Source organism: Candidatus Methylomirabilota bacterium, from assembly GCA_036005065.1.
Lineage (GTDB): Bacteria > Methylomirabilota > Methylomirabilia > Rokubacteriales > DASRDR01 > DASYQW01.
Genome location: DASYQW010000033.1, coordinates 57,672 through 108,646, shown reverse-complemented (window position 1 = coordinate 108,646; position 50,975 = coordinate 57,672). Strand labels below are relative to the sequence as shown.

The 50,975-nt window shown below is 70.8% G+C and carries 47 protein-coding genes (1 of these 47 only partly in view); 4 read left to right on the top strand and 43 right to left on the bottom strand.

What is annotated here, in order from left to right:
- From VGW35_02570 to VGW35_02370, 41 genes are all read right to left on the bottom strand, one after another.
- On the bottom strand, positions 1-1,801 hold a 1,801-nt coding region (locus VGW35_02570; protein HEV8306527.1), incomplete at its 3' end, for a YncE family protein.
- Positions 1,798-2,244, bottom strand: coding sequence for a S24/S26 family peptidase (locus tag VGW35_02565; protein ID HEV8306526.1), 447 nt, complete (start codon positions 2,242-2,244; stop codon positions 1,798-1,800). The genes VGW35_02565 and VGW35_02570, both read right to left, overlap by 4 nt.
- Positions 2,245-2,518: 274 nt before the next feature.
- Positions 2,519-3,400 carry a hypothetical protein gene (locus VGW35_02560; protein HEV8306525.1) on the bottom strand — a complete coding sequence of 294 codons (882 nt, stop codon included), beginning with the start codon at positions 3,398-3,400 and terminating at the stop codon, positions 2,519-2,521.
- Positions 3,401-3,402: 2 nt separating this feature from the next.
- Positions 3,403-3,582, bottom strand: coding sequence for a hypothetical protein (locus VGW35_02555; GenBank protein HEV8306524.1), 180 nt, complete (start codon positions 3,580-3,582; stop codon positions 3,403-3,405).
- Positions 3,575-4,705 (bottom strand): radical SAM protein, encoded by a 1,131-nt coding sequence (locus VGW35_02550; protein HEV8306523.1) that lies wholly within the window; start codon positions 4,703-4,705, stop codon positions 3,575-3,577. Before VGW35_02550 ends, VGW35_02555 begins: the two co-directional genes overlap by 8 nt.
- On the bottom strand, positions 4,702-5,013 hold the full coding sequence (locus VGW35_02545; protein HEV8306522.1) for a PqqD family protein: 312 nt from the start codon (positions 5,011-5,013) through the stop codon (positions 4,702-4,704). The genes VGW35_02550 and VGW35_02545 overlap by 4 nt, the downstream gene beginning before the upstream one ends.
- Positions 5,014-5,062: 49 nt before the next feature.
- Complete coding sequence (locus VGW35_02540) at positions 5,063-6,226, bottom strand: MraY family glycosyltransferase (protein ID HEV8306521.1); 1,164 nt, start codon at positions 6,224-6,226, stop codon at positions 5,063-5,065.
- Complete coding sequence (locus VGW35_02535) at positions 6,223-7,287, bottom strand: DegT/DnrJ/EryC1/StrS family aminotransferase (protein HEV8306520.1); 1,065 nt, start codon at positions 7,285-7,287, stop codon at positions 6,223-6,225. The genes VGW35_02540 and VGW35_02535 overlap by 4 nt, the downstream gene beginning before the upstream one ends.
- Positions 7,280-7,897 carry a PIG-L deacetylase family protein gene (locus VGW35_02530; GenBank protein ID HEV8306519.1) on the bottom strand — a complete coding sequence of 206 codons (618 nt, stop codon included), beginning with the start codon at positions 7,895-7,897 and terminating at the stop codon, positions 7,280-7,282. The genes VGW35_02535 and VGW35_02530 overlap by 8 nt, the downstream gene beginning before the upstream one ends.
- Complete coding sequence (locus VGW35_02525; GenBank protein ID HEV8306518.1) at positions 7,894-8,655, bottom strand: polysaccharide deacetylase family protein; 762 nt, start codon at positions 8,653-8,655, stop codon at positions 7,894-7,896. Before VGW35_02525 ends, VGW35_02530 begins: the two co-directional genes overlap by 4 nt.
- Complete coding sequence (locus VGW35_02520; GenBank protein HEV8306517.1) at positions 8,655-9,365, bottom strand: WbqC family protein; 711 nt, start codon at positions 9,363-9,365, stop codon at positions 8,655-8,657. The genes VGW35_02525 and VGW35_02520 overlap by 1 nt, the downstream gene beginning before the upstream one ends.
- Positions 9,362-10,834: a hypothetical protein gene (locus tag VGW35_02515; GenBank protein ID HEV8306516.1), complete on the bottom strand. Its 1,473-nt coding sequence runs from the start codon at positions 10,832-10,834 to the stop codon at positions 9,362-9,364. Before VGW35_02515 ends, VGW35_02520 begins: the two co-directional genes overlap by 4 nt.
- On the bottom strand, positions 10,831-12,000 hold the full coding sequence (locus tag VGW35_02510) for a glycosyltransferase family 4 protein (GenBank protein HEV8306515.1): 1,170 nt from the start codon (positions 11,998-12,000) through the stop codon (positions 10,831-10,833). The genes VGW35_02515 and VGW35_02510 overlap by 4 nt, the downstream gene beginning before the upstream one ends.
- 9 nt (positions 12,001-12,009) lie before the next feature.
- Positions 12,010-12,246: a hypothetical protein gene (locus VGW35_02505; GenBank protein HEV8306514.1), complete on the bottom strand. Its 237-nt coding sequence runs from the start codon at positions 12,244-12,246 to the stop codon at positions 12,010-12,012.
- The gene (locus VGW35_02500) at positions 12,243-13,493 is read right to left on the bottom strand and encodes a glycosyltransferase family 4 protein (GenBank protein ID HEV8306513.1); all 1,251 of its coding nucleotides are present in this window, start codon (positions 13,491-13,493) and stop codon (positions 12,243-12,245) included. Before VGW35_02500 ends, VGW35_02505 begins: the two co-directional genes overlap by 4 nt.
- 190 nt (positions 13,494-13,683) lie before the next feature.
- Positions 13,684-15,588, bottom strand: a complete 1,905-nt coding sequence (asnB, locus tag VGW35_02495; GenBank protein ID HEV8306512.1) for an asparagine synthase (glutamine-hydrolyzing) — start codon at positions 15,586-15,588, stop codon at positions 13,684-13,686.
- 2 nt (positions 15,589-15,590) lie between these two features.
- Positions 15,591-16,277 (bottom strand): glycosyltransferase family 2 protein, encoded by a 687-nt coding sequence (locus VGW35_02490; protein ID HEV8306511.1) that lies wholly within the window; start codon positions 16,275-16,277, stop codon positions 15,591-15,593.
- Positions 16,278-16,313: 36 nt separating this feature from the next.
- On the bottom strand, positions 16,314-17,000 hold the full coding sequence (locus tag VGW35_02485) for a class I SAM-dependent methyltransferase (GenBank protein HEV8306510.1): 687 nt from the start codon (positions 16,998-17,000) through the stop codon (positions 16,314-16,316).
- A complete protein-coding gene (locus tag VGW35_02480; protein HEV8306509.1) occupies positions 16,997-18,808 on the bottom strand; it encodes a glycosyltransferase family 39 protein in 1,812 nt (603 codons plus the stop codon). The genes VGW35_02485 and VGW35_02480 overlap by 4 nt, the downstream gene beginning before the upstream one ends.
- Positions 18,805-19,932 carry a glycosyltransferase family 1 protein gene (locus VGW35_02475; GenBank protein ID HEV8306508.1) on the bottom strand — a complete coding sequence of 376 codons (1,128 nt, stop codon included), beginning with the start codon at positions 19,930-19,932 and terminating at the stop codon, positions 18,805-18,807. The genes VGW35_02480 and VGW35_02475 overlap by 4 nt, the downstream gene beginning before the upstream one ends.
- 23 nt (positions 19,933-19,955) lie before the next feature.
- On the bottom strand, positions 19,956-21,227 hold the full coding sequence (locus VGW35_02470) for a glycosyltransferase 87 family protein (GenBank protein HEV8306507.1): 1,272 nt from the start codon (positions 21,225-21,227) through the stop codon (positions 19,956-19,958).
- On the bottom strand, positions 21,224-21,784 hold the full coding sequence (locus VGW35_02465) for a methyltransferase domain-containing protein (protein ID HEV8306506.1): 561 nt from the start codon (positions 21,782-21,784) through the stop codon (positions 21,224-21,226). The genes VGW35_02470 and VGW35_02465 overlap by 4 nt, the downstream gene beginning before the upstream one ends.
- A 1-nt stretch (position 21,785) precedes the next feature.
- On the bottom strand, positions 21,786-22,739 hold the full coding sequence (locus VGW35_02460) for a glycosyltransferase family 2 protein (protein ID HEV8306505.1): 954 nt from the start codon (positions 22,737-22,739) through the stop codon (positions 21,786-21,788).
- Positions 22,736-23,878: a glycosyltransferase gene (locus VGW35_02455; protein HEV8306504.1), complete on the bottom strand. Its 1,143-nt coding sequence runs from the start codon at positions 23,876-23,878 to the stop codon at positions 22,736-22,738. Before VGW35_02455 ends, VGW35_02460 begins: the two co-directional genes overlap by 4 nt.
- Positions 23,868-25,070, bottom strand: a complete 1,203-nt coding sequence (locus tag VGW35_02450) for a glycosyltransferase family 4 protein (GenBank protein ID HEV8306503.1) — start codon at positions 25,068-25,070, stop codon at positions 23,868-23,870. The genes VGW35_02455 and VGW35_02450 overlap by 11 nt, the downstream gene beginning before the upstream one ends.
- Entirely contained in the window at positions 25,067-26,230 is a 1,164-nt protein-coding gene (locus tag VGW35_02445) for a glycosyltransferase (GenBank protein ID HEV8306502.1), read from the bottom strand. The genes VGW35_02450 and VGW35_02445 overlap by 4 nt, the downstream gene beginning before the upstream one ends.
- 34 nt (positions 26,231-26,264) lie before the next feature.
- Positions 26,265-27,122, bottom strand: coding sequence for a glycosyltransferase family 2 protein (locus VGW35_02440; protein HEV8306501.1), 858 nt, complete (start codon positions 27,120-27,122; stop codon positions 26,265-26,267).
- On the bottom strand, positions 27,115-29,058 hold the full coding sequence (gene asnB, locus VGW35_02435; GenBank protein ID HEV8306500.1) for an asparagine synthase (glutamine-hydrolyzing): 1,944 nt from the start codon (positions 29,056-29,058) through the stop codon (positions 27,115-27,117). The genes VGW35_02440 and asnB (VGW35_02435) overlap by 8 nt, the downstream gene beginning before the upstream one ends.
- Positions 29,034-30,587, bottom strand: a complete 1,554-nt coding sequence (locus VGW35_02430) for a hypothetical protein (protein ID HEV8306499.1) — start codon at positions 30,585-30,587, stop codon at positions 29,034-29,036. The genes asnB (VGW35_02435) and VGW35_02430 overlap by 25 nt, the downstream gene beginning before the upstream one ends.
- The gene (locus VGW35_02425) at positions 30,584-31,714 is read right to left on the bottom strand and encodes a glycosyltransferase (protein ID HEV8306498.1); all 1,131 of its coding nucleotides are present in this window, start codon (positions 31,712-31,714) and stop codon (positions 30,584-30,586) included. The genes VGW35_02430 and VGW35_02425 overlap by 4 nt, the downstream gene beginning before the upstream one ends.
- Entirely contained in the window at positions 31,711-32,712 is a 1,002-nt protein-coding gene (locus VGW35_02420) for a glycosyltransferase family 2 protein (protein ID HEV8306497.1), read from the bottom strand. The genes VGW35_02425 and VGW35_02420 overlap by 4 nt, the downstream gene beginning before the upstream one ends.
- Entirely contained in the window at positions 32,709-33,398 is a 690-nt protein-coding gene (locus VGW35_02415) for a class I SAM-dependent methyltransferase (protein ID HEV8306496.1), read from the bottom strand. Before VGW35_02415 ends, VGW35_02420 begins: the two co-directional genes overlap by 4 nt.
- A gap of 34 nt (positions 33,399-33,432) precedes the next feature.
- Positions 33,433-34,146: a class I SAM-dependent methyltransferase gene (locus tag VGW35_02410; GenBank protein HEV8306495.1), complete on the bottom strand. Its 714-nt coding sequence runs from the start codon at positions 34,144-34,146 to the stop codon at positions 33,433-33,435.
- 14 nt (positions 34,147-34,160) lie between these two features.
- Positions 34,161-34,775 (bottom strand): class I SAM-dependent methyltransferase, encoded by a 615-nt coding sequence (locus VGW35_02405; protein ID HEV8306494.1) that lies wholly within the window; start codon positions 34,773-34,775, stop codon positions 34,161-34,163.
- Positions 34,776-34,871: 96 nt separating this feature from the next.
- The gene (locus tag VGW35_02400; GenBank protein ID HEV8306493.1) at positions 34,872-36,290 is read right to left on the bottom strand and encodes a flippase; all 1,419 of its coding nucleotides are present in this window, start codon (positions 36,288-36,290) and stop codon (positions 34,872-34,874) included.
- Between the two features lie 26 nt (positions 36,291-36,316).
- The gene (locus tag VGW35_02395; GenBank protein HEV8306492.1) at positions 36,317-37,747 is read right to left on the bottom strand and encodes an O-antigen ligase family protein; all 1,431 of its coding nucleotides are present in this window, start codon (positions 37,745-37,747) and stop codon (positions 36,317-36,319) included.
- A 31-nt stretch (positions 37,748-37,778) separates the two neighbouring features.
- A complete protein-coding gene (locus tag VGW35_02390) occupies positions 37,779-40,121 on the bottom strand; it encodes an AAA family ATPase (GenBank protein HEV8306491.1) in 2,343 nt (780 codons plus the stop codon).
- A gap of 7 nt (positions 40,122-40,128) precedes the next feature.
- On the bottom strand, positions 40,129-41,304 hold the full coding sequence (locus tag VGW35_02385) for an SLBB domain-containing protein (protein ID HEV8306490.1): 1,176 nt from the start codon (positions 41,302-41,304) through the stop codon (positions 40,129-40,131).
- A complete protein-coding gene (locus tag VGW35_02380) occupies positions 41,301-42,374 on the bottom strand; it encodes an HD domain-containing phosphohydrolase (protein HEV8306489.1) in 1,074 nt (357 codons plus the stop codon). The genes VGW35_02385 and VGW35_02380 overlap by 4 nt, the downstream gene beginning before the upstream one ends.
- A 24-nt stretch (positions 42,375-42,398) precedes the next feature.
- Positions 42,399-43,193 carry an AAA family ATPase gene (locus VGW35_02375; GenBank protein HEV8306488.1) on the bottom strand — a complete coding sequence of 265 codons (795 nt, stop codon included), beginning with the start codon at positions 43,191-43,193 and terminating at the stop codon, positions 42,399-42,401.
- Positions 43,194-43,253: 60 nt separating this feature from the next.
- The gene (locus VGW35_02370) at positions 43,254-43,628 is read right to left on the bottom strand and encodes a response regulator (protein HEV8306487.1); all 375 of its coding nucleotides are present in this window, start codon (positions 43,626-43,628) and stop codon (positions 43,254-43,256) included.
- A 488-nt stretch (positions 43,629-44,116) separates the two neighbouring features.
- On the opposite strand from VGW35_02370, the gene VGW35_02365 reads away from it, so the two are divergent.
- The 3 genes from VGW35_02365 to VGW35_02355 are packed head-to-tail and all read left to right on the top strand — an operon-like array spanning position 44,117 to position 47,787.
- Positions 44,117-45,574, top strand: a complete 1,458-nt coding sequence (locus VGW35_02365; protein HEV8306486.1) for an aldehyde dehydrogenase family protein — start codon at positions 44,117-44,119, stop codon at positions 45,572-45,574.
- A gap of 36 nt (positions 45,575-45,610) precedes the next feature.
- Positions 45,611-46,798, top strand: a complete 1,188-nt coding sequence (locus tag VGW35_02360; GenBank protein HEV8306485.1) for a Gfo/Idh/MocA family oxidoreductase — start codon at positions 45,611-45,613, stop codon at positions 46,796-46,798.
- A complete protein-coding gene (locus VGW35_02355; protein HEV8306484.1) occupies positions 46,795-47,787 on the top strand; it encodes an LLM class flavin-dependent oxidoreductase in 993 nt (330 codons plus the stop codon). Before VGW35_02360 ends, VGW35_02355 begins: the two co-directional genes overlap by 4 nt.
- A gap of 34 nt (positions 47,788-47,821) precedes the next feature.
- Here VGW35_02355 and VGW35_02350 read toward each other — a convergent pair whose 3' ends face one another.
- Both VGW35_02350 and VGW35_02345 read right to left on the bottom strand, forming a co-directional pair.
- The gene (locus VGW35_02350) at positions 47,822-48,244 is read right to left on the bottom strand and encodes a DoxX family membrane protein (GenBank protein HEV8306483.1); all 423 of its coding nucleotides are present in this window, start codon (positions 48,242-48,244) and stop codon (positions 47,822-47,824) included.
- A complete protein-coding gene (locus VGW35_02345) occupies positions 48,241-49,173 on the bottom strand; it encodes an LLM class flavin-dependent oxidoreductase (GenBank protein ID HEV8306482.1) in 933 nt (310 codons plus the stop codon). The genes VGW35_02350 and VGW35_02345 overlap by 4 nt, the downstream gene beginning before the upstream one ends.
- A gap of 188 nt (positions 49,174-49,361) precedes the next feature.
- Between VGW35_02345 and VGW35_02340 the strand changes: the two genes are divergently transcribed.
- On the top strand, positions 49,362-50,975 hold the 5' portion of the coding sequence (locus VGW35_02340) for an adenylate/guanylate cyclase domain-containing protein (protein ID HEV8306481.1). The gene runs 843 nt beyond the window's last position; the window shows 1,614 of its 2,457 coding nt (coding positions 1-1,614); its start codon is at positions 49,362-49,364; the stop codon falls past the right edge of the window.

The following is a 50,975-nucleotide window of genomic DNA, read 5'->3' as shown; positions in this document are numbered from 1 at the left end:
GGGGGTTGAAGACTCTCACCGCGTAGACCCCCGGCGTCGTCAGCAGGCTGGCCGGAATCGTGGCATTGATCTGCACCGGGGGGTTGGCGAGTAAGGGGACGGCGGGGATCGGCGTGCAGGTCGCGCCGCAGAAGAGCACCTGCGAGCTCAGCACGAAGCTCGAGCCGATCGCGACGACCTCGGTATCCCCGGCGCCGGCCTCCGCGTTGTTGGGCGTCAGCGTGCTCAGCACGGGCACGGGGTTCACGATGAGGAAGGCCAGGCTGTTGGAGGCGACGCCGTCGGGGTTCACGATCGAAACCGGGGCCACCGCGCCCTGGGCGACGAGGATCGCGGGTACCGTCGCGTGAGCCTTGGTCGAGCTGTCGACGACGGTGGTGGCGGCCGGGCACTCGGCGGGATGGGACGGCGAGAGCGGGCAGCCGTTGAACGTGATCACCGCATCCGGCCGGAAGTTGCTCCCGCTCACGGTCAGGACCCAGTCCTGGAAGTCCGCCGTGCGGGTGGAGGGCGTGAGGCCGGTCAGGATGGGCGGCAGGAAGCGGCTGACGACGAACGGCAGGCGGTTCGACGTCTCCGACGGCGTCTTCACCGACACGTCGATCGTCCCGGCGCTCGTGAGGCGGCTCGCCGGAACGGTCACCGTGATGCTGAGTGGACTGATCGCCGATGGGACCAGGGCCGGGGACGGTCCAAAATTCACCACCGAGCCGGCGACGAAGCCGGTGCCGCTCAGGATCAGCGTCAGGGGGCCCGATCCCATCAAGGCCCCTGTCGGGTCGAGGGCGTCGAGCTTGAGGACGTTACAGGGGACCCTCAGGACCGAGATGGTATCGTCCTTCGTGTTGGTGACGACGGCCCGGCACGAGGCCGGATCCACCGCGACGCCGCGCGGCCGCTTCCCGACGTCGGCCTTGGCGAAGACGCTCCGATCGAAGAGGTCCAGGGCGAACACGTCGTCCTTGTCGCTGGTGACGAGCGCGAAGTCGTTCCCCGAGCTGACCGCGATGCCGAAGGGCTTCTTCCCGACCGGCACGATCGCCTGACTGGTGGGCCGACTGGCGCCGTCGAGGGCCAGCACGCTGACGCTGTCGTCGCCCGTGTTGGCCACCGCCAGGGAGTTGGTCGTCGTGTCGTAGTCGATGCCGGTCGGCTTGAGGTGCTTGCGCTGGAAGTTCGCCCGATCCAGCACGATCACGGAATGGACGGCCGACCCGATGAGGTCGATGAGGGTCGCGGTGTCTTCCAGCTGATTCGTGACGGCGGCCATGCCCGTCGCCGGGTTCACGGCCACGCCGGACGGATGCCGGCCGACCGGCAGCGTGGCCACCACCGAGCCCGAGGCCAGATCCACGACCGACACGGTGTTGGTGTGCTGGTTGGCGACCACGGCACGGTTCTGGCCCGGGTGCACGGCGACCGCCACCGGGCGGCGGCCGACGGGAATGGTCCGCACGGTGGGCGGAATCGCCGTCAGGCTGAACACCGAGATCGAGTGGGAGGAGGCGTTCGCCACCACCGCTTCGTGCGTGTCGGGGTTCACCGCGACGGCCACCGGGTGCAGCCCCACCGGCACGTCGCGAACGATGCCCGAGCCGAGGTCGATGATGGAGGCCGACCGGCCGTTCTGGTTGGCGGTGACCGCCACCGAGAGACCGGGGTCGATCGCCACGCCGCTCGGATGACGCCCCACCTTCACCGTCTGCGTCACCTGGATCTGGGACAGGGCCGCCTGGGCGCCGGGAGACCCGGCGAGCAGAAGGCCGGCCGCGATCCCGAGCGCGATGACCATCCACTTCATGGCCCGACTACCCTCCCAGGGCGGCGCACCCGCCGCGTCCATGCCCTGACGAGGCCGACCCTTCTCTTCCACCACGAGTCGAGGCGTGTGACCCGCCCCTCCCGTTCCACGGCGACGACCCGCCCCAGCAGGTCGGCGGGGCGCGCCACCTCGAGCGGTTCTTCGGAGTTGTCCCCGCCGAGCACGAGCCGGGTCTCACCGCTCGGATCGCGCCGCCGCCCGAGGAGGCGATGGACCCGCAGGCCGTCCGGGGACGCGTACTGCACGATGTCCCCGATGCGAAGCGCTCGCGAGCTGACCGGCGCGACGAGAACCCGCTCGCCGTCCCGAATCGCGGGGACCATGCAGAATCCCCGGGGTCGCCACCAGACAGAGTTGCCCCGGCGCAGCGCTTCCTCGACGATGAGCCGCACGAGACTCCCGACCAAGGGCGGTCCTGGCACGGCGGAAACTCGTCAGCCGCTAGCCAGGGCTCTTGATAGCCCCCACTGGATGCAAGACCCGTACACGATAGAGGCAAAGACGCAAACGCCTGCGAATCAAAGCCTTTTGTTTCGATACTCCGGGCGGCGATCGGCCAGCTTCTGACCACGGGATTTCCCGGAGCCCAGTCGAAATCGCTCGACTCCACGCGCCCTTGGATCTCGTCGTCGTCACCGCGACCGTCGTGGCGAGGAAATCGCCAGTGGTGAGAAGTTCGCCGTCCGGCTCGTCGACTCAAGCCGCAAATCGGCTCACCAGATCGACGAGCGAGGCATCGGGGACGAAGGCGAGGCGATAGCAGGGCAGGCGTGCCCCGATCTCGGCGATCGTGTCGAGGAGGAGGGCCATCCCGTCGCGATCCCAGACCGGGAGGCGGCAGCGCGGAAGGATCGCCCGGCTGACGCCGGCGGCGGACAGCGGCGTCGCCCGGGTGGCCCGCGCCTGATCGAGGGTAAAGAGGGCCGCGACCGGGGCGGACCGGGCCGAGACGACACCGAGGTCCCCGGGCCAGGGCGTGCCGTGGAGCCTCACCCGGTCTCCGTCGAGACGGAGGATCACCCGCTCATCGCCGACGATGTCGAAGCCCGCCTCTCGCAGCAGGCGCGCGATCGTCGTCTTTCCGGCCCCGGAGCGCCCGGCGAACACGAATCCCCGGCCATTCCGGATGGCGCCGGCCGCGTGGACCACGATCCCGCCCCGATGGGCGAGGGCGCCGACCAGCAGGACCACCTCGAGGGGAAACTCCAGGGGGTCCCGCCCGAGCCCCGAGTGGACGGCGTCGACGCGGACGAAGAGATCTCCGGCACCCCAGCGCCGATCCAGGCGCGCGACCCGGGCCGGAGTTGCCCGCCGGCTGGGTCCCTTCACGGCGAGGAGGAAGCCGTCCGGGATTTCCCGGATCGCCCAGAGGTAGTTCCCCCGGTAGCGCAGGCGGCTCCACCCGAGAGGAGGCAGGGATCCGTAGCGCAGGCTCAGAGTGAGCCCGGGCGCGGTATCGGGGTCGCTCAGGAACTCCCGGTGGATGGCATCGGGGGTCCAGGGGGGGACTGGGGTGTCGGACGCGAGCCTGATGGGCAGTCCCCCGATCGCGAGGGTGGCGCGACGCGCGCCGTCCACGGCTACGAGGTCGTGTCGTTCTTGCAGCCCTTCGCCGCGCAGCCGCCGGAGGCCGCCCCCTTGACGACGGTCTGGGGGGCGAGGGTCTTGCACACGGCCAGCGCGACCTCCTCTTCGACCAGATCCACACGGGTGAGGTCGGGCTTGACGTAGGTCTTCCGCGACGGGGTAGCGTCAGGCATAGGTGGGCTCCTTCGGCGTGATCGTGAGCAGCGCGGGGGCCTCGAAGACCTCCGCCCGGCGGTGGTTGAGCTCGCACAGGTAGTCGTTGGGGTGCTCGAACTCGCCGTGCTCCAGGACCGACCAGCCCGGGCAGTTGTCGCAGGCACTGGCGATCGAGCACGTGTGGCACCGCGACGATTTCTCCCGCTTGCGGTACACAACAGACGGGAAGTATTCCTCCCAGCCCTGCCGGAACGAGCCCTGCCGCAGGTCGTAGGTGTGGCTCGGGACCATCATGCAGGTGGAGAGCTGGCCGTAGGGATCGATGTGGAAGCTGTTCATCCCCGCTCCACACGTGAAGACGTAGGAGCTCTTGACGGGTCCCGCGTTCTGATAGAAATTCCGCAGCCCGTCCCCGGTGTCCTGATCGAGGGTCCGGTCCAGCTCGACGATCTTCTCGGGCGGCACCCGGTGCCGGGCGGGGGCGAAGCCGGCGCGGCCTTCGACCTTCCGGTAGTTGAGGTTGGGGTCGTAGCTGAACTCGCGGAGGCCGAGCTCCCGCTGGACGAATCGGCGGATCGCCAGGTACTCGTCGTAGTTCTCGGTGGTGACGACGCTCTTCAGCCGGAGGTTGAGCTTCCGGTCCAGCAGGAGGCGGATGCCGCGCAGGCACCGCTCCAGGGCCGGCACTCCGGTCACCGCCGCGTAGGTCTTCGGCGTGATCCCGTAGAGCGAGATCTCGATGCGCCGGGGCGGCCACTCGGCGAGAAAGTCCGCGACCCGCTCGGTGATGGTCGTGCCGTTGGTGAAAACGGTGAGCATCAGCCCGGCACGCTTCATGTAGGTGTAGATCTCGAAGAAGTCGGGGCGGATGAACACCTCACCCCCGGTGAGGAGCAGCCACAGGCATCCTGCCTCCACGACCTCGTCGGTGATCCGGCGGATCTCCTCGACCGTCAGCTCGCGCGTCCGGGCGGCCCGGTCGGCGGCGGGGAGATTCACCCAGCAGTGCCCGCACTGCAAGTTGCACCGGAATGTCAGCTCCCAGCTCCCGGCCAGCGGGATGCGGGCCCGCGCGTTGCCGCGCTGGATCCGGTCCGTCAGCTCGCCGTAGCTGATGGTGGGCAGGGCGGGCGCCGTCATGGCGCGCTCATCCTCACGGCCCCGATCTCGGCGAGCCGCCGAAGGAGGTCTTCCAGATCCGCCTCGGCGGTCTCCGGGCTGACGTCGAACTCGCCGACGATCAGGTCGCGGATCTCGCGGCCGGTGCGGCGGCCATCGAGCCATTCCCAGACGCGGGCGGCCACCGCGTTCAGGGCGTAGACGGACTCCAGGTCTCCCATGTTCCGGCGGATGGGCAGGAGGAGCACCTCGTCGGCGATCCGGCGGAAGACGAAGTCGGGATCCTTCGAGTAGCGGCCGTCCAGGGCCCCGCGAACGCTGGTCCCCATGATGGTGAGTACTTCAGTTTAGGAAACGGCCGGCACGGCGTCAAGACGCTTATGGATCACGCGAAGTGCGCCGCCCCCGCCGCTCGAGGATGGTCACCATCAGCAGGATCACGATGGCCTGGAGGAGGAGCAGCCAGGTGGAAAACGGCGAGGCCATGAGGAGGACGGCGGCGCTCACGCCGAGCACCGCGTTCATGCCGAAGATGAACAGGACGGCGTACTCCGGCCGGCCCAGCACCGCTTCCAGACGGTGGTGCAGATGATCGCGGCCCACGTACTCGATCCACTCCGCGAAGCTCCGCACGCGGCCCGTGAGCACGCGGTCGGCGGTGATGTAGATCATGTCGTAGATGAACACGCCGAAGATGAGGAGCGGCGCGGCCAGGTCCACGACGTGGTTTTCCGCCCACTCGCCCAGCACCGCCAGCGAGGCCAGGATGAACCCGAGGAAGTTGCTGCCGGCATCGCCCAGGAAGATCGTGGCCCGCTGCCCCGGGCGGAAGTTGTAGGGCAGGAAGCCGAGCGTGCTCCCCAGGAGGGCGGCCGAGACCCAGCCCAGGAAGACCTGATGGCTCTGGTAGGCGATCACGCCCAGGAAGAAGGCGGTGATGGCGGCCAGGCCGGCCGCCAGCCCATCCATTCCATCGAAGAAGTTCATGGCGCTGGTGATGCCGACCACCCAGAGCACCGTCAGGAGGACGTTCAGCGCCTGGCCCCAGACGGTTCGGGTGGGGAAGAGCGTCAGCGAGATCCCGAAATACACCACGACCAGCGTGGCCAGCACGATGACGGCCAGCTTCAGCGCGGCCGGGAGCGGCCACACGTCGTCGAAGAGGCTGACGGCCATCACCGCGCTTCCGGCCAGGAGCAACGCCGCCACCGCCGGCGAGAGGATCGAGTTCGCCAGCAGGCTGACGATGAACGCGGTGTAGATGGCCAACCCGCCCAGCAGCGGGATCGGCTCCCCGTGGAGCTTCCGGCGGTCGGGGACGTCCAGGATCCCGCGCTGCCGGGCGAAGGCCCGGATCGGTCTCACCAGGAGGAAGGAGAGGAGGAGCGAGAAGAGGAGGATGAAGAGCCAGCGCCCCCCTCGCTCCGCGAACCACCGATGCAGGGGAAAGAGGAACAGGAGGAGTGTGGCGACGAGGGCGGAGAGGTAGAGGACCCAGCCCGGGCCGGCCCGCGCCCGCTTGGAACGAGCGAGGATGGTCACGCGAACACCTGGCGGGCCGCGTCCACGACGCGGCATGCTTCGTCGTCGGTGAGCGCCGGATAGAGCGGAAGCGACACCGCCCGGGCCCAGGCCTCCTCCGCCCCCGGGAAGCCCTCGGCACCCACGTAGCGATGCAAGGGGCGGAACACGGGCCGCCGGGCCTCCACGCCGAGGGCCATGAGGCCGGCGAGATAGCGGTCGGCCGGCTCCCGCCCCTTGACGACATACCGGTAGTAGACCGACCCGCGGTCCGGCCGGACGGGCGGGTGCTCGAGCGGAAGGTGGGCCAGCCGATCCCGGTAGAGCGCGGCCAGGGCCTGCCGGCGCCCGAGGAAGGCCGGAAACCGGGCGAGCTGCGCGAGGCCCAGCGCGGCCTGGAGGTCGGTCATCTTGTAGTTGAACCGCGGGCGATCCTCCGCCTTCTGATCGTACTCGCGGAGATCCCGGGCCGCGGCCAGGATCCGCGCGTCCCGGGCGACCAGCATGCCGCCCTCTCCTGTGGTCAGGAGCTTGGTCGCGTAGAAGGACAGGACGGCCGCCGCCCCGACACTGCCCACGGGCCGATCGCGATCCCGCGCGCCGAAGGCCTGGGCGACGTCCTCGATCACGGGCACCCCCAGCGCGCTCAGCGCGTCGAGGTCGGCGGGAAGCCCGAACGAGTGGACGACGACCAGCGCTCGCGTCCGCGGGGTGCAGGCCTTTCGGGCCGCCTCGGGGTCGACGTTGAAGGTCGCCGGGTCGCAGTCGACGAGGCGCGGCACGGCGCGGGCCGCGCGAACGGCGTGGAGCAGGGCCGCGCACGCATAGGTGGGCAGGAGAACCTCGTCCCCTTCGCCCACGTCCAGGGCGAGCAGGGCCAGGTGAAGCGCCGCCGTTCCCGAGCTGGTGGCGACCCCGCCGGAGACCCCCAGGGCGGAGGCGATCTCGCGCTCGAACGCGGCCACCCGCGGTCCCTGAGCGATGAAACCCGAGGCGACGACGTCGGCCAGCGCCTCCTGGTCGGCGCCGGCGAGCGTCGGCCGGGAATGGGGGATGGGACGGCCGGGGAACCGATCAGTCAACGTTGATGAAGAGCCGCAGGGGCACGAAGCCCTCCGCGTTCCGCACTCGGCCCTGGATGCCGCGGAAATGGGCCGCGGCCTGCGCCAGATCGAGGATGTCCAGGTGCTCGACGCCCGTCTTCGCCACCTGGGAGGCATGGGCGCGCAGGGCGGCGAGCTTCCGCTCCATCACGGAGTTGATGTCCACGAACACGGAGGGGGTGAAGTTGGCGGTCGTCGGCCCCTCGTAGAAGAGCACGTTTCGCGTGTAGCGCGAGGCGGTGACCGCCGAGGTGGAGAGGTGCCGGTGATCCTGATGCGTGTCGTCGCCGAACGGCATGAGGATCAGGTCCGGCTGGATGCGATGCAGGACCCCTTCCACCTTCTGGATGAGGTCCCGGTCGAGCGGGACCTCGGTGTCCTGGTAGCCGCCCCAGAAGAGCTGCTGGCTGCCAAGGAGCCTGGCCGCCTCCTCCTGCTCCCGCCGGCGCTCGGCGGCGTCGCCGCCGCGCCCGCCGTCGGTCAGCACCAGGAGGTGGATGTCGTGGCCCTTGAGGGCGTACTTGATCAGGGTGCCGCCGCACCCGAATTCGATGTCATCCGGATGCGCCCCGATGGCCAGGATGTTCACGGTCCTCCCTCCCTGGAGAGCCCGCGCTCCCGAACCTTCCAGTAGAGCAGGAGGCCGCCCGAGAGGAAGGGAGCGCCGGACAAGTAGGCTCCGAGCTGGACCCGTCCCGGCTGGCCCAGGACGGGGAGACGCTTGAGCCGGTACGGGTCGTCACCCGGCCTGACGCCGCCGAGGTCGACGGTGAACGCCACCTCGAAGCCGGCCCGCTCGACGATGCCGGCGACCCGTGCGTCCGCGTCGCCGTAGGGATAGGCGAAGGCGCTCACCGGCTCGCCGAGGAGGTCCTCGAGCCTCTGCTTCGAGGCGACGACCTCCCGCTCGACGGCCTCCGCCGGCAGCGCGGTCAGGCTCGGGTGGGTGTGGGTGTGGCAGCCCACCGCGTGGCCAGCCCCGACCAGCGCGACGAGGTCGGCTCGGCGGATGGCGGGCACCCCGGCGCTCTCGTCGTCCAGGTAGCACGTCACCGGGAAGAACGTGGCCGGGAGCGCGAGCGATCCGAGGACCGGAACCGCGTGCTCGAGCTGATCGCGGTAGCCGCCGTCGAAGGTCAGCAGGACGGCCGGCGTGGACACCGGTTTCCCCCGGCGAAGCCAGTCCGTGAACTGCCCGAGCGACAGGGCGGTGTAGCCCCGCGCCGCCACCTCGGCCATCTGGGCGGCGAAGTGCGCGCGGGTTCGCACGGAGTGGTAGCAGAGGACGAGCACGCCACGCCCGTCGAAGGACACCGGCAGCTCGCCCAGAGCCCGGGCCATCCCCATCAGGTGGCGCCCTCCTCCCGGCCCCGCCGGAGCACGTCCAGGCTCTCGGCGCCGCAGTTGAAGAGGAGGTCCACGACCGAGAGGTCCGGCTCGAATGCGGCGAACCGCTGAGGGTAGGGCGGGGTCCGGAACGCCTGAAAGACCACCTGCACCCCCGCCTGCTGGAAGCGACCGAGATCGAGGTAGCTCTGGCCGCCCGGGCCGGACAGATAGACATCGGCCCCCACCGCCCGGCAGATGGCGATGAGACGGTCGGAGGCGGCCGTCTCGCTCGGCGGGCTCGGCAGGGCCAGGCTGGACGCCAGCAGCAGCTTCGTGTGAATCCCCAGGGCCCCCGCCAGATGGACGACGGTGGCCAGCGAGAGGTCCTGAAGCCGCCGCCACTCCCGATCGTAGAGATCGTCGAAGAAGGCCCGGTGGGCCTCGAAGCACGGCGCGCCGGCATAGTTCGCGATCAACGCCTGGCGGTGCTTCCGCGCCCACGGCGCCGAGTTGTCGATCTCGACCTCCGAGATGCGCTGGGGGAATCGATGCCGGACGGGCACCGTGAGCCACTGCCAGCCGGATGCCGTCTTGATGCGGTTCCGGTTCTGCCACTCGTTCTTCTTGAACTGCACGTCGTCGAGGATGACGAAGCTGTCGGCCTGATCCATCTTGTCGAAGTAGCCGACCCAGGGGAGGTACTGGGGCTGGTGGATGGCCACCTTCACGGGGCCCTCCGGACGAATACCGGATTCGACAGGAGCCAGTGCGGCTGGGTCGCCTCCAGGCGGACGAACTCGCGGGCGCCCGGGGCCGGCGGCTCCCCCGGCACGACCGCCTCGAAGGGCGTCGTCCCCTGGACCTCGGCCACCACCCGCCCGTCCCGGATGAGCCGGGCGCTCACCGGCACCGCGCGACCGTCGCTGGCCGAGAGCCGCAGGCGTACCAGGATCCGCTCGGGGCCGGTCGCGGCGAGCTCCCCGCCCATGGGCGCCCACCCGGTCGATCCCTCCTGGCCGATCGAGAGGTCGTCGAGGCGGAGCTGGAAGTCCGATCGCGGTCTCACGGCGTAGAAGCGCCCGTCCCGGAGCGACCGCAAGACCGCCGGGCGGGAGCGCTCGGGGACCCACAGGATCGTGAGCGCCTCGTCGAGCGGTTTCGGCGGGCCGTGGTACCCGAGCTCCCCGATTCCCCACGCCGGCCGTGACCGCCGTCCCCGGGCGTACTCCCCCAGCAGCCGGTCCCACTGCCGGCCGGGCTCGGTGACGGTCGTGGTGTCCGGGTAGATCGCGCCGAACCCCGTGTATCCGTGGCTCTGAAGCAGGGCGTCGGGGTATGGATCGGTCCGGATGGTCACGGTGCCGAGGCGGCCGACGCTCTCCTGGCTCAGATCCCGCGCCTCCGGGAACGACCAGAAGGCCATGCCCCCTCGGGACTCGGCCGCGTCGATGACGGCCTGATACGGCGCCACTCCCAGGTTGCCTCGGTAGGGGTTGAGCGCGGGAGAGGCGACGGCGTCCGCTGCCAGGAGCCCGCCGACCGCGAGCGCCATCCAGCCGGGGGCGCGGTATCGCTTCTGGACCCTGACGGTGAAGTGCGTGAGCCGGACGGCGCGCTCGCGCCGCCTCCGGAGCAGGCCGACGCCGCCGATCATCGCGACCAGTCCGAGGGCGAGCTTGAGGAAGCCCTCGACGCCGGGAGCGGACGATCGGCTGCTGCCGATGACGGGGAGGCGCTCGTAGTCTTCGGGTCGGGACAGCCCGACGATCAGGAGATTCTTCTGGCCCTCCCACATGGTGAGGTCCCGCGTGAAGAGCGACCCGGTCCAGTAGTAGTACGGCACCACCTCGACGCCGGGGACGAGGATGACGTCCGGGAAGCGAGCCTGGGCCGCGTCGAGGGCGCGCAGGTACGCCTCGACGCCGGTCTGGGCGAGCGACGGGCGCTCCACGACACGGCGCACCACGCCGCGCAGCGGGAACAGGCCGTATTCGAAGCGGAGGAGGAGGTTCTCGGTCAGGATCAGCGCGCCGATCCGCTTTCGCTGGGCTTCCCGGATGAGCTCCTCCAGGGAGAGCTCGCCCGTCGAGAAGGAGGAGGTGTGGACGTGGAAGGCCGCGCTGACCTGGATCGGCGCGCCCTCGGCGACGCACCCGAGCAGCACCAGCGGCAGGACGAGCCGCCAGAAGACCGTCACCGCCCGCCGCCCGTCGCCGGGATCAGCTCCCGGTAGAGCGCCTCGATCTTCCCGAGCATGGCGTCCACAGTGAAGCAACGCGCCCGCTCGCGCCCGGCGCGCCCGAGCCGGTCCCGGACCGTCGCGTCCCGGAGCAGCGCCTCGATCCCGCCGGCCAGCGCATGCCCGCTGGCCGGCTCGACCAGGAGCCCGGCCTCGCCCCCATCCAGCACCTCCGGGATCCCGCCGGCCCGGGAGGCGACCACCGGGACGCCGGCCGCCATCGCCTCGACCAGCGCGCGGCCCATCCCCTCGTTGAGGGACGGGAAGACGAAGAGGTCGAAGCCGCCGAGCAGCCACGGGACGTCGTCGCGCCACCCGAGGAAGCGGACCCGGTCGCCGAACCCGCTCCGCCGGGCGCGGCCGGTGAGCTCCGGCAAGAGCTCCCCGTCGCCGACCAGCGCGAGATGGAGGTCGGGAAAGCGCGGCGCGAGGCCGGCGAAGGCGTCCAGGAGGTAGCGATGCCCCTTGACGGGCTCGAGGCGTCCGACGGTGCCGATGAGGCAGGCCGACCGCGGCAGATCCAGGGAGGCCTTGATCGCGGCGGCGTCCTCCGATGGCTTCTCGAACGGAGTCAGATCGATTCCGCTCGGGATGGTCACGAACTGGGCGGGGCGGCCGATTCCGAGCGCGAGGTGGTCCCGCGCCTCCTGGTCCGTGAGCCCGACGATCCGATGCGTGAAGCGGGCGGCCCACCGCTCCAGCCAGACGAACACGCGCGTCGTCGCCCGCCCGGCGTACCCGCCGAAGACGTGGCCATGCGGGGTGTGGACGAGGCGGGGCACGCCGGCCAGCCGGGCCGCCACCCGACCCAGGATCCCGGCCTTGGAGCTGTGCGTGTGCACGAGGTCGAAGCGCCCGCGCCGGATCAGCCGGTAGAGCGTGACCAGCGCCGCCCCGTCCCGCCAGAGGGACGGGGACCGCACCAGCTCCGGGATCTCCACCATCTCGATCTTGCCCCGGAGCTCTCCCGCCAGCGCCGGCCACTCGCGGGTCCGGCCGAAGACCAGGCTCTGGCGGAACACCGGCGGGAGGCCGGACACGGTCAGAAGCGTGTTCGTGGCCGACCCTCCGCGGTCGAGCCGCGTGATGACGTGAAGAATCCGTGCTGTCGCTCTCTCCGGCACGGCCGTTCCTCAGCGCTCCTTCGGGGGCTTGGACGTCTGCTCCACGTGCTCCTCCCGCTGAAAGTCCTTCGGCTCGTAGTGCTGGAAGCGATACTGGCTCAGCGTGGTGGCGAAGTCGGAGAACACGGTCACCGACAGGAAGGCCAGCCCCACGAACAGGAGGAGGATCCAGAGCGCGGCCCGGCGGCTGACGGCGGGCAAGCCCAGGCTCCTCCGGACCCGACGCGACCAGCGCCGCCAGCTCATCCCGTCTCATCCCGTCGAGGCCGCTCGGCGTACAGCTCGACGAGCTGGCGAAACGCCGTCTCCAGGCGGGCCACGACGCCCCCCCACGCGTAGTGCGCGGTGGCGTAGGCCCGGCAGGCCTCGGGGCGGGCGCCCGCGGCGCGCCCATCGCCGTCGAGAAAGCGCCGGAGGCCGTCGGCGATGGCCTCGGGCGTGGCGGCGCCGAAGAGCAGGGCCGGATCGAGGGGGCGGAGGATCTCGGGCGTGGCGCCCACCGGCGTTCCCAGGACCGGCGTCCCGCAGGCCAGCGCCTCGACCGTGACGAGCCCGAACCCTTCCAGCTCGCGCGTGGGCAACACGAACGCGTCGGCCGCCTGGTAGTAGAGCGGGAGCTCCGCTTCCGGGATGAACCCCAGGAACCGGACGTGGTCCTTGAGGTCGAGGGCGGCCACGAGCGATTCCAGGTCGTCGCGGAGGGAGCCGGCACCGCCGAGGACCAGCAGGAGATCGGGCACCTGCCGCCGCAGGATCGAGAGCGCGCGGATCAGGGAGTCCAGGCCCATGCGCGCTTCGAGGTTCCGGACGGTGAGCAGGAGCGGGACGCCGGCCGGGAGCCCGAGCGCCTCCCGGACGGCCGCGCGATCCGCGGCCGGCCGGAAGCGCTCGGTGTCCACGCCGCCGGGGATCTTCACGATGCGGTCTTCGGGGATCCGGTAGAGCTTCCAGAGCAGCGCGGCCGAGAAGTCGCTGAGCACGCGGATCCGCGTCGCCCGCCGGAGACAGGTCCCTTCGATGAGCCACAGGAGCGCCATGCCCACGCTCCCGGCGACGCCGCCCCGGTGGTGGCGGGTCATTCCCGTTCGGGAGCGGTACTCGAGGGGAGCCGGCGACAGGAAGGTGTAGAGGCTCGGAATCCGTCGACGCGCGGTGGATCGGAGCACGGCGTACCCCGATAGCGGCTGATAGAGGTGCAAGAGGTCGGCGTCGGCTCGGGCCAGCTCAGACGCCGCGACGCGGCCGGCGTCGAGGATCGAGCTGCGCAGGAACCGCAGCATCGAACGGCGATCGGCGTGAAAATGCCGGATCCGGACGCCCTGGCGCGTGAGCGCTTCCGGGACGTCCTCGGCCGGCGACCGACCGACGACGCGGATCTGGTGGCCGGCCCGGGACAGGCGGGACACTTCCTCCCACAACGCGCGCTCGGCCCCGCCCTCGACCGAGATCGGGGAGGTGTCCGACACGACCAGGATTCGGAGCGGCGCGCTCATCTGGGGCGTGACGAGAGCGTCCAATCGAAAACGACGCCGGCGTCGCCCGCCAAGGTACCGGGCCGAGGCCCGCGGCCCCCCCACCCCGGTAGGACGCAGGGAGGAGGCGGGCCGAGGCGTATGCCGCATACGTTGAGGCCCGCCGACGACCGAGGACGACCCGGGGCGAACGGGACCGTCCCGGGCCGCCTCACGAGAGCGTCCACAGGCCGTTGATGTCCAGATACTGGCGCATCCACAGCTCGGCGACCACGAGCGTCCACAGGCGATCCGCGTGGCCCCGGACGCCGGCCCGGTGCTCCCTCACGAGGTCGTCGACGGCCGCGCAGGCGAACAGACCCCGCGCCCGAACCCGCTCGGGGGCCAGGCAGTCGTCTACCAGGTCTCGCAGGTCGGTCCGGAGCCAGCGGCCGAGCGGGATCATGAAGCCCTGCTTCCGGCGGGACAGGACCGCGCGTGGCAGCACGTCGGCAAAGGCCCGCTTGAGGAGCCCCTTGAGACGGAGCCCCGGAAGCTTCACCGCCGGCGCGATGGCCAGGCTCTGTTCGACGAGCCGATGGTCGCAGAAGGGTGCCCGGAGCTCCAGCGAGTGGGCCATGCTCATCCGGTCGGCCATCACCAGGAGGTCCTCGGGCAGATACGTGCTGAGGTCGACGCGAAAGGCCCCATCCACGGGGTCACCGTGGCCGTGGGCGGCGAACGCGGCGCGCTGGACCGCCTCCACCTCGACCCGCCAGTGCTCGCGGAGAGCGGGCGTGGCCAGGCTCCGGAGGTCCGCCTCGTCGAAGAACCGGGTCCATCCCAGGTACCGATCGGGGAGCGGCCGCCCGGCGCCGGTCACGAAGCGCCGTGCCCAGTCGCCCCAGTTCGGGCTCGCGTCGGTCTCCCGGGCGAGGCGGAGCATCACCGGCTCGGCGCGGGCCTGGAGCCACCGCGGCAGGCGCCGGTACCGCTCGGAGAGCCGGACCCCGAGATAGCGCGGGTATCCGCCGAAGGTCTCGTCGCCCCCGACCCCGGATAGCGCGACCTTGACGTGGTGGGCCGTGGCCTGGGCCACGGCGAAGGTGGGAACCGCCGACGAGTCGGCGAAGGGCTCGTCGAAGTGCTGCACGATCGCCGGCAGGAGGTCCACGACCTTGGGCTCGAGGATCTCCTCGTGGTGGTCGGTCTCGAACCGTCGGGCCACCAGGCGGGCGTACGGGAGCTCGTCGTACGACGGCGCCGCCGCGCCGAAGCCCACCGAGAACGTGGTGATCGGCCGGCCGGTGACCTCCCGCATGCTCGCCACCACGGCGCTCGAATCGATCCCCCCGCTGAGGAACACGCCGAGCGGGACGTCGCTCTCCAGCCGATCGCGGACGGCTTCGCGCACTCCGTGCCGCACGGCGGCCGCGACGTCGTGCCGCGAAGGGGGGCGCCCCCCCCCGGCCTCACCCTCCGGCAGCGCCCAGTACCGGCGAACGGCCAGACGGCCGTCGGCGAGCGTCGCGGTGTGGGCAGGGGGGAGCTTGGCGATGCCGGCGAAGATCGAGCGGTCACCGGGGGTGTAGCCGAAGGCGAGGTAGTGATGGAACGCGTCCCCGTCGAGGCTCCGCGACACGGCCGGGGCCCGCAAGAGCGCCTTGATCTCCGACGCGAAGAGGAAGAGCCCGTTCCGGTGCCAGTAGTAGAGCGGCTTCTTGCCCAGGCGGTCGCGCCCCAGGAACAGCCGGCGCCGCCGCGAGTCCCAGAGGGCGAAGGCGAACATGCCGCGGAGCGCCTCCACGCAGCGCTCCCCCGTTTCCTCGAAGAGGTGCAGGATCACCTCGGTATCGCTCCGACTCCGGAAGCGGTGACCCCTGGCCTCGAGGCCGGGTCGCAGCTCACGGTGGTTGTAGATCTCCCCGTTGAAGGCGACCCAGAGGGAGCCGTCCTCGTTGGTCATGGGCTGGCCCCCGCCGGCCAGATCGATGATCGCCAGCCGGGTGACGCCGAGGCCGACTCCGGGCTCCTCGTGGGTCCCGGCCCCGTCCGGCCCGCGGTGCTCGAGGGTGCCGAGCATGGCCGCCAGCAGCTCCGGCGGCGCCCCCCCCACGTAGCCCGCGATCCCACACATGGTCAGCGCCACCCTCGAAGCCAGCGCCGGAGGATGAGCCCGAGCATCCTGAGTCCGGTCGACACGGTTCCCCCGAGCGTCCCGGTGATCTTCGAGGAGCCGGTCCGCCCGAGATAGTTCACCGGGATCTCGATCACGCTCAGCCGGCTGGCCAGGGCACAGATGGTCATGTCCACCAGGAAGTGCGATCCGCCCACCGAGAGCCGGTCTTTGATCGTGTCGTAGGCCGACCGGTCCAGCAGGCGCAGCGTGCAGCCGCAGTCGGAAAGGGAAGGGCCGCCGTGGAGGATCTCCAGCAGCTTGGCCACGACGATGTTGCCCGCCCGGAGGAACCACCCCATGTTCGCCTCGCGCCAGATGAGCTCCTTCGTGGTCCGCGTACCCATGACCACGTTGAAGTCCCCGGCATAGGCGAGGAGCTTGAGGACGTCCCGAGCCAGGAATGTGCCGTCAGGCTCGGCCAGGATCAGATAGTCGCCGTCGGCCTCCCGCAGGCCCCGCTGGAGGGCATACCCGTATCCCTGCCGGGGCTCGCTGACCAGCCGAGCGCGGGTGCGACGCACTTCGGCCGCCGTGTCGTCGGTCGAGTTGTTGTCGACCACGACGACCTCGTCGACGTACGGGCAGGACAGGAACTCCTCGACCGCCTTGAAGATGCTCGGGCCCTCGTTATAGGCGGGCAGGATCACGGAGACGCGTTTGCCATCCCACATGCCGTCGCGCGCTCAGGCCCGCGTGGCCACCACGACGTTGTGGGCGCCGAGCGCCCGAATGACCGGCAGCCGCTCGAGCCGCGATTCCATCCGCTGCAGGATCGGCAAGAGCCCTGGGGGCGCGAAATCGGGGATCCAGCCGGCGCGGATCGTGCGAACGCCGCCGGCGCCGGCGGCCCGCAGACCGGTGACGATCTCGCCGAGCGGGACGAGTCGGTAGCCGTCCTGGTCTTGAGGCAGCCGCCGCATGAGAAGCGGCCAGTACGGGTTGATCGGGTTGTGGTCCCACACGAGGATCTGGCCCCCCCGCGGCCGGGCGACCCGGACCATTTCGGCGAGTGTCCGCCGGACGACCTCGGGGACGCTGACGTGATGCAGCGTGGCGACGGTGATGACGAGGTCGAAGCTTCCCGAGCGAAACGGCAGCGCGTCGGACAGCGCTTCGGCCAGCGCGTGACCACCTTCCCCGCGGAAGACCTTCAGCATCCCGGCGGACGCGTCGACGCCGACGACCCGGTAGCCCGTTCGCTCCAGCGATCGGGCGAGGGCCCCGGTGCCGCAGCCCACGTCCAGGATCGAGCCCCGGGCAAGGAGGCGACCGATGAAGGCCAGGCGCTTCTCGCGATAATGGTCGACGACGTGCCGGGGCAGCGTCTCGTCGTAGACATGGGCGACCGAATCGAAGTGGGGCGCGCTCATGGGTCTCGGCTCACGGGGGCGCGGAGCCAGATCGTGTAGGATCCCACGACTCGCTTCCGAAACCGTGCGGCCAGGAGCTGGCTCACCCGAGGGTTGCGCGCCGCGAACTCGGCCTGGAGGCCGGTGTTCGTGGGGATGCCGTACACGAAGGCCTTGGTGTCCGGGCGGGAAAGCACCCGGGTCAGCACCTCTTCCGCCGTCCAGGCTTCGTTCGGCGGATAGGGCGCCGAGCGATCACCCAGGCCGAAGACGAGCTCGGCCGGCGCGAAGACGAAATCCCCGGGCTCCGTGGATTCCTTGAGAAGGGCGATCGTCTCGGCCGTCCCCCGCCCCCCGTACCCGTACCGCGTGAGATAGCCGGCGCGCGCCTGGATGACGTCGAGCGCCGCGCTGTACGCGAACAGGCTGAGGGCGAGAGCCAGGATCAGGGCATCGCTCCGCGGGCGGGCGGCACCCCGGCGGCCGGCGACATAGAAGAGCAGAGGGACCAGGACGAGGACGGCGGCCTGCCCCGCGATGTGCGTCGCGACCGGAGCCAGCGAGGCACCGGCCACGAGGGCCTCCCGGATCTCGTGATAGGTGGACAGGAGTGGATCACCGGCCGCCAGGAGCACGAGGACGGCGAGCGTCATCCCGGCCAGCGCCAGGCCTCCTGACGGACGGGTCCTGGCGAGGACGGCCGAGGCGACCTCGGCGGCCAGGATCGCGACGACCGGCAGCAGCGGATAGTGGTACCGCGGGAAGCTGAAGGTGAGGCCCCCGATGTACAGGTAGGTCGCGAACACGACGATCGAGAACAGCGCCAGAAGGTGCTCTCCCGGCGCGACGACCGCGGCCGGGGCCCTCCGGAAGACTCGGCCGAGCGCGATCGCCCACAGCAGGAGGAGGAAGGGCGAGACCCAGAGCGCGAGCCGGGCGCCGGTGTAACCGACCGAGGCGAGCGCGGTCAGGATGCCGCCGCGCGGCGGCGAATGGAAGGCGCTGCCGACCACGTGCCCGAACGGCGCCAGCAGCGGCAGGCCGTGGCTCCACGCGTAGAGGCTCCAGCTCGAAAGAAACGCGAGGCCGGCGACCGTCAGGACGATGGCCGCTCTCCGGGCGGCCGGGACCGGGCCGTGCCGGACGCCCAGGAGCAGGAGGAGGCACGCGAGGAGACCCAGGGGTGTCGTCAGCTTCACCCAGAACAGCAGCGCGAACACCAGTCCGATCGCGACCAGGCCGGCGAGGCGGTCGATCTCGGTCAGCTTCACTATCGCCAGGAGCGCGAGCAGGGTGGCCGGCGCCAGCACCGTGTTGTCGATGTCGATCAGCAGGGACCCCTGGAGGGCCATCGGGTTGATGGCGAGGATCAGACAGGCCAGCAGCCCGATGCGCTGGCGATCGGGACGGGACTCGAATGCCTGCTGGGCCAGGAGGTACGTCGCGACCAGGGTGAGGACGAAGGACGCCAGGCCGATCAGGCGGGCCTGGGCCGCCCCGGCGCCGGCGCCGGTGAACACCAGCGCCATCAGATGGAGGTAGGTGGGAGGATGCCAGAGCGCGTACTGGGTGCTGGGGCCCTCCTGTCGGATCCGCTCGGGGAACTCGGGGGCGCCGAAGACGGCCAGGCTCTCCCGTCGCTGGGTCTCGAGCTCGCCGTCCCGCGACAGCCTCTCGGCCGCCTGGACGAAGAAGATCTCGTCGGCCATGAGGGGCTCGTGGACGAAGCGCACGGCGTACAGGACATACGCCGCCGCCAGCAGCGAGAGCCCGACCGCGGCGCCGGCGTGCGTCAGCCGCATCGATCGAGCGGCGACCAGGGTCGTCATCGCGCCCCGCCGACTTCCCTCAGGAGAGTCAGGACCCGGTCGGCCGTACGGTCGGGGGAAAACTCCCGGGCCCGGGCCAGGCCCCGCTGGCGGAGCTGCTCCCGGAGGTCGGCCTCCGACAGGACCCGGGCCATCGCCGCAGTCAGCGCCGGCTCGTGCTCGGGATCCACCAGCAGGGCCGCCGCTCCGACCACTTCGGGGATGGCCGCCCGATCGGCGGCGACGACCGGAGCTCCGCACGCCATGGCTTCGAGCGCCGGCAGGCCGAATCCTTCCTCGAGCGACGGCAGGACGAACAGGGCGCACCCCCCGTAGAGCGCGGGCAGATCCGGGTCCGCGATCGGCCCCGGGAAGAGGACGTGAGCGGCGACGCCGAGGGACCGCGCGAGGTGTTCCAGCTCCACCCGGCGCGCTCGATCTCCGCCCGCCAGGACCAGGCGGTGCGTGGCCCGGAGCGGCTCGGGCAGACCGGCGTAGGCGCGCAGCAGGCGGGGAAGGTTCTTGTGCGGCTTGAAGTTGCCCAGGGACAGGATGTAGGGCGAGGTGATGCCGTACCGCAGACGGATCGTGTCGGAGAGCGCCCCCGGGCGGAAGTCGGGGCCGACCCCAACCGGGATCACGGTGACCTTCTCGGGAGCGACCCCGAGCCGATCCACGATCGCCCGCTTTCCGTACCGCGAGTCGGCGATGATGGCCGCCGCCCGGTGGGCGTATAGCCGGGCGGCCGTGCGGAGGGCGGCGTCGTACACGGGACGACGGCGGCCGAGATACTCGATGAAGAAGAGGTCGTGCACGGTCAGCACCACCGGGCAGGGGGCGAACAGCGGCCCCTTGTAGTACGGGGACAGGAAGACCGACACGCGGTCTCGCGCGAGCTGGCGCGGGAGGGTCGCCTGATCCCACCACTGGGTCCACCGACCACTGATCACGCGCAGGGTCACCCCCGGAAGCGTGGCCCGGAGGTCGGTCGCCGGGTCGCCGTAAACCACGCACGGCCAGCCGTCCCGCGAGGCGGCCCGGAGCACCCCCGTCACGTACCGGCCGATCCCCGTGTAGATCCCGGCTCGGAGCTCTCGCCCATCGATCCCGATCCGAAGCGCGCCGGCATCCTGGCAGGATAGCACCCGGGCCTCTCCACTCCGCGGTTTCATGGGACCCCCGAAGGGGCGCCCCGCGTCGCCCGGGGAGTCTCGACCTGGATCGACGGCGGCGCGAATCCCGCGCCGCGGCCGGCCAGCCGGGCGGCGACCAGCGCGAGCGCGGCCGCGCCGAGGGCCTTGCCGCCGGAGGCGAGCGAGGCGGGCCCTCCGGCAAACGCGGGAAACGACTCCACCGAGTAGCGGCTCGCCAGGAGGAGGGTGGCGACGATGACCAGGACCGCGTCGCGCGGTCCGGGAAGCTGCTCGATCCGGAAGAGCACGACCAGCAGGGGGATCAGCAGGACCACGAGGTGGACCTCTTCGGTCAGCGGTGACACGAGGGGTAGCGACGCGACGGCGGTCGCCCAGGCGGCGAGCCGGACCTCCCGATTCCCGGCTGCCCCCCGGGTGGCCCGCATGACGCCGCCGATGATCGCGAGCGCCAGGGCGATCGCGAGGGCTTCGACCAGGAGATGCGGGCCGTCGATCCGGAGGAGGCGGTGAAGCAGGGCGTGCGGTGACAGGTTCTTGGACCATCCGTGAAGGGGTCCGGACCCGACCGTCAGGAACCGCGCGTACCCGGCGAGCCAGTACGTCCCGAAGACCGCGAGGCCGAGCGCCGCCCAGGCGGCGGCGAAGGCCAGGGCGAGCGCGGCCGTTCCGCGGGAGCCGATCCAGAAGAGGAACGGGATCAGCAGCACGTACGGCGGCTTGAGATTGACAGCCCACGACAGGGCCACGGCGGCCGCCACCGGGTGGCCGCGCACGTGCGCCAGACAGGCCAGCGAGACGAGGAGGAGCACGAGCTGGTTGAGGTTCCCCAGCGCGATGTCCTCCAGGATCGGCTGATACGAGAGAACCACGAAGAGACCCAGGAGGGCCGGAGCGGCCGGAGGCCTCAGATGCCGGTACCAGAGCACCCCCGCTGCCGCCAGGGCCGCCTGACTCACCACCAGCCACACGAGCCGCGCCCACGGATACGGCAGGAGGGTCAGCGGCAGGAAGAGGAGGTAGCCGGCGGACGTGAACGTCGGCGGCGTTCCCGCGACCTGGATCTGGAGGATGGCGGCCACCCGGGTCAGTTCGGCCCGGTCGAACGGATCGACCCCGCTCCGGAGCGCGGAGGTGAAGACATAGTAAGAGGCGATGTCGATCGTCGGGGCTCCGAGCCCGAGCTTGAGGACGTCGTGGGCGTACCGGACTGCGGCCAGGGCGATGACCGTGGCGACCGCCACCGTCAGGGCGGAGCGAGGCATCGGCAGGCTCAGGCCGGTCTTCATCGGCCGGGTCGCCGGAAGACGAACTCCACCTCTTCGAAGCCGCCGACCCAGAAGCACCAGAGGCGAGAGCACACAGCCGGCGCCAGGTTGGCCCACCAGTCGAACCACCAGCCCAGGACCCGCGCGACGGCGTACCTGGCGCGTCCCAGTTCCTCGCGCTTCAGCGCCGGCTGGCCGAGCCAGCGGAAACGGAGCCGGACGCACTCCAGCTCGGTGCCGCAAAAGCCCCCGGCGAACGCTGGCCGGAAGTAGAGCGGGAAGCTGACGTCGAATCCCCGGCGATGGTCCGGGTGGGTGAAGCCACGCGAGAAATGGGGGACCCGCACGGTGATGTGGCCTCCCGGCCGAATCAGTCGCGCGAATTCCGCCATCGTCGCGAAGGGGTCGTCGAGATGCTCCAGGACGTGGGAGGCCAGGATCTCGCTGGCCGCGCCGGAGTCGAAGGGGTAGGGAACGACGTTCAGGTCGTGGTACACGTCACACTTGACCGCCGGATCCCTGTCGACGTTGATCCAGCCTGGAAGGGGGAACCGACCGCAGCCGAAGTTGACCTTCATGTCAGGACTTCCGGAGCTGGGCCAGACAGGCCGCGCTGGCCGCGGCGCGGTCCCGGAACCACGGCTGGCGGCGGGAAGGCAGGCAGGCCATGAGGGAGAACACGAGAGAGCGGACCCGGAGCTCGGCGGTCACGATCCGGCCAGCCATCCGGCCTCGCCATCCCGGGAAGTGCTTCTCGAAGTACCGGAGGCGGCTTCGATAGGCCTCCTGCAGCATGGCGGCCGGCGATTGGGCCGTGCTCTTGCCCCAGTGATGGATCGCGGACGGGCCCGGCAGATAGCGAAGCCGGTACCCCGCGTCGCGAATCCGCTTGCAGAGGTCCATGTCCTCGCAGTACATGAAGAACCGCTCGTCGAAGCCGCCGACGGCCTCGAAGACGTCGCGTCGGACCAGCAAGCACGCCGCCCCGCCCCACGCGACGTCGTGGGCTTCCCGGTGAGAGCGGGTGGTCGAGCGCAGGAGCCAGCGGTGGAGCGCCGGCGTCCGGTAGACCGCGTAGCGGAGCGAGGACAGGAAGACGAGATCGCCGATCAGGCTCCAGGGAGACGGCGGGGCGCGGTGGACGGAAGGCTGGAGCGTCCCGTCCGGGTTGAGCAGCCGGCACAGCACTCCGCCGAGCGAGGCCTCCTCGTCCAGCGCGCCGACCATGGCGGCGAGCGCCCGCGGTCCGAGCTCGCAGTCGCTGTTCAAGAACAGGAGCGTCCGCCCCCGGCTGGCTCGGGCGCCGACGTTACTGGCCCGTCCGAAGCCCAGATTCTCCGGACTCTGGATGACCCGCACTCCCGGAAATTCCCCGGCCACCATCGCCGGGGTCCCGTCCCGTGATCCGTTGTCCACCACGATGGTCTCGACGGTGAGCGTCCCGGCCGCGGGCGGGATGGCCGCCAGGCACCGGCCCAGATACTCTCGGGTGTTCCAGCTCACGATGACGACGGAGACGTCGCCGCCCGTCATGGAGCGCCGGCCGCCGGCGGGGCGCCGCCCAGGACCCGGGTGTAGACCTCGAGCGTGCGGGCGACGTGCTGCTCCACCGTGAACGCCTGCCGGGCCCTCTCGGCGCCGCCCCGCCCCAGACTCGCCCGGAGGTCCGGGTCGGCGATGAGGCGGTCGACGGCGCGGGCGAGGCTGCCCGGGTCGCGGGGGGGGACGAGAATGCCCTCGCGCCCGTCTCGGACGATCTCGGGCGTGCCCCCGGTGTTGGTGGCCACGATCGCCGTGCCGGAGGCCATGGCCTCGAACAGGACCCGGCCGCACGGCTCGGCGTCCGAGGCCAGGACCAGGATGTCCAGGCCGCGCATCACGAGCGGGATGTCGCGACGCGGTCCGGTGAGTCGGATCCGATCTTCGAGGCGCGCGTCTTTGATCCGGGCCTGGAGGGCCTCCGCCCGCCACGCGTCCTCTGCGAAGAGCGGCTCGCCCACGACGAGGAACTGTCCGGGGGAACCCGCCTGCACGAGCCGGATCGCCGCCTCGACGAACTGGGTGTGTCCCTTGCCCAGGCCGATGCGCCCGACGATGCCGATGGCCGGCTCTCCGTCGGCGATCCCGAGCTCGCGGCGGAACGGCTCCCGGGGGACGGCGGGGTTGAACTGGCGGGTGTCCACCGCGTTGAGGATGGTGACCGTCTTCCGCCACGCCCGGCTGCCGCGGAAGCGCTCGCGGATCGCATCCGAGTTGCAGATGATGGCCGACGGGAGCGCGGCCAGCATCCGGTCCACGTCCCGCATCCGCCCGTACAGAAGGTTGCGGACATGCCAGATCGCGGGGATGCCGGTCCACCGGGCGGCGAGCCCGGCCACGACGTTGGTGCGAGGCCCGTTCCCGTGCACCAAGTCGATGCGGTGCCGGCGGATCACCCGGCACACCGCGCGCACCGAGCGGACCACGCCGCCGAGGTCGCGGAGCGGCCCGAAGGGAACGGCCAGCACCGGGATCCCTTCGCGGACCAGGGCGTCCGGGAACGGCCCCGCCGCCGGCCCGGCGAAGACGGGGACGACCCGGCCAGGGTCCAGGTGCCGGAGGAGGAGGCGCAGGCTCTGCTCGGCCCCGCTCATCTGATCCACGTGGTGCGCGTAGAGGACCCTAATGGCCATGGCCGAGGGCCTCGCGCCGCTGCGGGGTTCGGCGGGCCGCGTGGCTCAGCACCGCCTCGTAGGCCTCGGCGATGCGGTCCCAGTCGAACAGCCGCTCGGCGCGGGCGCGCCCGGCCTGGCCGAGGCGGGATCGCAGGGCCTCATCGCGGACGAGGCGCGCCAGGGCGTCGCCCAACCCTCGCCAGTCGCCCGTCTCCACCAGCAGCCCGGCCTCCCCCACGATCTCCGGGAGGGCGGTGTTCCGCACGGTGACGACGGCGCGCCCGTAGCTCATCGCCTGGGCCACGACGACGCCGAAGGTCTCGAACGTCGAGTGGAAGGCGAACAGATCGCAGGCCGTGAAGAAGGACGGGAGCATCGCGCGCGGGATGTATCCGGCGAAGCGGACGTGCTTGTCGATGCCGAGCTCCCCGACCAGGGCGCGCAGCCGGGCCTCCTCGGGCCCCTTGCCGCCGATGACGAGCGTGCCCGTTCCCGCGGTGTCGAGGCAGCGCCGCAGGGCCTGGAGCAGGACATCCGCGCGCTTCTCGGGCGCGAGTCGCTGGAGGGCGAAGATGAGCGGCTCGCCGTCGGGAATGGCCAGGGACTGGCGGACGGCGCCGCCATCGCCCGGCGGGGGTGGAATCTCGACGCCGTTGTAGACGACTTCGCCGCGTCCGGGCGCGCCCCGATAGACCGCCGTGCGGCAGTAGGCGGACCCGTAGGTCGCGTCGGTGACGAGCGCCAGGACGGCGCGCTGCCACCATCGCCACAGGACCGGGACCCCCGGCCCCGGCACGTCGCGGCCGTTGAGGGTCATGACCGTCGGCACCCCCAGGACCCGATCGGCCACGACCCCGGCCAGCCCCGTGGGCATGACGTAATGCACGTTCAGCACGTCGGGGCGAAGCCGGCGGACGGCGTCGCGCGCGGCGGCGACGGCCGACAGGGAGAAGGGCGGAATCGCGCCGGCCGTCCAGCGGTGCCCGCGCACCCGCATGAAGGAGAGCCGGTCCCGGTAGCGCTCCACGGGAAACGAGACGAGGGCCTCGTAGTCGTCGGATGCCTGCTGCCGGAGGAGCTCCGAGTCCAGGAACGGGGTGAGGAGGTGGACGTCGTGCCGACGCGCCAGCCGCCGGTAGACCTCGAGGAGGATCAGCTCGGCGCCGCCCACGACCGGCAGGAACGTCGGGCTCAGGACCAGAATCCTCATGTCCGCTCCGACCGCACGCGGTCTTCCTTCCCCCTCAGCCGCTCGCCGACGGCGACGTAGTCGGCCGCGATCGCCGGCCACTCGAACCGGGCGGCCGCCGCGGCGGACCCTTTCCGCAGCCGCTCCTGGAGATGGGGGTCGGTGAGCAGACGACGGATCTCCGCCGCCAGCGCGCCGGGCGACCGGGGGGGCACCGTGAGGATCGTCTCCCCGGGACTGAGCGCCGGGTCGGGGTACCGCGGAGGCGTCGTGACGATCGGGACGCCGACGCGGAAGCCGGCGATCAGCGTGCCGCGCCGGAGGGAGGCGCCGTCGTCATAAGGGACGACGTAGGCGTCGGCGCCGAGGAGCAGATCGGAGACCTCCTGCTCGGGCAGCCGCCCGAGCCAGTGGATCCGTCCGTCCACCCGGAGGTCGCGGGCGCGCCGGTCCAGCATGGCTCGGTGCGCGCGGTCTCCCGGCCGCGTCTCGCCGATCACGGCCAGGTGGACTTCCGACGACTCGTTGAGGGCGGCCATCGCCTGGACGAGCGTCTCCAGCCCCTTGCCCGGCGCCGGGAACCCGAACGCGCCCAGAACCGTCGCGTCGGCGTTCTGGCCGAGGCGCTCGCGCAGCGACCGCCTGGCCGACGATCGGTCCACCCGCGGCTCCGGGATGCTCGCGCCGATCGGGATCTCCCGGAGCTTGCCCTTCCACCAGGGGAGACGCCGCCGGAACAGCTCGGTCAGCTCGGCGTTGGTGCTGACCACCCCGTGGCTGCTGGCGGCCAGGAGCGCCGCGTAGGGCCCGCTGACCCGGCGCCCTCCGACGAGCGTGTGGAAGGTCGTCACGACGCGCGGGCTCCCGCGCGTCCACCGGAGCAGCAGCGGGAGCAGCTTGAACGCGACGCCGTAGCCGTAGAGGTCCGGCGTGTACTGCAGGCTCACGACATCGGGCCGCCACCGGCGGAGCGCACGCCAGGCCGCCAGGGTCTCGCGGGGGCCCCAGCGGCCGGCCAGGCGCTGGACGTCGGGCTCGCCGCTATGGCTCCGGGCCGAGGTCAGCACCAGACACGGATGGCCGAGCTCCTCCAGGGCCCGGCGCAGGCACCGCGTGTAGTCCCCGACGCCGCAGGCCACGGCCGCGGGCTGGTAGTCGGCGGTCACCAGGGCGAATCGCACGCGGGGATCCTCAGAGGCACCGGTTCACGGCCTGTCATTTCTGCATGATCCGCCGGAGGAGGTCGGCCAGGAGCCCGATGGCGAAGATCACGCTGGCCGTCAGGAGCGACGCGACCGCCACGCCGCCGAGAAAGACGCCGTGGCCCGAGAACGGCGCGTAGGCGCCGACGGCCAGCCCGACCAGGGCCAGGACGCCCGTCGGGATGAGGAAGACCTTGATCGGGTTGTGGTAGAGGATCGCCTCGATGATGATCTGCGCCATCCGGAGGGTGTCGCGGACGACGCGGATCTTGGAGCGCCCCCGCCGGGGAAAGTAGGCGACCGGGACGAAGGTCACGAAGTAGGCGTTCAGGAGCATCGCCATGGTCAGCGTGGTCGTGAAGGAGAAGCCGTTGCTCAAGGTGTCGAAGAAGCGCAGGACCACGTCCTTCCGCATGATCCGGAGCCCGGAGTTCACGTCGGGAATCCGCTGGCCCACGCTGAACTCGACCAGCCACTGGAACAGCTTCCGGGCCGGGAACCTCAGGAAGCTCCCCCGATAGGTGGGCCCGGTCCGGGCCCCGACCACCATGTCGAAGCCTTCGCCCGCCTTCAGGAGGCGGGGGAGCTCGTGCACGGGGTACGAGCAGTCGGCGTCGGCGATGGCGATCAGATCGTAGCGGGCCTGCAGGATGCCGTCCTTCAACGAACGGCCGTAGCCGACGTTGATGGGATGCCGGATCACAGTCGCGCCGTGGGCGGTCGCGATGGCGCCGGTCTGGTCCGTCGAGCCGTCGTCCACCACGATCACTTCGGCCACGATGCCCGCGTCCTGGAGCGCGACCTGCACGTCGTCGAGGGTCTGGCCGATGCCGTCCTGCTCGTTGAAGGCCGGGATGACGACGCTAAGCATGGCTCATCTCCACCGGCTTCGCGTAGACCGCCTGCCACCAGAGCATGAACGTGACCAGCGCCCAGAGTCTGAGGCCGTGATCGGTGTAGCCGCGAGCGTGGGCGCGCCATAGCTCGGCGACGGGGACGGGGTCGAACAGGCCCGCGTCCCGGAGCGAGCGGGACGACAAGAGCTCCTCCACCAGGCCCCGCAGCGGGCCTCGGAGCCAGGCCGAGACCGGGGCGTTGAAGCCGCGCTTCCCCTGGCGGAGCGTCGAGGCGGGCAGGCGGTCCCGCATGAGGCGCCGGAGCAGCACCTTCTGGGTGAGCCCGCGGACCTTCGCCCGGTCGGGCAGCCCGGCGGCGAACTCGACCAGCTCGTAATCGAGGAAGGGCGAGCGGGCTTCCAGCGCGTGGGCCATCGTCGCCCGGTCGACCTTGACCAGGATGTTGTCGGCCAGGAAGGTCTTGATGTCCACGTATTGCGCCCGGGCCAGCGGCGGCGCGTCGGGCAGCTCGGCGGCATAGTCGGCGAAGGTGTGGAACGGGTCGTGAGCGGCGACGGCGGCCCGGAGGTCGGCGCCGAGCACGGCTGACGCGTCGGCGGGCGGGAAGACCACCCGCCACCAGTAGTGGGCCCGGTCGGGATCGCCGTCGGGGGCCGTGAAGAACTGGCGGGCCTTGTAGGTCGCCCCGACCTTGCGGCTCGTGACCGGCAGGTGCCGCGCGGCGGCGCCGACCGTCCGCCGGATCGGTCCCGGCACCCGGCGGTACCATCCGAAGACGCGATCGGCGAGGTAGGTCTCGTAGCCCCCCAGCGTCTCGTCGCCGCCGTCCCCCGACAGCACCACCGTGACCCGCTGGCGGGCGAATCGGGCGAGGGAGTAGAGAGGGACCAGGGAGGTATCGCCCAGCGGCTCGTCCAGGACGGCGACGAGGGCGGCGCGAATCGCCTCCTCCCCGGCCGGCGCCGTCGTGTAGTGATGCGGGCACCCGAGGTGGGCGGCGACCGTCCGGGCGGCGGGGAGCTCGTCGTAGCCGGGCTCGGGAAAGCTGATGCTGAAGGTGTCGAGCGGACCCTTGAGGCAGGCGGCGGCCTCGGCCGTGACGGCGCTCGAATCCAGTCCGCCGCTCACCAGGGCGCCGAGCGGCACGTCGCTGACCAGCCGGCGTCCGGTCGCCGCGCGAAGGCGGTCCTCCAGCGCCGCCTCGAGGTCCCGCTCCGGGGCCGGGCGCGGGGTCCGGAACGACGCGGCGAGGTCCCAGTAGCGCCGCAGGCGCACGACGCCGTCCTCATAGACGAGGAGCGTCGCGGGCGGGAGCCGCCTGATGCCGGCCAGGATCGTGCGCGGCGTGAGCACGTACCCGAGCGTGAGGTAGTCGAGGAGGGCGGCCGGGGCGATCTCGCGCTTCACGCCCGGCGCCGGGAGCAACGCCCGGACATCCGAGGCGAAGGCGATGCCGTCTGCCGTCATCGCGTACACGAGCGGCTTGACCCCCAGACGGTCGCGGGCCAGGAGCAGGCGCTGGCGGCGTCCGTCCCACAGGGCGAAGGCGAACATGCCGTTGCAGCGCGCCAGGAAGTCTTCGCCTTCGTCTTCGTAGAGGTGCAGGAGCACCTCGCAGTCGGTCCGACTCCGGAAGCGATGGCCCCGCCGCTCGCACTGGTGCCGGAGCTCTTCGAAGTTGTAGATCTCGCCGTTGAAGCTGAGCCAGAGGGACTCGTCCTCGTTGGCCATCGGCTGGCGCCCGGCGGCCGAGAGGTCGATGATGCGGAGACGCGTATGGCCGAGGCCGAGCCACCCGCGCGGGGACCGCGCGTCGGGCACCGCGGCGAGGTGGATCCCTTCGTCGTCGGGTCCGCGATGGCGCAGGGCGGCGATCATGCGGGGAACCGCGACCTCGACGTCCCGGCGCGCGCCGGACCCGTAGCTCAGGACGCCGCCGATTCCGCACACGAGGCCAGGGGCCCTCCGGCCCGGAAGGCGGGCCGCCACAGGAGCCAGAGCAGCACGCCGACCACGGCGGCGGCCGCCAGGAAGAGGCCGAAGAAGACGAGCTGGGACGCGACCAGGTGAATCAGCGTAGGTGTGGGGCCGGCCAGGAGGTCGGCCACGCCGACGTCGGGACGCCGGAGCACGGTGTGCAGGGTCTCGACGCCCAGGCGTTCCGGGACGAACTGACCGAACAGCATGCCCATCCCGAAGGAGGAGATCAGCACCTTGATCGTGTAGACGAGCCGCACCTCCCACTGAGGAATCAGCCCGGCCTGGGCCGCCAGGTAGGCGAAGAACACGGAGGCGGCGCCCAGGGCGCGCGTCAGGCCGGCCGGCACCCACGGGAAGGCCAGGCCGACCCCGATCATGGCGAAGGGCATGGCGACGTGGAGGTAGCGGGTCGCGAAATGCGCCTCGCTCGGCAGCACGTACCAGCCGGTGAGCGGAAGCCGATAGCCGGCATAGAAGATCCAGGTGGCGAGGATGATCCCGGCGATGCAGGCGACCTCGGCGCGATGGATTCCCCTCCGGAAGGCGCGATAGAGACCGACGGCCGACAAGGCCACGATCGGGGTGTAGATCAAGAGCCCCGTGTTGGGCGCCAGCATGATCTCCACGAACCGGCCGGGATCCGGGGCGTAGAGGTACTGAGGCGTCGCGAACCCCCGGTAGGTGTAGGCGTTGGCGAAGGGGTTCCCGTACGTCACCTGGTGATAGACGAGCAGCGGCACGATCCCGGCGGCCAGGCCGGCGCCGATCAGCATCAGCGGCCGGAGCCGCAGGCGCGTCGCCAGGTAGAGCCCCAGCACGGCGATCTGCACGACGACCGCATAGGCGGTGGCGACGGCGTAGGCGAGAAGGAGCCCGATCCCGACCGCCCGGGCCGGGGTGAGGCGGCGGGCCGCGGCATCATCCGAGCCGAGGGCGAACACGCCGAGCAGGATCAGGGCCACGATCGATTCCTTGGCGTAGATCGTGGCGAACCCGAAGTGCATGGTGCCGAAGGCGTAGAGTCCCACCGTGAGAAGCCGCGCCGACTCCGGCATCGGCAGGCGGCGGAGCACTCGGTAGACGAGGACGACGCACAGAGCGGCCGCCGGGGTGCTGATGAGGAGGATGGCGAGGACGTTCAGCGTCACCAGGTCCTCGGTGACGGCGAACGGTGGGATGAACAGGCGCAGCAGACCGTAGAGAATCGCCGCCGGCACCGACCCGCCCGGGGGGAGACCCGGAAGGTAGCGGCCGTCCTTCGAGGACACGTCGGGGCCGTGGTAGAGGTGCAGCTCGACGCTGCCGCGGTCCACCACCGAGACCGCCAGGGCCAGCATGTTCGACGCCAGGGACGCCGGGTAGGGGTTGAGAAAGAGGGTGTAGACCAGCCAGACCGATACGAAGAGCCGGACCGAGGTGCCGAGGATGGTCCTCTCCTCGGCCGCGAGGCGATCGGCAGGGGGGCCGGCGCGCTCGACGAGGGAGACCCGGGGCGTCACCGGCGGGTCTCTCGGGCCGATGCGTACACCTGCAACGTCCGGGCTGCCGCCGTCTCCATGCCCTCGCGCACGGCGTAGGCCCGGGCGGCGGCGGCCAGGCGGGCTCGGGCCTCGGGGTCCGCCAGCAACCGGCCGAGCGTCTCCTGCAGGCGAGCCGCGTCCGCGATCGGAGCCAGGGCCAGGCAGTCGCCGCGCGCCTGCACCTCCCGGAGCGTCGGGACGTCGGTGGCGACGACCGGGCGGCCTTGGCCCAGGGCCAGGTGCAGGGAGTAGGACATGCTCTCGTCGGTCGCGTACGGGACCACGACGAGGTCCATCGCTTCCAGCGCGAGCGGGACCGTGTCGGGCTCGAGATAGCCCGTCACGCGCACGCGGTCTCCAATGCCCAGATCCTCGGCCGTCGCGAGCAGGTCGCGCCGGACGTCGTCGTGTGACGGGAGCCGCGGGCCTCCGGCCGCCAGCAACACCGGATCCCCGGGCAGCGCGGCCACGGCCTCCAGGAGTTCCCGGAACCGCTTCGATCGGTCGAGGAATCCGAATACGCCCACGATCGGACGGGCCGAGGGCACCGCGAGCCGGGCGCGGAAGCCCGCGACGTCGCCGGGCTCGACGGCCACGCGAGGGGTCACCCCCGGCGGAACCACGTGGATCCGAGCGGGCGCGAGCCCCCGGCGCACCAGGCGGTCCCGGTGGACGGCCGCGTGCACGATGATGGCGTCAGCACGCCGAAACGTCTCCGTGTCGTGCCAGGCGGGCGCGTCGACGGCGTTGGCCAGCCGGCTGCCGAGGCCGCCGTTGTACCGGCTCGGCCCGGGCTCCCGCACCGTGTGGGCGGTCAGGACGAGTGGAGCCCGGATGCTGGCCAGCAGGAGGCGCACCAGGAGCGTGTAGGTGAGCTGATCCACGCCGAAGAAGCTGTAGGTGTGCTGGATGTGCGCGACGTCCCGGCGGCTGAGGCGTAGCCCGGCGGCCACCGGGCGCAGCGGGTTCAGGCTCGCCGGCCGGATCGGGATGGTGGCCACCTCGGCCCGGGCCGCCAGTGCCCGGCTCAGGGCTCGCGCGTAATCGGCGATCCCGCAGCGCGGGCCGACGGTGGTGTACATGCCGACTCGGAGGCGCTGGCTCATCGCGGGTTGTTCGGGGGTGCGAACCGCCGCATCAGCGACGCGTGATCGAGCACCTGGGTGCGCTCGACGTCGCGCCGCGCGGCCCGCGTTCCCCGAAGGAGCCGCACGTTGTTCAGAAAGGCCAGGCCGATGGCCAGGGCGATCTTGGGGTTCCGCCGGGACACATGCCACCCCGCGCGGGCGATCAGATGACCCGCGAGGCGGGCCACCGTCCCCGCCGGCAGGCACTTGAGGGCGAACCGGAGAAGGTTCGTGTGATAGCTCACCCGGCGGCGGAACCAGAATTTCGGCACCCGGGCCGGCCCCACCCGACGGACGAGGTGCTGGAACTCGTCCCCGGACATGCCGACCCGGTGATGAAGGACCGCCTCGGGCACGTAGACGGTCCGCCAGCCCCGCCGCCAGGCGCGCCAGCACAGGTCCGTGTCCTCGAAGTCGATGAAGAACGTCGGGTCGAATCCCCCGAGGGCGCCGAACCGGTCGCGGCGCACCAGGAGGCTGCCCGCGCAGCCCCACGGAACCTCGACCGGACCCGTCGCGTCGGCCGTGTACTCGACCGCGAACGGAGGGATCACGGTGTCCCGGTAGCTGCCGGGCACGAGCCGAGTCCGGCCGTGGATCACCCGGCTGCCCTCCCAGTCGAGCTGCGTCGGGTCCGCGGCGAACAGCGAGGGGTCGGACTCGAGAGCTCGGGCCAGCCGCGAGACGCAGTCCGAAGCGAAGCGCATGTCGTTGTTGACGAAGAACAGATACCGCCCGCGCGCCTCGGCCCCGGCTCGGTTGTTCGCGCGGGAAAACCCGAGGTTCTCTCCCATGGACAGCCAGCGGACGTCGTAGTCCCCGCACACGGCCTGACTGTCGTCCACGCTGCCGTTGTCCGCCACCAGGATCTCGAATGCCGGCCAGTCCTGCTGACCGAGGGTCTTCAAGCAGTCCGCCAGGAGGTGGGCGCCGTTGTAATTCAGGACGATGGCGGAGACCAGCGGCGTCTCGCTCACGCGGGCATGCTCCGTCGAGCCTTCATCAGGATCCCCATCGCCAGCGAGGGCCACCAGTCGCCTGTCACCGCCAGCCAGGGCCACTTTCGGTCGTCCACCCATCGCTGCGGGAGGAAGGGGACCCAGTTCCCCACGTGCCGCTCGACGCGGAACCCGTGTTGCTCGAGCTGGCGCTGGAGCAGTCCGGGGGTGTAGTAGCGCAGGTGACCGCTCCCCTCGATCCCATGATCCATCCACATCGGATAACGACCGAGCAGGAGCCGGACTCGGTTCTCGAGGCTGGCCAGGTTGGGCGTGGTGACGATCAGCACGCCATTCGGGCGGAGGACCCGCGCGGCTTCGTGCAGGAGGTGATCGGTATCGATCACGTGCTCGATGACCTCGCCCGCCACTGCGGCGTCGAAGGTGGCCGAGTCCCACGGCAGCGGGTCACGCTCGAAATCGGCACGGCGGACCGCGATGCCGCGCCCCCGGGCCCGCTCCACCAGGGCCGGCTCACGGTCCACACCTTCGGCCTGCCACCCGAGGGTCTGGAGGAGCTCGGCCAGCTCTCCAGCGGCACAGCCGATGTCCAGCAGGCGACCCCGCCGCTCATCCGCGAGCAACGCGAGCAGCTTGGTCAGCCGCGACTCGCGCAGATCGAGCCGGTGATCCGCGTAGGACGTCCGGCACCTGGGCGCCGTCAAGCCAGGCTCCAGCCGTGGGGGCCTATCACGGCCATCACGGAAGGGCCCGCGCCCCGATGGCACCCGCGGCCCGCTTCATCCAGTCGCGCACGCGCCGCCGCCACGAGACGGGTACCTCCTGGGCGAGCAGGCGCTCCACTTGGGTCGGCAACAGCTCGCTCACGCAGAGCTGGAACTTGAACGGTCGCCCATCGTACGTGCGCTGGAAGGGAGCGAATTCGAGACGGGCCGCATCGTACTCCTCCAGCCGGTAGGAAGCGCGGCCCGCCCACTCGTAGGTCAGATTGAAGAGCCAGCGGTGGTTCTGGGCGAACCGAACGAAGTCCTCGTCGAAGTGCGCGAGGTAATCGAAGAGACCTCCGAACACGTCGGGAAAGCTCTTGCGCCGGATCAGCAGCGTATCGCCGTCGAGGGCGAAGGTGAACTTGTGGAATGGCCTGTAGAACACCCGCTCGGCGAACGTCGTGGGGACGTGGACCACGCCTCGGTGTGCCACGCGGGACATCTCGCTCAGGAAGGCGACCGGATCGTCGGTGTGCTCGAGGACGCCGATGGCCAGGGCGAGGTCGAAGCTCTTGTCCGCGAAGGGGAGCGCGATTCCGTCAGCGACGATCAGCGGTCTGGAATCCCGCCGGATGGGTTCCATCCGACTCCGCTCGGAGTCATCCCAGACGTGCAGGTCGACGAGCACATCAGCCCGCGGGTCAGGGGCATTTCCACTCCCGATCTCGAGTGTCAAGAGCCGCATCGCGCTCGTACCGCTCATGGCCATGCCGGCGATTGGGCGCACTTTCGGGTGGCGACGAGGGCCCAGCCCAGGGCGTCTCGAGCGCCCGGCCGATTCCCGTGCCCGCAGACGCGCCCGTCAAGCCAGTCGAACAGGCGATGGGTGAGGCCGACGAACAGGATTCTGAGCTTCGGTGGCAAATTCAGCTCGATGGCGTGGAACACCACGAGGAGCGCCCCTCCCGTGGCCCAGGCGTCCAGCACACGGAGCCCGGCTTCTCGGCAGAGGTGCTCGAGGCCCTGGCGGGTGTACCGGTAGAAGTCGCCCGGATGGTCGTGAGTGATGTGGTACTGGGGCACCGTCAGGCACAGGTACCCGCCAGGCGTGAGGACCCGCGCACACTCCCGGAGGATCCCCAGGGGATCCGGGACGTGCTCCAGGACTTCCATCAGGAGCACCGCGTCCACACTCTTGTCCCGCAGCGGCAGCCGCTGCCCGTCGGCGGCCACGTCGAGGCCCGGGCCTGGCACGAGGTCGATGGCCAGGCGCCGGCCATCCCAGAGGGATTGGAGGGGCGAGGGCCCGGTCCCGGAGCCGAGGTCACACAGGAGCCGAGGGCGCCCGTGTCGAGCCCGGACCAGCTCGAGCATGCGCCGCGCGTGCTGGATAGGGTGGTCGGATCTCTGGCGCGCCGACCGGTGGTGATACGGGAGGTAAAGTCTCCCGAGCCAGCGAAGCATCGCGGGTCACCCGGCCAGCAGGCGCCTGACCGCCAGCATGTCGGCGCTCCGGAGGTAGCCGAGCAGGAGCAGCCCGCCGGCGTACGCCAGCGCCCCCAGCACGATCTCGGCCGCCAGGCCGAAGCCCCGTCCCAGCCACATGCAGAGCGCCATGCCCGCCGCGGCCGGGACGTACCGCCAGAGGCCGTCGGCGGAGAACGACACCGTGAACCGGCGCTGGATGAGGCGTACCACCAGCGCCAGCGTGAGCCACTCACAGGCGAGCGTGGCGATGCTGGCCCCCCAGGCGCCCCAGCGCGGAATCAGGATCAGGTTGCCGACGACGTTGGCGAGGAGGCCGGCCCCGTAGACGCCGGCCAGGGCCCACACCCGATCGGCGGCGATGAGGGCGTGATTGGCCACGTTGATCCAGAACAGCGGCAGGGTGCCCCAGATCAGGACCCGCAAGAGGCCGCCCGCCAGCGCGAAGTCGGCACCGAACAAGGCCCGGGTGAGGTCGTCGGCCAGGAGGAACGTCCCGAGCGAGAGAGGGAGCCCGAGCGCCAGCAGGGGTCGCCAGGCGTTCTCGAGGAGGGCCCGTGCTTCCGGCTCGTGGCCCTTCACGAGCTTCGACAGACGCGGGAAGAAGGGACCGCCGAGTGAGGCCGCCAGGACCACCATCGCGTCGAGGAATCGGTACGCCGCCGCATAGAGCCCGACCTCCCGCGGCCCCCGGAGCCACTCGAGCATGACCATGTCGATGCGGTAGTACAGGGCGAAGCCCACCATGAGCAGCCCGAACGGGATGGCCTGGCGGAGCATGGCCCGCAGCGCCGAGCCGGGAATCCGGAGCGGGACTCCGACATCGCCGGCCAGCCACCGACCCAGGCCCAGCATCGCCAGGTTGGTTCCCGCCGCCGCGAGCAGGAGGGGCAGGACCGTGCCTCCCATCAGGAGGACGGCGACCGTGAGCAGGGAGCCTACCACGGAGGCCGCGATCCGATGCAGCGAGACCAGGTCCATCGCCTCCCGCGCCGTCAGGGCCACCAGCGACGGGGTGGTGCCGGCCGAAAGCACGCTCGACAGCCCGACGAGGGCGATGCCCAGGAGGGTCTCGGAATCGTGGCGCGTGAGCGCGGCGAGGATCACCATGGCCGCGACCGAGATCCCCGTCAACCCCAGGAGCAACCGACGGAGCGTGGCCAGCACCACTCCCGCGCGGCTGCGGTCGCGGCTGATCTCCCGGATCGCCAGGGTCGCCAGCCCGAAATCGGCGACCGCGCCGAACGGGAAGCAGAAGGCGAGGATGTAGGCATAGCGCCCGAGCTCCAGGGCGCCGAGCCAGCGGACCATGGCGACCGACACCGCGACGTTGACGGCCTTGGTGACGAGCTGGGCCACCACGAGGGCGGTGGCGTTTCGGAGGATGGGACTCGCGGTACTCATTCGCGGGGCCTGGAACGGTCGCGGGCTCAGGAGGCGATCGGGAGCGGCCTCCCTCGACGCGCCCATGACGGCCTGGACGCCGCGGCCACGGCGGGAGTGGCCTGGCTCGCCTCCAGCTGGGGAATCATGATGACCATCCCGGCCAGGAACCAGAAGGGCTCCATGATCCGGACGATGATGAAGGTATTGGTCCCGATCGCGTGGGTGATGAGGGCGACGAACCCACACAGGAAACCCAGGGCAACCCCCCGGAAGAGCGGGTCCTGGGTCGTCTTGAGGACGCCGTAGGCCTCGCGGAACAGCGCGGCCTGGAGCCACAGAAACGCGAGAAAGCCCACCAGGCCCGTCTCGGCCAGGGTCCGCGGATACTGGGCGTCGAGGAATCGGTAGCCGGTCACCCCGTAGCCGAACAGGGGATGCTCGAGCCAGTCCCGCAAGAGGACCTGCTCGTAGCTCTCCAGGCGGGCCGACGTGGAGGTGTCGACCCGAACGCCCCCGAGCTGCTTCTGCCCCGCTTCGGGCGGCTGGCTGAAAGTGTAACGGACGCGGTCGACGACGGCCTCGGGGATGAAGAATGGAGTCAAGGCCAGCGTGGCGGCGAAGAACGCCGCCAGGAACAGCTTGCGCTCACTGAAGACGAAGAGGGTCAGGGCCAGGGGAATCAGGGCGAGGTAGGAAGCCCGCGAGAGCGTGAAGAAGATGGGCGTGATGATCACCAGGGCGAGACACGGGAGGACGATCTTCAGTCGGGTCGACCTGGTCGTCATCAACAACCCCGCCACCAGCGCCAGCATGAGGACGAGATAGCCCCCGAACGTGTTGGGTTCCCCCTGCGGCCCCTCGAAGGGGGCCGAGACGCGCTGGCCCGATGGGATCTGCAGCATCCCGATCACGCTCACGATGGCGCAGGTGGCCAGGAGCGCCCACAGGAAGCGCTCGAACTGCTTCCGCTCCCGCAGATTGTTCACGACCATGAAGTAGATGACGAAGTACTGGATGTACTTCAGGGTGAAGAAGATGCCTCCCATGACCGCCACGCGCCCCGCCAGGATGCCGAGGCCGGTGGCGAAAACGGCGGCGAAGGAGTAGGCGGCGATGGAGTGGTTCAGGGGGGTCCGGAAGACCAGGCCCACCTCCTTGTAGAGCGCGGTCTTGGCCACCCAGGCCACCCCCACGATGACGAGGAGGAAATCGTCGAGGCGGAGGGTGAGGCCTCGTCCCAGTTGCCCGCCGCCGATGTCGCCGGCGACGAGCTGAGGGCCGAGGAGCATCGAGAAGATCAGGAGGTAGAGCGCGGCCTCGTTGCTGACGAAGGCGACGAACAGGACGACGACGATGACGCCGACGCCCAGCCCCAGCGGGAGCGAGGCCTGCGCCAGCACCCACGCCATCACGAGCGCGAGCCCTCCCGCGAAGAGAAGAGCGATTGCCGTCGGGGAGCTGACCGGGGTCTTCATCACCGAGCGAGACGGCTGCCCCGGGTGGCGTTCAGCCCAGGCCGACCAGGCGGGCCAGCCCGATGACGAGGGTGGAGAGGAAGGTGAGCGTCAGGTAGCCGAGGCGGACCGCCCAGTACACCGCCGCCAGAGCGACCAACAGGACCGACAGCCCGACGAGTCCGCTCACCCGGTCGGTGAAGGCCGCCCGCACGCGTCCCAGCGGTCCGGCCGGCTGGGCCGACTCCCCCCTCCGCGCCCCGTACCGGTATCGGTAGTAGCCCATTTCCGCGTAGTCGGGGCTCACCTCGGCCTTCACTCCGGTGAGGCAGACGCCGAGCACGCGGGCCCGCGCCGCTTCGAGCAGCGCCTTGGCCCGCCGCAAGGCCGCCCGCGCCACACTTCCGACCCGAACGACCAGGAGGGTGCCATCGACCCGCGAGCCCAGGATGGTCGGGTCCGCCACCGGCAGGACGGGGGCACAGTCGAGGATGACGAAGTCATACCGCTGGCGCACCTCGGCCAGGAGGCTCGTCAGCGCCTGGGCGCTCAGGAATTCCGTCGGGTTGGGTGGCTGGTGACCGCTGGGAAGGAGGAACAGGTTATCGATGCCCGGCCGCTCGATGAGGCTTTCCAGCCCCGCCTTGCCGAGGATGAAGTCCGAGAAGGTCAGGATCGCCTCGTCGATCCGCGCGCTCCCGATGACCACGTCGGTGAATCCCGGCTCCTTCGGGATTCCGAATGCGTGGTGCAGGTACGGGTTGCGGAGGTCCGCCTCGATGAGGAGCGTCCGCTTCCCGAGCTGGGCGAGCAGGATGGCCAGGTTGATGGCGATGGTGGTCTTCCCTTCCATCGGGGTCGCACTGGTGACCATGACCATCTTCAGGTCCTGCTCGAGCCCGGTGAAGAGCAGGTTCGTCCGGAGCGCTCGCATGGCCTCGACGGCGCGGGAGTTGGGGAGAAACAGGCTGATGAGGAAGGCGTACTTCTCCTCGGTCTCTCGATCCAGCGGCGGCTGATCGGGCTCGTCGCTCAACTCCCCCTTGATGTCGAGGTGCGGGATGACGCCGAGGACCGGGCTCTCCAGGAACGACTCGACGTCGTCGATGGCGCCGATCGAGGTGTCCAGGGCCTCGACCACGAAGGCCAGCACCAGTCCCAGGACGAGGCCGATGACCAGCCCGGCGGCGGCCTTCGACCCGGCCTGGGGCGGGTTGATCGGCCGGCGGGAGAGGATCGCCGGCTTGACCAGGCTGACGTCGCCCACCTGCTCCTTCTCGCGGATCAGCGCCTCCTGGTGTTTCTCCTTGAGCAAGGAGAACAGGCGCTCGCTGACCTTGATGTCCCGCTCCATGCGCGCCAGCTGGAGCTCGGCCTCCGGGATGGTCGCCTGCTCCTGGCGCAGGGTGGCGATGGTCCGCTGGATCTCGTCGGCCCGTGCCCTCAGCGTCTGGAGGCGAGAGGATAGGGCTGCCCGGATGCTGTCCTCGACGTTGGCGATCTGGGCCTCGAGCTGCTTGACCTGGGGATGGGCGGGACGGAGGTTGACCAGCAGCGTGTCGCGCTGGGCCGTGAGGTCGGCCAGCGAGTTCAGCAGCTTGGCGAGCGCGGGATCGGCGCCGTCGGCGGAGAAGCCGCCGGGACGCGGGCCGGCTCTGGCGGCCTTGAGCAGCTCGAGCTGCCCCTGGGTGTCGTCGATCGACCGCCGAGCCACCGCCAGCTCGGCCTCCAGGGCGCCGAGTCGGCCGAGGGACGCCTTCGTCTCCTCCGGAAAGAGAAAGATCCGGTGGGCCTGCTTGAACCCCTTGATCTCGTTCTCGGAGGCTCGCAGCGTCGCGCCGACCTCCCCGAGCTGCCGCTCGATGAACTCGCGGGCCTCCCGGACCTGGCGGCTGCGGGTCGTGAAATTGTCCTCCTGGAACGCGTCGGCGACGCTGTTGGCGAAGCGGACCGCCTCTTCGGGATCGTACGAGGTCACGCTGATCTCGATGAGGCTCGTCCCCTCGCCGAGCTTCACGGAGAGGCTGTCCTGGAGCCGGTTGATCGCGCCGAGGTACTTGGGTGAGGCCTGGATCTCCTCCCTGGTGGCACCGGTGGGGATGAGCCCGAGCTTCTTCGAGGCCAGGCTCATCACGGGAAAGCTCTTGATGAGGGCGGCCTGTGTCTCCACGTTGCCCACCGGGGTGAAGGTCACGAGCTCCTGCAGGAGCCCGGTCAGGTTCACCGACCGCTCGACTTTCACGACGGCGGTCGTCCGATAGAGAGGCCGGGGTGCCTGAAGGAGGGCGAAGCCGAACGAGAACGCGCCGAAGATCAGCGGGACCAGGATGATGATCCCTTTCCGGCGCCGGAGGATCCGCAGGTAGTCTCTCAGGTTGATGTCGTACTGGGCCATTCTTCGCTCAGCGACTGATGGCGTTGATCTGGACGGGTAATGCGAGCGGGTACGTCAGGACTTCCAGGGTCGGCTTGATCTTGGCGATGAAGGCGTTCCAGTTGCCGATGCCGCTCCGGGGGAGGACGATGAGGTCGTTGGCCTGGAGCGGGACGTCCTGCCGCACGTCTCCCTGCTCGATCAGCCTTCGGAAGTCCGCCTCCACGATCTGGGGGTTCTGGATCCCGCCGCGAATGATCCGCGCGCTCTCCAGGACGGCGACGTCGGTCGGCCCGCCGGCCAGGGTGAGCGCCTGGGACAGGCGCATGTTCGCGGACAAGGGAAACGCGCCCGGGCTCCGGACTTCGCCCAGGATGAAGACCCGGCGGTCGTCGCCCCGCATCTCGGTGGGGCCGGCGGTGGCGCTCGGGATGGCGCTGGGAACGGCCGCGCCCTGCGCCGGCACGAAGATGACGTCGCCGGCGTCGAGGACGAATGTCTGGGTGAGGGGCTCGTCGAGGAGGCGGAACAGGTTGATCGTGACCGGAGGCGCCCCGGGTCGGAGGACGCGCACCCGCTCCAGGTCGGCCGTGGGCGCGGGCCCGCCCACCTCGGCCAGCAGGTCGAGCAACGTGGTCCGTCCCCGGAGTGAAACCGTTCCCACCTTGCCGCCGATCGCGCCCAGCACCGTCACCTTCTTGCTGTATTCCTTGACGAACACCTCGACGGCGATCTGCTTGTAGTAGGGCGCGAGCTGCCGCTGGATCTCGGCCGCCGCTTGCTCCGGGGCCAAGCCGCCCACGTTCACCTCGAAGAACGCGACGGTCACCGCGCCATTGGCCTTCACGGCGGCCGTCTGTCGGTCCTGCGGGAGTCCGGTGGCCAGCAGGATCTCGAGGACATCCCCGGGGCCGATCCGGTACTGGGGCACGCTCCCCACCGTGACGAAGGACTGGTTCTCCCTCACCGGCTGAAGGAGCGGCGAGGGCTCGGGCGCGGGGGCCGGCGGCGAGGGCGCCGTCCCCTCGGCCGCTGGCGGTGGCGGGCTCGGCGCCGCCAGCGCCACCGCCGGAGCCGGGGCCGGCGGGCGGGCCGTCACCTCGGTCGCCTGGACCACGGGGACGACGGGTGGGGCCGGAGTCGCGCATCCGGGGAGCAGGGCGAGCAGGCCGACGAGCGCGCAGGCTCGCGCCTCCCGCCTCACGGGAGGGCGTCCTCCAGCACAGACTCCTTGATGTGGATCAGCGGACTCTGAGCCAGGTCCAGCCGCACGGGCTCGGGCAGCCGCCGTCCGCGCCGCACGATGATCTCCACGACGGGGCGCAGGGGGTAGTCCTTGTTGCGGCCCGACACCTGGGCGATGTCATCCGTGTTCAGCCGGACCAGGCTGCCGACGGGATAGGTCGACATGGACCGGATGAGGGCCTTGAGGATCTTGTCCGGGAACGTGGCCCGGTGCCGACTGAGGATCTCCTTGAGGGCATCGAGCGGGCCCAGGCGTTTGCGGGAGGGGCGGGGGTGGACCAGGCTCTTGTACATCTCGGCGAGGTGAATGATCGCCGCGCATTCCTCGAGCCGATCCTGCGGCTGGTGAGGCCCGTCCGGCTTCTCGTACCGCGCCCGGATCACTTCCCCCAGCCACCGGTACTCCGGGGTGAGCGCCGGCAGGACCTGGGCGGCCTCCAGCTGGCGACTCCGGAGGATCGCCCGATCATTGGCCGTCAGCGCGCCCGGGCTCCCCAGGATCTCGGCCGGCACCAGGGTGGTCCCGACGTCACAGAGAAGGGCCGCCAGCCCCAGGTCGCGGACCTCTTTGCGCGGGTACCCGAGCTCCAGCCCCATCTTCATCGCCAGAATGGCGACGTTGACCGCTTTGCGGGCCGGGTTCGTGGCCAGGTCGCTGACCCGGAAGAAGGAGGCCAGGAGCGCGTCGCTGCTCTCGAGGCTCTTGAGCAGGATCTCCACCGCCTCCTCCGCCTGGGCGAGGGAGAACGGGGCCTCGCGCCGGACGGCCAGGGTTTCCCGGATGCGCTCCACCGCCCGCTGGAAGATCAGGTCCGCGGCGTCGCCGCGCTTCGGAGCGCCGCCCTCGGTGGGCTCCGATGGGTGAAGCCGCTCCACCCGGTCGGGAGGGGCCGGCGGTCGGAGCTCGCGGACGGGCGCGACCGGCCTGACCGGCTCGGGCGCGGGCGAGGAGGCGGGGCGCGGCGCGCGGCCGACTTCCCGCGGCGGCAGGGCGCGAGCTCCGGTCCGGACGATGTCACTGAGCCTCAACGACGTGTCTCCAGCATCCCGATCCTATAGCGAGCCCAGCGCCAGCTTCACGAGCGCGGTATCGACGGCCTTGGCCTGTTTCCTCCAGCCCTCGAAGAGGCACAGGTCGCAGAGGTTGTTGATCTTCCGCGGGATGCCTCCCGTCTCCCGGGCGATCGCCCGCAGCGCCTCGGCGGTGACGATGGGCCGCGTCGCTCCGGCCTTCTCCAGCCGGAACTGGACGTAGGCGGCCGTCTCGTCCTCGGTGAGGGGGCTCAGGTTCAGCCGGATGGGCAGCCGCTGGGCGAGCGACCCGTGGCGGTTCATCACCTCCCTGAGCTCGGCCGGGCCCAGGAGGACCAGGGTGAGGAGCTGGCGGTCGTTGAACTGGAAGTTCAAGAGCATCCGGAGATCCTCGAAGACCGCCTCGTCCTTGATGGTGTGCGCTTCGTCGATGATGAGAACCGTCGTCTTGCCGGCTCGGGCGTTCTCCAGGAAATGGTCGTTCAGCATCCGGAACAGCGCCGAGCGCTGCGAGCTCACGGGCGAGAGACCGAGCTGCACGGCCATCTCGTGGAGCAGCTCCTCGGCCGGCATGGCCGGATTGATCACCAGACCGATGTCGAACCGCTCCTCGTCCAGTTGCAGCAGGAAGACCCGGCTCAACGTGCTCTTCCCGCACCCGACCTCCCCGGTGAGGAGCGCGCCGCCCTTGCCGTACTGGACGACGTAGAGCAGCTTGTCCAAGATCTCCTGACAGGCCGGCAGGGGACAGAAGAACTTGGGGTCGGGGACGTTCTGAAACGGGGGCGCGCTCAGACCCCAGTACGCCTCGTACACCGACGCTCCCCCGCATGGCGACCCCGGGCCCGCGCATCCATCGCTCCGCCGGCTGGCATGCTAACGCTCTCCCTGGGCCAGCTTGGTGAGGATGACGAGCTCGAGATAGCCGAAGTCCAGCGGCTTGGTGATGTAGTCGTAGGCTTCTTTCCGCATCGCCTCCTTGGCAATCACCTCGTCCTCGACGGCTGTCAACATGATGACTCCGATGTCCCGATCGAGCTCCCGGATCCGGTGAAGGGTCTCCAGGCCGCTCATCCTGGGCATCATGACGTCCATCAGGATGAGGTCCGGGCGCTGTTCCTTGACCGTGGTGAGGGCTTCGAAGCCGTTCGACGCGGTCAGGGCGACGTATCCCTTGGATTCCAGGAACTCGGCAACGAGCTCCCGCACTTCCGCCTCGTCGTCGACGACGAGGATCCGCGCTGTCTTCATCGCCCTCCCGTCTCTCTCTGGGCGCGCCTCCGGCCGTCAGGTCCAAAACTAACTGAGGGTACCGAAGAGCGCCTATTCATGCAACAAATTTGAATTCCGGACACCCCCGCCCTGGCCCCGTCGCGACGATCCCGCGGCGTCACGGCGCCTCCCTCGGTGATCAGGGCATACCCCTGAATGACCGCGCCAGACCCCTCGGCCACGCCGACCCTCCTCCGCCGACGACCAGTCGGCAGATCTGAAGTACGCAACAGAGGTACCAAGAAGCGACAAGGCTGCTAAACAAGTCCAGCCAAAGACCTTTCGACTCGACGGTGCGGCCACTTGGCCTCCGCCTGGTCCGTTTTTTATCATTTCCAGCCGCCCGGACTGGGAGAAAACTTACCGATTATTTCCCAAGTCGCCGTGGAATCGCGCCTTCCGCCTCGCCGCTGGCGATGCTAGGATGGGCGGACAATCCGCACCATCTTGCATCGGAGGCCCGGGCCATGGAGCTCATCGACAAGACGCCCCGGATGTGGATCGATGGCCGCGAGGCGTCGGGAGCCGCGGGCGAGACCTTTCCGGTGATGAACCCCGCGTCGGAGGAGGAGCTGGCCCAGGTCCCCCAGGCGACGGTCGCCGACGTCGATCGGGCGGCGGAGGCAGCTCACCGGGCCTTCGAGGCCGGCCCGTGGCCCCGCCTGCGCCCGCGCGAACGAGCCCGGCTCCTCCTCCGCCTGGCCGCGCTGGTCCGGGAGCATCAGGAGACGCTGGCCCGGCTCGAGACGCTGAACGTCGGCAAGCCGATCCGCGACAGCCGTGACGAGGTCGGCATGGTCGCGGATTGCCTCGAGTATTACGCCGGAGCGGTCACCCGGATCGTCGGGGAGACCATTCCGACCCATGCGCCGGGACTCGACTTCACGCTCCGCGAGCCGATCGGCGTGTGTGCCCTCATCGTCCCGTGGAACTTCCCCCTGGCGATCGCGTCGTGGAAGGTCGCGCCGGCCCTGGCCGCCGGGAACACCGTGATCCTCAAGCCGGCCTCGTACACGCCGCTCACCGCGCTGGCCCTCGGCCGGCTGGCCCTGGAGGCCGGTCTGCCGCCGGGCGTGCTCAACGTCCTCACCGGGCCAGGCGCCGGCATCGGGCCTGCGCTCGTCCGGCATCCCCGGGTCGGCAAGATCGCCTTCACCGGGGAGACCGCCACCGGTGCCGAGATCATGAAGCTCGCCGCCGACGGGATCAAGCGCCTCTCGCTGGAGCTGGGCGGCAAGTCGCCGCTCATCGTGTTCGACGACGTGGACCTCGACCACGTCGTGGAAGCCTCGGTGGGCGTGATCTACGGGAACGCCGGGCAGGACTGCTGCGCCCGCAGCCGGGCCCTCGTGCATCGCTCGGTCTACGACGCCTTCGCCGAGCGGTGGACGGCGCGGGCGCGGCGGCTCAGGGTGGGCGACCCGCTCGACGAGGCGACCGAGATGGGACCGCTGGTCTCCCGAAGCCACCGGGCGCGCGTCCTGAGCTACGTGGCGGCCGGGCGCCAGGAGGGGGCGCGTCTCCTCTACGGCGGCGAGGTCCCGGGGTCCGGCCGAGGCTTCTACCTCAGCCCGGCGGTCTTCGCGGACGTGACCCCGCCAATGCGGATCGCCCAGGAAGAAATCTTCGGGCCGGTGCTCTCGATCCTCCCGTTCACGACCGAGGAGGACTGCGTGCGGCTCGCCAATGATACCGTATACGGCCTCTCCGGCTCGATCTGGACGCGCGACCTCGGGCGCGCCCTCCGCGTGGCCAAGCGCATCCGCGCGGGCGTCCTGTCGGTGAACGGCTCCTCCAGTGTGCACGTCGAGGCGCCATTCGGCGGGTACAAGCAGTCGGGGCTCGGGCGCGAGCTCGGCATGCACGCGTTGGCCCTCTACACCGAGGTGAAGAATGTGCACGTCACCCTCGGCGAGCCGCCGTAGTCTGCCTCTCCCGGGAGGAGAAGGGAGACGACAGCAGTGGAGCCGCGCGTCCGCATCGGCCTGGTCGGGGCCCGGGCCGCCGCCGAAACCCACATCCGGGCGATGGCCCACCTGCGCGGATCCAAGGCCGACGTGGTGGCGGTGGCGGCGGCGACGCGCGCGAGCGCCGAGGCCTTCGCCCGGCGCCACGAGGTGCCGCTGGCGCTCGACGACTACCGGGCGCTCTGCGAGCGCCCCGACGTGGACTGCGTGGACGTCTGCTGCCCGAACGACCTCCACCACGTGGTCGCGATCGCCGCCGCGGGCACCGGCAAGCACGTGATCGTCGAGAAGCCGCTGACCGGGTACTTCGGGACGGACGGAGAGCGCATCGAGGCGACGCCGCGCGAGCGCATGCTGGCCGGGGCGCTGGCCAACGCCGATGCGGTGCTGGAGGCGTGCCGGGCGGCCGGCGTGACGCTCTGCTATGCCGAGAACATCGTCTATGCTCCGGCCATCGCCAAGCTCAAGCGCCTCCTCGAGGTCTCGGGCGGCGCGTTCCTCGACCTCCGGGCCGAGGAGGCCCACTCGGGGTCGGTGGCGCCCTACTCCCGCCGCTGGCGTACCTCGGGCGGCGGCTCTCTCCTCCGGATGGGGTCCCATCCGATCGCCACCCTCCTCCACCTCAAGCACGCCGAGGGCCGCCTCCGCGGAGGCCGGCCGATCCGGGCCCGGAGCGTCTTCGCGGAGGTCGGCGCCCTGACGCGGTTGCCGCAGGTCCGGGCCGAGCGCCGCGCCTATCTTCAGACCGGCTGGCAGGACGTCGAGGACTGGGCCGGCGCCCTCATCACCTTCGAGGACGGGACGCGAGGGACGATCCTCGCCTCCGACGTCTCGCTCGGCGGCGTGAAGAACCTGGTAACGGCCTACATGTCGAACGGCGTCGCCCAGATCGCCATCAACCCGAACACGGGGATGCAGCTCTATGCGCCCGATCCCGGCGTGTGGGGCGAGGAGTACATCTCCGAGAAGGTCGAGACCCGGGCCGGCTGGCAGTTCCCGAACCCGGTCGAGCACTGGATGCGGGGCTATGCCGAGGAGCTGACCGACTTCGTCGACGCCATCCTCGAGCGCCGCCAGCCGGTGAGCGGCGGTGATCTGGCGCGCGAGACCGTCGAAGTGATCTACGCGGGCTATCTGTCGGCGGCCACCGGCCGCCGCGTCGAGCTGCCACGGAAGCCATGAAGTTCGGGTTCATCCCCACCGAAGGCGGCGCCTTCTACCCCGAGGCGCTCCGGGAGGTCGAGCGCGGCGAAGCCCTCGGCTTCGATTCGGTGTGGATGGAGGAGCACCACGGGGTCCGCGATCACTACTGGCCCTCTCCGCTCGTCGTCCTGGCCGGCTTTGCAACCCGGACCTCGCGGGTGCTTCTCGGCACCGACATCGCGGTGCTGCCATTCTACGATCCGGTGCGGGCGGCCGAGGACGCGGCCCTCCTCGACGTCATGTCCGGCGGCCGGCTCGTGTTCGGGGTGGCGATCGGCTACAAGCCCGACGAGTTCGCGCTCTACCGCACGCCGCTCGAGGGCCGCGGGAAGCGCTTCGAGGAGGCCCTCACCGTCATCCGCGCCCTGTGGACGCAGGACGGCGTCACGCATCCCGGGCCTCACTACCCCCTCCGCGGCGCCCGCATCGAGCCCAAGCCGCTCCAGAAGCCACACCCACCTGTCTGGATCGGCGGCTGGGGCGAGCTGGCCCTCCGGCGCGCGGCGCGGCTCGGGGAGGCGTGGGTGCCCGGACCGACGGCCAACCTGGCCAAGCTCCTCGACGCCAAGCGCGCGTACCAGCGGGAGCTGGCGACCGGTGGTCGACCCGAGCCGGCCGCCTGGCCGCTCACGCGCGACACGGTCATCGCCGACACCGACGCCGAGGCCTGGGAGCTCGCCGAGCGCCACCTCCTGGTCAACTACCGCGACGAGTACGGCGGGGGCCGGTGGAAGCACCCGCTCATCGGCGCCCAGGACGCGACACCGGTCGACCGCCTGGAGGCCCTCGGCCAGGACCGCTTCATCATCGGCGGTCCCGAGCGATGCATCGGCCAGATCCGGCGTTTCGTGCACGCATTCGGCACGAATCACCTGATCTTCCGCCTCTACTTCCCCGGGATGCCGCACGCTCACATCGCGCGCGAGCTCGAGCTCCTGAGCCGGGAGGTCTTCCCCGCCTTCCGCTGAGATACCGGGGTCCTGGGCGGCGCGTTGGGGGGAGCTACTTGGAGGGACGGAGGGCCAGGGGCCCGGAGCCGAGAAAGAGGAGGGCGAGCGTCGCCGCGGTCAGGAGCAGCATGTACTCGACGCCCACCACGCCCGAACGGTCCGCCCCCAGCTCGACGCCGGGCCCCCGCAGGAAGAAGCCGTGGGGGACGTGGACGCGGACCAGGATGACGGCGGTGATGAGCGCGTTGGCGGCGGCGGCGCCGCGGGTCAGGATGCCCCCGACGAGCATGAGCCCGCCCAGGCCGTGGGCGGCGATCACGAGCCACGCCATCAGCGTCGGATAGGGCAGCCCGAACGTCTGGGCGATGAAGGTGGCGGTCGCGGTCGGGGTGGTGACGGCGACCAGCCGGTAGGCGTGCAGGAGGTAGATGGCGCCGACCGTGACCCTGAGCAGCGTGATCCCGTAGGCCTTCATCGCACCGCCGCCATGACCTCGCGGGCGAAGAGCTCCAGATGCCGCTGCTCCTCGAACACGGGGTTCAGGAGCAGCAGCTCGGCGCCGGCCGCCCGGATCTCTCGGAGCTCGTTCACGCACGCCTCGACGGAGCCCGCCACCGCCACCCGCTCGGCGAGCTCCGCGTTCCCGTAGTACCAGCCGAACCACTCGCGCAGCCGGGCGACCCCGCGGGCGCGGTCGGAATCGACGTGAATGTAGACGCGCTTGGCGAGGGCGAAGGTCGACGGGTCCCGCCCGCTCTCGGCGACGAACCGCCGCACTTGGGCGACCTGATCCTTGAACTCCGCCGTGGACGAGGCCCCGGCTCCGATGAAGCCATCACCCAGCCGGACGGCCCGTCGCACCGCGTCGATGTGATGGGCGCCGAACCAGATGGGGGGATGCGGCCTCTGGACCGGCTTGGGCGCCATGGCCGCGTCCTCGAGCTTGACGAAGTCGCCGTCGAACGTGACGCGATCCTGGGTCCAGAGCCGCTTCATGACCTCGAGGCCCTCGGTGAAGCGGCGGACCCGCCGCTCCGGCGACAGCCCGAAGGCGGGGTAGATCGTGGTTCGGCCCCCGAGGCCGACACCCACGATGAGCCGTCCCGCGCTCAGCTGATCCACGGTCGTCAGGGCCTTGGCCAGCTGCACGGGGCTCCGGAGCGGTGTCAGCAGCACGGCCACGCCGAGCCGCAGTCGCTCCGTCAGGGCCGCGGCGTGGGCGAGGAGGGCCACCGGCTCGAGGCTCCCGGCCTCCCCCAGGATCTGCTCCTGAACCCAGACGCTGTGGCAGCCGAGCGTCTCCGCCCGCTGAAGAAACTCTCGGAGGGCCGTCAGGTCGACGCGCGGCTCGCGGAAGAGCTGCGGCACGGCGATCGCGAACTTCACCCGACCCGGCGTCGTCATCGGCGGCAGCTCTCCGTGCCTCGGCGGCTAGCGCAGCGCGAAGATCCGGCGGATCTCGGCTTCGAGGGCAGAGTAGCAGGAAAATCGGCGATCCCGGCACGAAACCCGCACCGCCCCGAATCGGCATAGAATGGGGCGGCCGGGGACGCCACAGGTCCCCGGACTCCGCACTGGACGGGGGACGGACCATGCCGCGGGATCGGGCCACGCCGCCGGGACGGGCCAGGCGAGCGCGCGACACCTCGATCTTCGTCACGCTGCTCGGACTGGCGCTGCTCCTCGCCGCGCAGGCCGGAGTGGATCAGTATCGGCGGATCGGGCGGCCCTTCGCCGGCTTCTCGGTGATGGAGACCCTCCTGGTCGCCATCGGCGGCGCCGAGCGCGGAGGGCTCCAGCCGTTCGACGTGGTCCGGGCGGTGAACGGCCGGCTCGTGACATCCGGCCGCGAGATCCAGAGCGAAGTCGCGACCCATCCGCCGGGGACGCCCATCCACTACATCCTGTATCGGCGGGGCCAGCTCGTGGAAGCCGACGTCGCGACCCGGCTCGTGACCCGGCACGACTTCAAGCGCTTCCTGGTCGAGGGCCTGCTGGCCGGGCTGCTCTTCCTCGCCCTCGGCGCGCTCGTCTTCTATCTCAAGCCGGGGCTCCCGCAGAGCTGGCTCGTCTTCGCCTTCTGCCTCGACTCCTTCCTCATCAGCATCCTGTACGCGGACGCCCACACCGTCTACCGGTTCCCCTTGCTGTTTCTCACCGCCTGGGCATTCTCGCCCGCCCTCTTCATGCACCTGGCGCTGACGTTCCCGCGCCGGCCCGCGATCGCCCGTCGGGGCCCGGGCCTCGTCTGGCTGCCCTACGGGCTGTCGGCCGTCGTCGCGCTCCTGCTCCAGGTCCGGTTGCACGCGGACCACTCCCGGATCGGGCTGGTGGCGGGCGTGGGCGCCACCTACTGGGGCGCCGCGCTGATCCTGCTGGTCCTGTCCCTGGCCCGGGCCAGCGTGACCGGGACCACGCCGCTCGTCCGGCAGCGCGCCCGCGTGCTGACGGCCGGCTTCGCCGTCGGGTACCTGCCGCCGGTCCTCGGCACCGCCGTCGAGGCGCTGCTCCGCGTGCCCGTTCCCTACCTCGACGCCATCTGGAAGCTCAACTTCCTGTTCCCGGCGGCCGTGGCCTACGCGATGGTCCGATACAACCTCTTCGACGTCTGGGCGGTCCTCCGCATCGGCACGATCTACTCGGTGGTGACGGCGCTGGTGGTGGCGGCCTATGCCGGCGCCATCGCGCTGCTCGACCTCACCTTCTCGGGGCTGGCCCTCTCGACTTCGCGGACCGTGCCGGCGGTCGTCGTGGCGCTGGCGGTCGTCGTGTTCCTGAACCCGGTCTACCTGCGGACCCAGCAGGTGGTCGATCGGGTCTTCTTCCGGCAGCGCTACGACGTGCAGCAGTCGCTGGAGCGGGCCTCGGACCTGATGACGACGCTGCTCGATCTCCAGAGGATCGCGGCCCTGATCCATCGAACCGTCGACGAGGTCCTCCACCCGGTGGGACAGCACCTCCTGGTCTCCGACCCGGCGGGGCGGGGCTACCTGGTGGCCGGCGAGGACCCGGCCCGCACGGTGCCGGCCGATTCCCCCTTGCCGGCCTGTCTGGCGCGGTTGCGGACACCGGTCTCGCGGGAGCAGCTCGAGGAGGACCCCGACCTCAGGGACGTCCGGGAGGCCTGCCTGGCCGAGCTGGCTGCCCTCGGCGCCGAGCTCGTCGTGCCGGTGATCTTCCAGGAGCGCGTGACGGGATTCCTCGCA

Coding starts and splice junctions, on each gene's coding strand:
- VGW35_02545 (HEV8306522.1), bottom strand. CDS start 5,013: ATGGGGACCAGCGTTCGCGGGGCCCTGGACGGCCGCTACTCGAAGGAT.
- VGW35_02450 (HEV8306503.1), bottom strand. CDS start 25,070: ATGAGGATTCTGGTCCTGAGCCCGACGTTCCTGCCGGTCGTGGGCGGC.
- VGW35_02400 (HEV8306493.1), bottom strand. CDS start 36,290: ATGAGTACCGCGAGTCCCATCCTCCGAAACGCCACCGCCCTCGTGGTG.
- VGW35_02345 (HEV8306482.1), bottom strand. CDS start 49,173: ATGACGACGCCGGGTCGGGTGAAGTTCGCGATCGCCGTGCCGCAGCTC.
- VGW35_02485 (HEV8306510.1), bottom strand. CDS start 17,000: ATGAGCGCGCCCCACTTCGATTCGGTCGCCCATGTCTACGACGAGACG.
- VGW35_02455 (HEV8306504.1), bottom strand. CDS start 23,878: ATGGCCATTAGGGTCCTCTACGCGCACCACGTGGATCAGATGAGCGGG.
- VGW35_02395 (HEV8306492.1), bottom strand. CDS start 37,747: ATGAAGACCCCGGTCAGCTCCCCGACGGCAATCGCTCTTCTCTTCGCG.
- VGW35_02480 (HEV8306509.1), bottom strand. CDS start 18,808: ATGACGACCCTGGTCGCCGCTCGATCGATGCGGCTGACGCACGCCGGC.
- VGW35_02410 (HEV8306495.1), bottom strand. CDS start 34,146: ATGCGGCTCTTGACACTCGAGATCGGGAGTGGAAATGCCCCTGACCCG.
- VGW35_02470 (HEV8306507.1), bottom strand. CDS start 21,227: ATGAAGACCGGCCTGAGCCTGCCGATGCCTCGCTCCGCCCTGACGGTG.
- VGW35_02425 (HEV8306498.1), bottom strand. CDS start 31,714: ATGAGCCAGCGCCTCCGAGTCGGCATGTACACCACCGTCGGCCCGCGC.
- VGW35_02350 (HEV8306483.1), bottom strand. CDS start 48,244: ATGAAGGCCTACGGGATCACGCTGCTCAGGGTCACGGTCGGCGCCATC.
- VGW35_02525 (HEV8306518.1), bottom strand. CDS start 8,655: ATGGGGATGGCCCGGGCTCTGGGCGAGCTGCCGGTGTCCTTCGACGGG.
- VGW35_02365 (HEV8306486.1), top strand. CDS start 44,117: ATGGAGCTCATCGACAAGACGCCCCGGATGTGGATCGATGGCCGCGAG.
- asnB (HEV8306512.1), bottom strand. CDS start 15,588: ATGTGTGGGATCGCGGGCTACGTGGGGGGGGCGCCGCCGGAGCTGCTG.
- VGW35_02405 (HEV8306494.1), bottom strand. CDS start 34,775: ATGCTCGAGCTGGTCCGGGCTCGACACGGGCGCCCTCGGCTCCTGTGT.
- VGW35_02440 (HEV8306501.1), bottom strand. CDS start 27,122: ATGCTTAGCGTCGTCATCCCGGCCTTCAACGAGCAGGACGGCATCGGC.
- VGW35_02370 (HEV8306487.1), bottom strand. CDS start 43,628: ATGAAGACAGCGCGGATCCTCGTCGTCGACGACGAGGCGGAAGTGCGG.
- VGW35_02555 (HEV8306524.1), bottom strand. CDS start 3,582: ATGCCTGACGCTACCCCGTCGCGGAAGACCTACGTCAAGCCCGACCTC.
- VGW35_02550 (HEV8306523.1), bottom strand. CDS start 4,705: ATGACGGCGCCCGCCCTGCCCACCATCAGCTACGGCGAGCTGACGGAC.
- VGW35_02460 (HEV8306505.1), bottom strand. CDS start 22,739: ATGACGGGCGGCGACGTCTCCGTCGTCATCGTGAGCTGGAACACCCGA.
- VGW35_02465 (HEV8306506.1), bottom strand. CDS start 21,784: ATGAAGGTCAACTTCGGCTGCGGTCGGTTCCCCCTTCCAGGCTGGATC.
- VGW35_02505 (HEV8306514.1), bottom strand. CDS start 12,246: ATGAGCTGGCGGCGCTGGTCGCGTCGGGTCCGGAGGAGCCTGGGCTTG.
- VGW35_02355 (HEV8306484.1), top strand. CDS start 46,795: ATGAAGTTCGGGTTCATCCCCACCGAAGGCGGCGCCTTCTACCCCGAG.
- VGW35_02390 (HEV8306491.1), bottom strand. CDS start 40,121: ATGGCCCAGTACGACATCAACCTGAGAGACTACCTGCGGATCCTCCGG.
- VGW35_02500 (HEV8306513.1), bottom strand. CDS start 13,493: ATGAGCGCGCCGCTCCGAATCCTGGTCGTGTCGGACACCTCCCCGATC.